Source organism: Rufibacter sp. XAAS-G3-1 (genome assembly GCF_013623775.1).
Lineage (GTDB): Bacteria > Bacteroidota > Bacteroidia > Cytophagales > Hymenobacteraceae > Nibribacter.
This window is the reverse complement of record NZ_JABFAM010000001.1, coordinates 1-57,671: the sequence shown is the minus strand read 5'-3', so window position 1 is coordinate 57,671 and position 57,671 is coordinate 1. Positions and strand designations below refer to the sequence as shown.

43 protein-coding genes (1 of these 43 running past the window's edge) are annotated in these 57,671 nt (G+C 51.4%); 14 read left to right on the top strand and 29 right to left on the bottom strand.

Annotated elements, in window-relative coordinates; all coding sequences use genetic code 11:
- The 3 genes from HHO50_RS00215 to HHO50_RS00205 form a co-directional block, all read left to right on the top strand.
- A protein-coding gene (locus HHO50_RS00215; protein ID WP_181303993.1) for a GH92 family glycosyl hydrolase crosses the window boundary here: on the top strand, positions 1-913 show its final stretch. The gene continues 1,382 nt to the left of window position 1, outside the view; 913 of the gene's 2,295 nt are visible here — the last part of the coding sequence; the start codon falls outside the window, past its left edge; its stop codon occupies positions 911-913.
- 566 nt (positions 914-1,479) lie between these two features.
- A complete protein-coding gene (locus HHO50_RS00210) occupies positions 1,480-2,334 on the top strand; it encodes a dienelactone hydrolase family protein (protein ID WP_181303992.1) in 855 nt (284 codons plus the stop codon).
- A gap of 110 nt (positions 2,335-2,444) precedes the next feature.
- Entirely contained in the window at positions 2,445-2,756 is a 312-nt protein-coding gene (locus tag HHO50_RS00205; RefSeq protein ID WP_181303991.1) for an antibiotic biosynthesis monooxygenase family protein, read from the top strand.
- Positions 2,757-3,211: 455 nt separating this feature from the next.
- Here HHO50_RS00205 and HHO50_RS00200 read toward each other — a convergent pair whose 3' ends face one another.
- Positions 3,212-5,146, bottom strand: coding sequence for a PAS domain-containing sensor histidine kinase (locus HHO50_RS00200; protein ID WP_181303990.1), 1,935 nt, complete (start codon positions 5,144-5,146; stop codon positions 3,212-3,214).
- Between the two features lie 244 nt (positions 5,147-5,390).
- Here HHO50_RS00200 and mgrA point away from each other — a divergent pair, with 244 nt between their 5' ends.
- Positions 5,391-6,380 carry an L-glyceraldehyde 3-phosphate reductase gene (gene mgrA, locus HHO50_RS00195; RefSeq protein ID WP_181303989.1) on the top strand — a complete coding sequence of 330 codons (990 nt, stop codon included), beginning with the start codon at positions 5,391-5,393 and terminating at the stop codon, positions 6,378-6,380.
- A 350-nt stretch (positions 6,381-6,730) separates the two neighbouring features.
- Positions 6,731-7,540 (top strand): NIPSNAP family protein, encoded by an 810-nt coding sequence (locus HHO50_RS00190; RefSeq protein WP_181303988.1) that lies wholly within the window; start codon positions 6,731-6,733, stop codon positions 7,538-7,540.
- A gap of 112 nt (positions 7,541-7,652) precedes the next feature.
- Here the strand turns inward: HHO50_RS00190 and HHO50_RS00185 are convergent, their stop codons facing one another.
- The 9 genes from HHO50_RS00185 to HHO50_RS00145 form a co-directional block, all read right to left on the bottom strand.
- Complete coding sequence (locus HHO50_RS00185; protein ID WP_181303987.1) at positions 7,653-10,286, bottom strand: DUF5686 and carboxypeptidase-like regulatory domain-containing protein; 2,634 nt, start codon at positions 10,284-10,286, stop codon at positions 7,653-7,655.
- Between the two features lie 158 nt (positions 10,287-10,444).
- Positions 10,445-10,867: a MarR family winged helix-turn-helix transcriptional regulator gene (locus HHO50_RS00180; protein WP_181303986.1), complete on the bottom strand. Its 423-nt coding sequence runs from the start codon at positions 10,865-10,867 to the stop codon at positions 10,445-10,447.
- 260 nt (positions 10,868-11,127) lie between these two features.
- On the bottom strand, positions 11,128-11,385 hold the full coding sequence (locus HHO50_RS00175) for an acyl carrier protein (protein WP_181303985.1): 258 nt from the start codon (positions 11,383-11,385) through the stop codon (positions 11,128-11,130).
- Between the two features lie 250 nt (positions 11,386-11,635).
- Positions 11,636-14,824, bottom strand: a complete 3,189-nt coding sequence (locus HHO50_RS00170) for an efflux RND transporter permease subunit (RefSeq protein WP_181303984.1) — start codon at positions 14,822-14,824, stop codon at positions 11,636-11,638.
- Between the two features lie 41 nt (positions 14,825-14,865).
- Entirely contained in the window at positions 14,866-15,921 is a 1,056-nt protein-coding gene (locus HHO50_RS00165; protein ID WP_181303983.1) for an efflux RND transporter periplasmic adaptor subunit, read from the bottom strand.
- A 25-nt stretch (positions 15,922-15,946) separates the two neighbouring features.
- The gene (locus HHO50_RS00160) at positions 15,947-17,311 is read right to left on the bottom strand and encodes a TolC family protein (RefSeq protein ID WP_370457504.1); all 1,365 of its coding nucleotides are present in this window, start codon (positions 17,309-17,311) and stop codon (positions 15,947-15,949) included.
- 73 nt (positions 17,312-17,384) lie between these two features.
- The gene (locus tag HHO50_RS00155) at positions 17,385-17,849 is read right to left on the bottom strand and encodes a MarR family transcriptional regulator (protein ID WP_181303982.1); all 465 of its coding nucleotides are present in this window, start codon (positions 17,847-17,849) and stop codon (positions 17,385-17,387) included.
- Between the two features lie 1,018 nt (positions 17,850-18,867).
- Positions 18,868-20,502 carry a M28 family peptidase gene (locus tag HHO50_RS00150; protein ID WP_181303981.1) on the bottom strand — a complete coding sequence of 545 codons (1,635 nt, stop codon included), beginning with the start codon at positions 20,500-20,502 and terminating at the stop codon, positions 18,868-18,870.
- A 42-nt stretch (positions 20,503-20,544) separates the two neighbouring features.
- Complete coding sequence (locus tag HHO50_RS00145) at positions 20,545-21,312, bottom strand: SGNH/GDSL hydrolase family protein (RefSeq protein WP_181303980.1); 768 nt, start codon at positions 21,310-21,312, stop codon at positions 20,545-20,547.
- Between the two features lie 2,177 nt (positions 21,313-23,489).
- Here HHO50_RS00145 and HHO50_RS00140 point away from each other — a divergent pair.
- The 3 genes from HHO50_RS00140 to HHO50_RS00130 all read left to right on the top strand — a co-directional run bounded on the left by HHO50_RS00140 (position 23,490) and on the right by HHO50_RS00130 (position 25,990).
- Entirely contained in the window at positions 23,490-24,434 is a 945-nt protein-coding gene (locus tag HHO50_RS00140; RefSeq protein ID WP_181303979.1) for a sensor histidine kinase, read from the top strand.
- Entirely contained in the window at positions 24,415-25,173 is a 759-nt protein-coding gene (locus HHO50_RS00135; protein ID WP_181303978.1) for a LytTR family DNA-binding domain-containing protein, read from the top strand. Before HHO50_RS00140 ends, HHO50_RS00135 begins: the two co-directional genes overlap by 20 nt.
- A gap of 295 nt (positions 25,174-25,468) precedes the next feature.
- On the top strand, positions 25,469-25,990 hold the full coding sequence (locus HHO50_RS00130) for a DUF4890 domain-containing protein (protein WP_181303977.1): 522 nt from the start codon (positions 25,469-25,471) through the stop codon (positions 25,988-25,990).
- Positions 25,991-26,173: 183 nt separating this feature from the next.
- Here the strand turns inward: HHO50_RS00130 and HHO50_RS00125 are convergent, their stop codons facing one another.
- Entirely contained in the window at positions 26,174-27,502 is a 1,329-nt protein-coding gene (locus tag HHO50_RS00125) for a sensor histidine kinase KdpD (protein ID WP_181303976.1), read from the bottom strand.
- A gap of 382 nt (positions 27,503-27,884) precedes the next feature.
- Between HHO50_RS00125 and HHO50_RS00120 the strand changes: the two genes are divergently transcribed.
- Positions 27,885-29,213 carry a DUF6600 domain-containing protein gene (locus tag HHO50_RS00120; protein ID WP_181303975.1) on the top strand — a complete coding sequence of 443 codons (1,329 nt, stop codon included), beginning with the start codon at positions 27,885-27,887 and terminating at the stop codon, positions 29,211-29,213.
- An 86-nt stretch (positions 29,214-29,299) separates the two neighbouring features.
- On the opposite strand, the gene HHO50_RS00115 is transcribed toward HHO50_RS00120, so the two are convergent.
- The 9 genes from HHO50_RS00115 to HHO50_RS00075 form a co-directional block, all read right to left on the bottom strand.
- The gene (locus HHO50_RS00115) at positions 29,300-30,151 is read right to left on the bottom strand and encodes an alpha/beta fold hydrolase (protein ID WP_181303974.1); all 852 of its coding nucleotides are present in this window, start codon (positions 30,149-30,151) and stop codon (positions 29,300-29,302) included.
- 645 nt (positions 30,152-30,796) lie between these two features.
- Positions 30,797-32,251 carry a glutamate synthase subunit beta gene (locus tag HHO50_RS00110; RefSeq protein ID WP_181303973.1) on the bottom strand — a complete coding sequence of 485 codons (1,455 nt, stop codon included), beginning with the start codon at positions 32,249-32,251 and terminating at the stop codon, positions 30,797-30,799.
- Positions 32,251-36,756, bottom strand: a complete 4,506-nt coding sequence (gene gltB / locus HHO50_RS00105) for a glutamate synthase large subunit (RefSeq protein ID WP_181303972.1) — start codon at positions 36,754-36,756, stop codon at positions 32,251-32,253. Before gltB ends, HHO50_RS00110 begins: the two co-directional genes overlap by 1 nt.
- Before the next feature lie 1,058 nt (positions 36,757-37,814).
- On the bottom strand, positions 37,815-38,300 hold the full coding sequence (locus HHO50_RS00100) for a hypothetical protein (RefSeq protein WP_181303971.1): 486 nt from the start codon (positions 38,298-38,300) through the stop codon (positions 37,815-37,817).
- Positions 38,301-38,376: 76 nt separating this feature from the next.
- Positions 38,377-41,547 (bottom strand): efflux RND transporter permease subunit, encoded by a 3,171-nt coding sequence (locus HHO50_RS00095; protein WP_181303970.1) that lies wholly within the window; start codon positions 41,545-41,547, stop codon positions 38,377-38,379.
- Between the two features lie 31 nt (positions 41,548-41,578).
- The gene (locus HHO50_RS00090; RefSeq protein ID WP_181303969.1) at positions 41,579-42,721 is read right to left on the bottom strand and encodes an efflux RND transporter periplasmic adaptor subunit; all 1,143 of its coding nucleotides are present in this window, start codon (positions 42,719-42,721) and stop codon (positions 41,579-41,581) included.
- 23 nt (positions 42,722-42,744) lie between these two features.
- Positions 42,745-44,076 (bottom strand): TolC family protein, encoded by a 1,332-nt coding sequence (locus tag HHO50_RS00085; protein WP_181303968.1) that lies wholly within the window; start codon positions 44,074-44,076, stop codon positions 42,745-42,747.
- 45 nt (positions 44,077-44,121) lie between these two features.
- Positions 44,122-44,694: a TetR/AcrR family transcriptional regulator gene (locus tag HHO50_RS00080; RefSeq protein WP_181303967.1), complete on the bottom strand. Its 573-nt coding sequence runs from the start codon at positions 44,692-44,694 to the stop codon at positions 44,122-44,124.
- A gap of 307 nt (positions 44,695-45,001) precedes the next feature.
- The gene (locus HHO50_RS00075) at positions 45,002-45,985 is read right to left on the bottom strand and encodes a YpdA family putative bacillithiol disulfide reductase (RefSeq protein WP_181303966.1); all 984 of its coding nucleotides are present in this window, start codon (positions 45,983-45,985) and stop codon (positions 45,002-45,004) included.
- 653 nt (positions 45,986-46,638) lie between these two features.
- On the opposite strand from HHO50_RS00075, the gene HHO50_RS00070 reads away from it, so the two are divergent.
- The 5 genes from HHO50_RS00070 (at position 46,639) to HHO50_RS00050 (ending at position 51,974) form a co-directional block, all read left to right on the top strand.
- Positions 46,639-48,849 (top strand): FUSC family membrane protein, encoded by a 2,211-nt coding sequence (locus HHO50_RS00070; RefSeq protein ID WP_181303965.1) that lies wholly within the window; start codon positions 46,639-46,641, stop codon positions 48,847-48,849.
- A gap of 114 nt (positions 48,850-48,963) precedes the next feature.
- The gene (locus HHO50_RS00065; protein WP_181303964.1) at positions 48,964-49,500 is read left to right on the top strand and encodes a YceI family protein; all 537 of its coding nucleotides are present in this window, start codon (positions 48,964-48,966) and stop codon (positions 49,498-49,500) included.
- 337 nt (positions 49,501-49,837) lie between these two features.
- Positions 49,838-50,380 carry a GAF domain-containing protein gene (locus HHO50_RS00060; protein WP_219921402.1) on the top strand — a complete coding sequence of 181 codons (543 nt, stop codon included), beginning with the start codon at positions 49,838-49,840 and terminating at the stop codon, positions 50,378-50,380.
- A gap of 720 nt (positions 50,381-51,100) precedes the next feature.
- A complete protein-coding gene (locus tag HHO50_RS00055) occupies positions 51,101-51,598 on the top strand; it encodes a Panacea domain-containing protein (protein WP_181303963.1) in 498 nt (165 codons plus the stop codon).
- Entirely contained in the window at positions 51,579-51,974 is a 396-nt protein-coding gene (locus HHO50_RS00050; RefSeq protein ID WP_181303962.1) for a hypothetical protein, read from the top strand. Before HHO50_RS00055 ends, HHO50_RS00050 begins: the two co-directional genes overlap by 20 nt.
- A 193-nt stretch (positions 51,975-52,167) precedes the next feature.
- Here HHO50_RS00050 and rlmF read toward each other — a convergent pair whose 3' ends face one another.
- The 9 genes from rlmF to HHO50_RS00005 form a co-directional block, all read right to left on the bottom strand.
- The gene (gene rlmF, locus HHO50_RS00045) at positions 52,168-53,190 is read right to left on the bottom strand and encodes a 23S rRNA (adenine(1618)-N(6))-methyltransferase RlmF (RefSeq protein WP_181303961.1); all 1,023 of its coding nucleotides are present in this window, start codon (positions 53,188-53,190) and stop codon (positions 52,168-52,170) included.
- A gap of 71 nt (positions 53,191-53,261) precedes the next feature.
- Positions 53,262-53,678 carry an SRPBCC family protein gene (locus HHO50_RS00040; protein WP_181303960.1) on the bottom strand — a complete coding sequence of 139 codons (417 nt, stop codon included), beginning with the start codon at positions 53,676-53,678 and terminating at the stop codon, positions 53,262-53,264.
- Between the two features lie 458 nt (positions 53,679-54,136).
- Complete coding sequence (locus tag HHO50_RS00035) at positions 54,137-55,216, bottom strand: AAA family ATPase (protein ID WP_181303959.1); 1,080 nt, start codon at positions 55,214-55,216, stop codon at positions 54,137-54,139.
- A 340-nt stretch (positions 55,217-55,556) separates the two neighbouring features.
- The gene (locus HHO50_RS00030; RefSeq protein ID WP_181303958.1) at positions 55,557-55,781 is read right to left on the bottom strand and encodes a hypothetical protein; all 225 of its coding nucleotides are present in this window, start codon (positions 55,779-55,781) and stop codon (positions 55,557-55,559) included.
- Complete coding sequence (locus HHO50_RS21460; protein ID WP_181303957.1) at positions 55,778-55,957, bottom strand: ankyrin repeat domain-containing protein; 180 nt, start codon at positions 55,955-55,957, stop codon at positions 55,778-55,780. The genes HHO50_RS00030 and HHO50_RS21460 overlap by 4 nt, the downstream gene beginning before the upstream one ends.
- Positions 55,950-56,456 carry an IS1 family transposase gene (locus tag HHO50_RS21455; RefSeq protein ID WP_370457507.1) on the bottom strand — a complete coding sequence of 169 codons (507 nt, stop codon included), beginning with the start codon at positions 56,454-56,456 and terminating at the stop codon, positions 55,950-55,952. Before HHO50_RS21455 ends, HHO50_RS21460 begins: the two co-directional genes overlap by 8 nt.
- Positions 56,453-56,800: a hypothetical protein gene (locus HHO50_RS00015; RefSeq protein ID WP_181303955.1), complete on the bottom strand. Its 348-nt coding sequence runs from the start codon at positions 56,798-56,800 to the stop codon at positions 56,453-56,455. The genes HHO50_RS21455 and HHO50_RS00015 overlap by 4 nt, the downstream gene beginning before the upstream one ends.
- A gap of 172 nt (positions 56,801-56,972) precedes the next feature.
- Entirely contained in the window at positions 56,973-57,266 is a 294-nt protein-coding gene (locus HHO50_RS00010) for a type II toxin-antitoxin system RelE/ParE family toxin (RefSeq protein ID WP_181303954.1), read from the bottom strand.
- On the bottom strand, positions 57,254-57,493 hold the full coding sequence (locus HHO50_RS00005) for a hypothetical protein (protein ID WP_181303953.1): 240 nt from the start codon (positions 57,491-57,493) through the stop codon (positions 57,254-57,256). Before HHO50_RS00005 ends, HHO50_RS00010 begins: the two co-directional genes overlap by 13 nt.
- Positions 57,494-57,671: the final 178 nt, after the last annotated feature.

Here is a 57,671-nt window from a genome sequence, read left to right as displayed (position 1 = left end):
CGTGGCCACCGCCCGGCAAGGCTATTATGATGGCCTCAACTTCTACATGCAACTAGGCTACGTGCCCGAAGACAAGAACAGTTCCTCGGTTTCTAAAACGCTGGAGTACGCCTATGACGATTGGTGCATCGCGCAGGTAGCGCAGAAACTGAACCGCCAGGACATTTACCAGGAGTTCAGCAAACGGGCCCAGAACTGGAAGAATGTATATGATAAAAGCATCGGGTACATGCGGCCCAAGTTGAGTGACGGCACGTTCAAAAAAGAGTTTGATGTGCTCAGCACCCACAACCAGGGCTTCATTGAGGGCAACGCCTGGAACTACAGCCTTTACGTGCCCCATGCTCCGGCGGAGATGATACAGACCATGGGCGGAAACGCCAAGTTTGTGCCCCACCTGGATTCGCTTTTCACGATGCACCTGCCCGATGAATTCTTCAAAGACACCGAGGACATCACCCGCGAAGGCATCATCGGGAACTACGTGCATGGCAACGAGCCCGCCCACCACGTGGCCTACCTTTACAACTGGACAGACCAACCCTGGAAAACCCAGGAACGCGTGCGCATGATTCTCAAAAAGCAGTACCAAGCCACCCCAGACGGTCTGGGTGGCAACGACGACTGCGGCCAGATGAGTGCCTGGTACCTGTTCAGTTCCCTCGGTTTCTATCCGGTAGCACCCGGCTCGGAGCAATATGCCTTGGGCAGTCCGGCGGTGAAAGAAGCGACTATTGCGCTGGAGAACGGAAAATCCTTTGTTATTGAAGCCAAAAACCAGAGCGAAAAAAACGTGTACGTGCAGAAGGTGGAGCTGAACGGGAAAGTCCTGACCCAGCCTGTCCTCAACCACTCTGACCTGGTAAAAGGCGGCAAGCTGACATTCTATATGAGCAGCAAGCCGAAGAAGTAGAAAGCATTTTAGAGACAATTCTATGGAGCGTTTTAGGTCAGTTTTCTCAAAAACTGGCCTAAAACGCTTCTTTATTTAAGACCTCTGGCGCGAGTTTTCAAACTCGTGACTGTGGATGAAGCGAGTCTCCAGACTCGCCGGGAGCCAAGATGAATTATTGCTGTGCGTAGAGTTAGCGGCCGCGCTCTACGCACCAAAGGACAGCCAATCTCCTGATTGGCGAAAAGGGAAGGCAACCGGCACAGACGCTCGCAGGTCTTCCAGACGCTACGAGGTCTTTGGGGCAAACGGCATAGCGGCGCTAGGCAGAAAAACTCCTAAAACAGGAGGGGTGCCGGAGGGCGAGGTGGTTGAAAGGCCATCGTTGGAGTAGAGGCCGTTGATGACCAGCAATGTGTATGTCGCTGCTCTTGCAGCGAGGGTAATCAGAGAGTACCCGTTATCTTAAGACGCGCGCCAGTGCGGCAGAATCTGTTTTAAGGCTGTTTTTTGAAAAAGTGGTCTAAAACAAGATATTTTTCCTAACTTCTATCCTCTGAAAAGCCAACTGCAAACAAACCAAACCCATGGATCAGCGCATCATCAACTTGTTTGACGAGTACACCCACGTTCCACTCAGCCGAAAGGAGTTTATCACCAGATTAGCCAAACTGACGGGCAGCCTCACCTTGGCCATGTCACTCCTGCCCATGCTGGAGAACAATTATGCCCAGGCGGCTACGGTAGAAGGCAAAGACATCAGCTCTGAAGACATCACGTATCCCGGAGCTGAGGGGGTGACCATGAAAGCATTTCAGGCGCAGCCTAAGAAAGGGAAGAAACTGGGCACCGTGATGGTGATCCATGAGAACCGCGGATTGAACCCGCACATCAGAGACGTGACCATGCGGGTGGCGCAGGCGGGGTATTTGGCCATCGCGCCAGATGCGTTGTCGCCCATGGGCGGAACCCCTGCCAATGAAGATGAGGCCAGAGGGTTGTTTGCCAAGCTGGATGCCCAGAAAAACCTACAGAACTTCTTGAAAGGGCTGGCCTATTTGCAGAAGCACCCCAACGGCAACGGCAAAACCGGCGCGGTAGGGTTCTGTTGGGGCGGCGCGCTGGTGGGGCAATTAGCGGTGCATTCGCCGGAGTTGGATGCGGCGGTGGCCTACTATGGCCGCCAGCCGGAAGCGGCAGATGTAGCCAAAATCAAAGCCGAGATGCTGCTGCATTACGGTGGCCTGGACGAGCGGGTGAACGCGGGCATTCCGGCGTTTGAGCAGGCCTTGGAAGCGGCTAAGGTGAAGTACCACCTCTACGTGTATGAAGGTGCCAACCATGCCTTCAGCAACAACACTTCCCCGGCGCGTTACAACGAGGCCGCCGCAAGCCTTGCCTGGCAGCGCACCTTAGGTTTGTTCGGCCGTAAATTGAAATAGAGAGGGTACAGGGCAGCGAAGTGCATTTTTTGCTCGTAAATGGGGTGGAGCAGAAGTAGTAAGACACCTTCTTTTATCTTTGCCCACCATGCGTTTTAAATAGAAGAAACATGACTACCTACGTTGTGAATGCCAGTTTTGAGGCAGACAAAGAACATGAAGCGTACCTGGCAAAGAAGTGCCAGCATGATTACGAAGAAAGCCGGGGTGCCGCCGGGCTGATTTCCTTTGACATCTGGCGGCGCGAACATTCGGGCAGGGTAGAGTATGTGCTGGTTTCCAAGTGGAGCGGTAAAGATGATTTCAAGGCCTGGATTTCCCGACCAGACCACGTGCAGGGGCACAAAGAGCAGCGCCAAACCAAAGACCAGGAGAGACCGAAACTCACCAAGAAGCTAACCTATTTTGAGGGTGTTTTGTAGAAATCGGCCGTAAAACGGCTACCAGAACACTTGCCTTGCTGCATCAAACAGAAGCTCCTCTTCCTGAACTCAATCAATGAGCCCGGGAAGGGGAGCTTTGGGGTTATACCCACCAGTATTTACCTGCTTCCATTGGTTTTCTGGCGCAAGCGTCAGGAGGTAAATCACCAGTGACGGAAGATACTTTAGGTGACTTGGTATTAAGTAGCAGGATAAATTAAACTATCTAGTTTGTCATCCTGCAAGGATCTTATGGGCGAACAGGAAAAGCTGTAAATAAACGCCATTGCTGTTCGCTACCGAGATCCTTCCAGGATGACAAGAAGAGAAGAAGAGCTAGTTAGTTCTGTCCAATCACTTACATCCTCCCTTCCCGGGAAAAGCCAGGGCTAGGAATTTCCTTTAACCCATTGACTGATCATTGAAAACTCAAAGCTGTAATAAATAGGAAGCTTTTACTGCTTGAAATAGACGGTAAACACGGTTCCTTTCCCTTCCTCGCTTTCAACCGTGATTCTGTCATTGGAGTTGTCCAGTATCTTTTTAACCAGGTACAAGCCTACACCGGTACCCTCCACGTGGTCATGCACGCGCTTGAACATCCCGAAGATCTTGCCGTACTGGTTTTCTGGAATGCCCAAACCATTGTCTGACACTGACAGCACGTACTCACCCTTCTCAGAGATGCGGGTGCCTATTTTTACCTCAGGCGTTCTGTTAGGGGCTGCGTATTTGACGGCATTGGAGACCAGGTTATGCAAGATGCTGCGCAGGTTTTTGCGCGAGTAATGCAGTTGGTGGAAAGCCAGGTCATCTGCTATGATGTGGGCGTTGGTGGCGGTGATGGTGCTACGGAGATTTTCCTTTACTTCCTCCAGCAGGTCTGGGATATGGACGCTTTCATTATTCTGCTTTTCGGGCTGAAGTCTGGTGATCTCGGCGAGGTCTGAGATAACCTTCTTCAGGGTCATAATGGAACCTTGCATCAAAGATAGAAGATGCGCGTGTTCTTCACAGGCAGGCCCCATATCTTCCTGCAAGGCGGTGAGCAAGCCTTCTAAATTGGTGATGGGCGATTTAAGATCGTGCGAGGCGGTGTACACAAAGTTGTCCAGATCATTGTTGATCTGGAGCAGATCTTTGTTTTTCTGCATCAGCTCTTCGTTGCGGCGGCGTTCTGTGAGGTCGCGGGTTATTTTGGCGAACCCCAGCAAGCGGTTTTCTGAGTTGTAGACGGGCGTGAGCACCACATTGGCCCAGAAGGCGGTGCCGTCTTTTCTGATGCGCCAACCTTCGTCCTCAAAGCGGCCATCCTGCAAGGCTTTGTTTAACTCAAACTGCGGGAAACCCCTTTCAATGGATTCGCGGGAGTAGAAGGTAGAGAAATGCTTGCCTATGATTTCTTTGGCGGCATACCCCTTAATGCGCTCAGCCCCCGTGTTCCAACTGGTAATGATGCCATCGGTATTTAACATGAGTATAGCGTAATCTTTTACGCTGTCAATGAGTAGGCGGCTCTTTTCTTCGCTCTCTTTTAGCTCTTCATTGGCCTGAAAAAGCTGTTGCTCCAGTCTTTTCTTCTCTGTGAGGTCACGGGTGATTTTAGAGAAGCCGATGAGTTCTTTTTCTTTATTGTAGATGGCCGTAATGACCACGTTGGCCCAGAACGCCGATCCGTCTTTGCGGTATCGCCAGCCTTCGTCTTCAAAGCGCCCTTCTTCCCGCGCCATTTTCAATTCATACTCGGGGTAACCGTCCTGAATGGCCTCGCGGCTATAGAATTTAGAGAAGTATCTGCCAATGATTTCACCGGGTTCATACCCTTTTATGTTTTTGGCGCCTTGGTTCCAGGTGGCAATATTCCCTACGGGGTCTAGCATGAAAATGGCGTAGTCGGTGACGCCTTCCACCAGCAGCCTGAATTTCTCCTCACTTTCCTTCAGTTCCTCGTAGGCTTTGAACAGATCGTCTTCGGCCTTTTTCCGCTCAGAGAGGTCACGGGTAATCTTAGAGAAACCTATCAGTTCTTTTTGCGAGTTATAGACGGGCGTAATAATGACGTTGGCCCAGAAGACAGAACCGTCTTTGCGTACGCGCCACCCTTCGTCTTCAAACCTGCCCAGTCGTTTGGCTTCCCTCAGTTCAAAGTCTGGGAAACCGGTATCACGGGCCTGAGCGGTATAAAACTGCGAGAAGTGTTGGCCTATGATGTCCGCTGCCTCGTATTGTTTGATCCTTCTGGCCCCGGCGTTCCAGGTGGCTACGTGGCCGGTTGGTTCAAGTAAAAAGATGGCATAATCCGTTACGTTCTCAATGAGTAATTTATAACGGTCTTCTGTTTGGATGGTGGTTGATTGGGTTAGAACGGCCTCTGGATCTTCTGTATTCATGCTGTTAACTGAAAGCCAATAAGATAGGGGGTATGTCTTCTTCTTGCGCCGTGATAAGTTATCCAAATATCTTCCATTCTAAGCAGAAAGATGCTGAATATAGGTATTCTCCTAGTGTTTTCTTCTTTTAGTGAAAGGGAAAACTAACTTACGGGAATAGACAGTCTTAAGTTGTGCCTGAAACGAGGTTTGGCAGAAGCCGCCAGAAGCCGTATTTTACAGCCTTAACCAATGAAATAAAACTATGTCTTATACACCTTCGGCCCACCGCTACGCTTCTATGGAGTACCGGCGCTGCGGCAAAAGCGGACTGAAATTACCGGCGCTCTCCTTAGGCTTGTGGCACAACTTCGGGCACGTAGATGTATTGCAGAACTCGCGCCAGATCCTGCATGATGCCTTTGATGCCGGCGTGACCCACTTTGACCTGGCCAACAACTACGGCCCACCGCCCGGTTCGGCCGAAGAGAACTTTGGGAAGATCCTGCACGAGGATTTCAGGGGCTACCGCGATGAACTCATCATTTCCAGCAAAGCCGGTTACAAGATGTGGGAGGGCCCGTACGGCGATTGGGGCTCCAGAAAGTACCTAATCTCCAGCCTGGACGCCAGCCTCAAGCGCATGAAGCTGAACTACGTAGACATTTTCTACAGCCACCGCCCAGACCCCAATACTCCGCTGGAAGAAACCATGGGTGCGCTTGATGCAATTGTGCGCCAGGGCAAAGCGCTGTACGTGGGTATCTCCAACTACGAAACCCCCGAAGCCACCCGCGCCATTGAAATCCTGAACGAATTGGGCACGCCGTGCCTGATCCATCAGCCCAAGTACTCTATGTTGGTGCGCTGGGTAGAAGAAAGTTTATTGGATCTGCTGGAGCAGGAGGGAGTAGGCTGCATTCCGTTTTCGCCGCTGGCCCAAGGCCTGCTCACCAATAAATACCTGAAAGGCATCCCAGAGAACTCCCGCGCCGCCAAACCGCACGGCTTTCTGCAGGAAGGCGACATCACCGAAGTGCGCCTCAGCCAGATCCGCCAACTCAACGACCTGGCCGAAGGACGCGGACAGACGCTGGCCCAAATGGCGTTGGCCTGGTTGCTGAAAGACCCGCGCGTGACCTCGGTGCTCATTGGCGCCAGCACCCCCGCCCAACTCGCTGACTCCCTCAAGTGCATGCAAAACACGCAATTCAGCCCAGACGAACTGGCGCAGATTGAGGCTATCCTGAAATAAAGATTCTATCCTGTTTAGGGCTTGTTTTAAGGAAAACGGGCTGAAAACGACAAACCTGTGAGGCTTTCAAAACCTCACAGGTTTTTATTCTGCTGCTGGGTGGTTGTCTGTCGTAAGGCTTTATTTAGAGCCTTATTGCGCAAAGCATATACCTGTTTAGGAAAGCACGCATAGACAACCCAGCCGTCCGTTTTGGTGTTCTCACCAAAGAGCCAGACGCAGGCACCTTTCCGCTTGCTGGTGAAAACACGCAGCAAGGGCGAATTTTACTTTGACTTTCCTAAACAGCTTTATCAATAAGCCTTTCTGTGTACCCCAGAACTCTGTTTTACAAATTCTCTACTGCTTCTATGCACCTAGCCAAACGAAAAAAACGCATCGCTTTCCTGTTGGCAGCCTTCTTAGGGTTGGCCATTACTTTCAAGGCGGTTTCAGCGCCCAAACGGGAGTTCTACCAGCTTAAAATTTACCACCTGAAAGACCAGGCCCAGGAAAACCGGTTAGACAGATTCCTGAAAGACGCTTATTTGCCCGCCCTGCACCGCGCCGGCGTAGCCAAAGTGGGGGTGTTCAAACCCGCCCAGGATGCGGCGGCAAATGCAACCGGTTCTGCTGAAAAGCTGGTGTATGTGTTTATCCCGTTCAAATCTGCGGCGCAGGTTTTCAAAGTAGAGGAAGACCTCACCAAAGACAAACAGTTGGCCACCGCCGGTCAGGACTACTTTAATGCCGCCTTCAACAACCCGGTTTACCAGCGCATAGAAGTGGTGCTAATGGAAGCTTTTGAGGGCAACCCCATGTTCACGGCCCCTAACCTGAAAGCCGCGCCTGCAGAGCGAATCTATGAATTACGAAGCTACGAGGCGGCCACCGAAGATCTGCACGAAAACAAAATCGCCATGTTCAACCAGGGCGAGATGGAGATCTTCAGCCGGTTAGGGTTCAACCCCGTGTTCTACGCCCAGGTAAAAGCCGGAAGCAAAATGCCCAACCTGATGTACATGACGTCCTTTGAGAGCAAGGCCAGTAGGGATGAAAAGTGGAAAGCGTTTGGAGCAGACCCGGCCTGGAAGAAAATGAGCGCCATGCCCCAGTACGCCAACAACTTCCTCCGCGCCGATGTCTATCTGCTGCACCCCACCGCTTATTCAGAAATCTAAACAAACAGCCAGCCGTTTTCGGGTTGATTTCAGGAAAACAGGCTTAAAACCAAAAGGCCTTCCCGTTTCGTCAGGAAGGCCTTGCTGTTAGGGAAGGTTTATGGGCTGGTTTTTAGAAATCAAACTTAAACAAGGTTCTGATACCCAGTTCAGAAACGTCTGGATTGTCAAGGTATGTCAATCTTTTCACCACATCTACCCGGAATACCTTGAAGATATTACCCACGCCCAGGCTGGCTTCTACGTACGGTTTTCTATCCAGGGTATAGGTAATGGGCAAGCCCGAGGCATAGGTGGGGAAACGAAGAAGGTCTTGGTTCTTGGTAGGGTTGTTCTCTTCCCGTACCTTCCCGTAGAGCACTTTGAGCGTTGCCAATTCCCGCAACTTGGTTTTCTTAATCAACGGTAGTTTGTTGAAGATAAACCCGTTGAAACTGTGGTCAATGTTGATGCTGGCGTATTGGTCGCTCACAAACTCCAGGAAGTTCATGAGGTTGTACGACTGTACCTGGTAAAAATACGACTGGTTGGCTCTATGGATGGTCAGGAGGGGGAAGGGCACTTTGCCAAAAATATAACCACCTTCCGCCGCCACGTCTGAATACCCCAGTTGCGACCAGTAGAAGCGTTTAGATATGTTCATGGCCACGGTTTGGAAGTCGTAATCGCCGCCAAACAAGCCTTTCACTCCGGCCGAGGCCCGCAACGTGAAAACCGGGTAGCGGCTTGCAATGGGAAAACGATAGAGTTTCCCCTGCACAAACTCCTCATGGGGTGCCCACCGCAACTCCAACTGCAGCTGTGAGGTGGTGATGCTTTGCAGGCCTGCGGGTTTTGCGTTATCAGTGCCTTCGGTAGGCGGGGCGGTATAGTTGGCAGGTAGGTACTCTAAGGTGCCAGCCGGGCTCTGTTTCCAGTTCTTAAACCCAACGCGGTAAGAGAAGTGGTTGTTGAACTCGTGCAGGTAGTCTACATAATACGTTTCATTGTAGAGCCATTTGTCATTGTTACCGCGGTTAAGGGACAGCAGAATATTCCCCTCCTGAATGAACTGCAAATCCTGCCCCGGAATCTTGGTGTCTTTCTGGTAGTTTGCCCTTATAGCCCGTACCGGGAAATCAAAGATGGAGCGGTCTGTAAAGGAGTAGGTACCCAGCAGGTTGTACTTCCACTTCTCGTCTTTGAAGCCATAGGCGGCATAGGTTTCAAACATGACTTTCTTGCTGAACGCGGTGGTGGTTCTGCCGCCCGCCCGTAACCTGAAGCCTTCTACCGGATTATAGTTGTAGAAGGTGTTCACCGGTCCTATCTCAAAATAAGGCCCCGCTTTCTTGTAACCGGCAATAAACAGGGTTGCATAGTCTACCGTGCGTTTAAAGGAGCGGGTGTTCTGAAGACTGTCAATGCTGGTGTAAGTATTAGCCTCTGTAACGGAAAGACTGTCATGGCGGTTAGCGGCCCAGTAATTATCATCACGCACCTCGGCTACCGGTGCTTTCACCTCGGCTTCGCCTTCGTATAGGGTACCGGGCTGGGGCTGGTTTACCTGGTAATCTTTGAAGGAAAGGGTTCGTTCTCCGTATACGCCGCCTTTACTGTTCCCGGTCACCGCAAAGTCTGTTTTCAGTACGCTTTTGCTCAGGTTGTAGCGGCCATTGGGGAGTCGCTCAAAATCCAGGGTTATCTGCAGATCCCGCACCCAGTTAATGTTCACACTCTTGCCAACGCCCATGTCTACTTTCTGCACCGCGTAATTTCCGTCTGTGGTCACGTACAGTTTGCCGGTAAACAGAAAGTCGGTTTCGTTTTTAGGGCTGAAGGAAAGCTCTGTTAGTTTCTGGCCGTCTACCACTACCGTATCTGTGATGTAGAACCGGTAAAAAGTAGGAGACAGGTCTGCAATAGGACTCAAGAACTGGTTTGTTAGGATAGTGATGTTGTTTTTGTAGATGTCAATGTCTTGGTACATGTGCTTCACATAGTTCTTGACGTTGACGAATTCCCCAAAATTCACCTGCTTATCGGCCTCTACAATGGTTTTTCTCTTTTCAGGGTCTTTCCGGTAATAGTGCTGCGAAAGCGATTCCTGCAGGTACAAAGGCAGAACCCCCAAACCAGGCAAAATAGTAGTGTCTATGTTTTTGGTGACGAAGTCGTACTTCCTGAGCAGGATGTTGTTGCGCAGGTTCTCGGGCGTGTTGGTCAGCGAAAGTTGCAGCTTGTCATACTGGTGGTACTGCACGTAATCATAACTCTCCAGGCGGTTTTTGTTTTTGTTGTCTACCACCAGCCGGATGAGGTCTACGGCCGGATTGTTCTTGTTGCTGTAGTTGCGGCTCCGGCCTTTGATCACTACTTCCTTCAGTTGGCGGGCGTCGCTCTCCATCAGGATGTTCAGCACCTGGGCCTGCCCAAGGGCGATGTCGCGCGTGACTGGTTTGTACCCCAGATACGTGAACTGGACTTTGGTCTGGGTCTGCGTGGTCTTCAAGGAGAAGTTTCCCTCCAGATCAGTACTGGCCCCCACGTTAGTCCCCGGTATGAAAATGGAGACCCCAATCAAGGGCTCTTTGGTGAGAGCATCTTTGATGGTTCCTTTGACGGTGGTCACGGTCTGGGCCTGCACAGAAGTGAAGGGTGCCCCCGCAACTACAAAAAACAGGCAGCAGAAGTAGAAGAAACGTAGAAAACTGACACGTCCTTTTTTAGTGGGAATAGCCAGGGTATGAGGAATAGGAGGTAACATAGTATATGACAAAAAGTAGTATTGCCGTCAAGGCAAATTCTTCAGTAGAAGAGTGGTTTGAAGCTGTGAGGAAATATGCTTGATTATTCCGTTGATCTAGTCAACTATCTGGTGCGTAGGTGGTAGTTGACTTTGTCAACCAATAGCTTAAAAAAATATTAAATCCTGTTTTTTAGATGCAAGGCTACTTTCACAAAAGTGTTAATCTCTTCCTGGGTTAGGCCTTCCTGTAAATGAGTGATCACGCTGTGTTCAATCTTCTGGGCTTTCTTCAGCAGACTTGTTCCCAGCGGGGTGAGGAAGAGCGATTTTTTTCTTCGGTCACAGGTGTCTCCCATTCGTTCTACCAGCTTTTTCCCTTCCAGGACAGCTATAATTCTGAGCACCGCAGATTTGTCTTTCTCCACAATGTCGGCCAGTTCCTGCTGGATCAGAGTGTTGTTTTTAGATAAAAGGTTAAGAAATATAAAATGTTGGAAAGTGAGGTCTATACCGGCCTGCATAAATGCCTTCTCCACGGCTTTTCCCAGCGCCAAACCGGTTCTCCCAATCAATAATCCCAGATGTACGGCTTCGTTCATTTCTTGCGGTGTAACTGCTGCAAAGTTGAGAAAATTAGTTGATTTTATCAACTAATTACAGTATCCTCTAGGATACTGATAAGCAATAGAATAGGGCAGGAGAAGTGCGGTTGAGAGGCGTTTTTCAGTACTGCCGCAAAGCTGGGGGAGGGAACGACGGCAGGACGAAAAAGGGCGGGCGTTTTAGGCTGGTTTTTTGAAAAACAGGCCCAAAACCGGAAAGACGTGCGATCCTGTTTAGGGCCTGCGGTAAAAGAAAGCTAGGAAGCTTTTTTGGTCTGGTAAGAGACAAATTCTACAAAGTCGCCCACCGTGTTCAGCGGCACCTCATCTGGAATCTCAATCTTGAAGCTTTTCTCCAGTTCCCAGATCGTGCTGACCAGGTCAACGGTGTCAAAGCCGAATTCTTTGCTGAGGTCAGTGGAGATCCGGAGACGGGACGGTTGGATGCTTTTTACTTTACTGATGATTTTAACTACCTTCTGGGTAACGGAAGGAGGAACTGCTGCGGCTATCATATAAGGTTGGGTAAACGTGTTCTATAGTTTTTCTTTTTAACTACGGAAGAAAGAGGAAGGCTGGTTTTTGGGCTTCTTTTCAGAAAACAGCCTCTTTTCAGAGGGCTTGCAAAAACGCGGTGCAAAAGTACGATGGCTTTTGGTTTATCAGCTACTTGGGCCAGTTTCCTTTATGAAAGTGAAAAACGGGTGCAAAATGCGCCCGCCTTTCTTCATCATTCATTCTTCAATTCAGGTAGTATGTTTCTGGTTACACCAGGGCCGGTTGGCCGTGGTGCTGCTCTTTTTTCGCTTCCAGTTCGGCGGTTTCGCGCTCCAACTCCTCGGCGGTTTTGTCAATCAAGACAATCTCGGTTTGCTTGTCCCAGCCAAACTTGGCCAGGATGCGGTCAAAGCCGTAGTAGATGATAGGCACCACAATCAGGGTCAGGAACATGGACGAGCTCAGACCACCAATCAAGGCCCAGGCCAAACCATTTTTAGTGGCGGCCACGGAGCCACCGGCCAACGCGATAGGCAACATACCAATCACCATGGCCAGGGTTGTCATCAAAATGGGCCGGAAACGGATGCGCACGGCTTCAATCAATGCATCTTTCACGTGGTGCCCTTCCTTCTTCATCTGGTTGGTGAAGTCCACCACCATGATCGCGTTCTTGGCTACCAGACCAATCATCATGATAATCCCCAAGATGGAGAAGATACTCAAACTCTGCGCGGCCAAGGCCAAGGCCAGCAAGGCCCCAATGATGGCGAGCGGAATGGAGAACAGTACCACCAGCGGGTACACGTAAGAGTCATACAGGGCCACCATGATCAGGTACACGAAGATGATAGAAGCCAGCAAGGCGATCCCCAACGTACCGAAACCCTCACTCTGGTTTTTCAAGTCACCGGCAAAGTCAACGGTTACCCCGTTCGGGATTCTGATCTCGGCCATCTTCGCCTGGATGTCAGCCCCCACAGAACCAGCCGGGCGGCCGATTACCTGTGCGTTCACGTTCAATGAAGTGACGCGGTTGGTACGCTCCAACTGAGACGGCCCGGTAGACTGCCTGATATCTGCGAACTGCGCCAGACGCACCAGTTGGCCTGAGTTGTTCACGAAAGACAGGTTCCCTATGTCGGTCACGTTGCGGCGGTCAAACTCATCCAGCCGGATGTTGATGTCGTAATCTTCGGTGCCAGAGCGGAAAGTAGCGTCTGTGTTACCAGAGAAAGCCATTTGCATACCGGCCCCCACGCTTTCCAGGGACAGGCCCACGCTCGCCATTTTGTCGCGGTCTACCACTACCTCAATCTCAGGGTTACCACCTTCCACGGAGGTTTCCACGTCAACGGTACCTTCCACGCTTTCCACCAATTTGGTCACCTGTTGGGAGAACGTAATCAAGGAGTCAAGGCTGGGGCCAGACAATACTACCTGGATAGGAGCCTGGGAGTTACCCACCAGCCCTACCGGTACCGGGGTCACTTCCACGTTGGGCAGTTTGCTCTCTATATCAGCTTTGGCCTGACGGCTGAACTGCTGGGTACTGAACGCGCGCTCTTTCACATCTACCAGGGTAACAGAAACCTCAGACTGGTACGCCGAGTTCTGGCCCGCCTGGGAAGAAGAAGTAGTACCTACCGTGGTAAAGACCCTGGATACTTCCGGTATGCCGCGCAGGTACTCTTCCACCTGTTTGGTGGCAAAGTTGGTCTGCTCTACCGTCGCGTTCTTGGGCAACTCCAGCTGCAAGCTCACCTCGCCACGGTCACCGGCCGGAATAAACTCATTCCCAATGAAGCCAAACGGCACCAACATGAAGGAAGCAACCAGCAGCAGGAAGGTGGCCGCCAAGGTGATGAACTTATGGTTGAACGCCCATTTAAGCGCACCCGTGAAACCTTCAATGATTCTGTCCAGCAAACGCTCAAACCACAGGATAAAGCGGCCGAACATATTCTTGTCAGACACGTGCTCCAGTTTAGAGAAGCGGCTGGCCAACAACGGAATCAAGGTAAAGGCCACAAACAAGGAGATCAGGGTGGCTACCGCTACTACCACGGCAAACTGCCGCAGAATGTCAGATACCAGACCGGTTGACAAGGCAATAGGAATAAACACTACCACAATTACCAGGGTAATGGAGGTAACCGTAGCCATGATTTCTTTGATACCGTCATAAGCGGCCTGCGCCGGTTTCTTGCCCATTTCCATGTGCCGGTAAATGTTCTCAATCACCACAATGGCGTCATCTACCAGAATACCTACCACCAAGGAGAGTGCCAGCAAAGACATCAGGTTCAAGGAGTAACCCAATAGATACATGGCAATAAAGGTAGCCACCAAAGAGGCCGGAATAGACACCATCACAATGATCGCGTTCCGGATGGAGTGCAGGAACAGCAACATCACCACCGCTACCAGAACTACCGCAATCATCAAGTCATGCAACACCGAGTCAGCGGCTTCTAACGTAAAGTCAGAGCTGTCAGAGGCAATGCTGAACTTGAGGCCTTGGGCGGCATAGGTTTGCTCCAGCTTAGCCAGGGCGGCTTTGGTTTGGGCACTTACTTCCACCGCATTGGCGTCTGACTGCTTCTGGATGGTGATACCCACCGAGGCCTTGGAGTTGATTCGGCTCAACACCTCCACGTCTTTCTGGGTGTCCTGAACCTCTGCCAGGTCGCTTAAGCGGACAATTCCGTTCTGGTCTTCTCTGATGACCAGGTTCCGCAGTTGATCCAAAGACTGGTATTTCCCGGAGAGACGAAGCTGGGTTTGGCCGTTCTCGTTCTTGATTCTACCGGTAGGGAAGTCTAGGTTGGAGTTTCTGATTTTCTGCTGAACCTGTAGAATGGAAATGCCATAGGCCTCCAGCTGATCGGCTTTGATGTTCACCTTGATTTCGCGCTCGGCACCACCCAGCACTTTGATCTGGGCCATACCCGGCACGCGGGAAAGTTCCGGCGTGATCTTGTTGTCAATCAGGTCGAAGAACTCGGTGGCGGGCATGTTAGCCGTAGCCCCCATCTTGATGATGGGCAGGTCGTCAAAGTCAAACTTGTTCAGGGTAGGGGCGTCAGCGTCTTCGGGCAGGTTGGCCAGAATGGTGTTTACTTTCCGCTGGGCATCTTGCAAGGCCAAGTCTACGTTGGTGCCCTGGTTCAATTGTACCGTGATGATGGAGAAACTCTCCAGAGAGGTTCCTTTCATCTCTTTCACGTTCTCCAGCGAAGAAAGCACATCTTCAATCTCTTTGGTCACGGAGTTCTCCACCTCGTTCGGCGAAGCCCCAGGGTAAAGAGTAGATATGGTCAATACCGGCGGGCTGAACTTTGGCAGCAACTCGTAGTTGAGGGATTGGTACGAGACAATACCCAGTAGGGTGAGGACGGTAAAGACCACCACTACCAAGCTTGACCGCTGTATGGATAATTTGGTTATGTTCATTTTTTTACTTCTTCTTAATAAGAAAAGCTACTTGTCTTAAATTATTTAAGTGGGGTCACCTGAATGCCTTCACGCAGGTTGATCTGCCCGCTCTGCACTACTTTCTCGCCGGGTTGTACCCCGTCCAGAATCTCCACTTGGTCTTGGGTTACAACCCCCACTTTCACTTTGCGGAGAGAGGCTTTGTTGTCCTTCACCACCCATACGCTTGGATCCTGGATACTCCCCACAATGGCTTCGCGGGCTAACAACATGGCATCACGCTGATCGGCTACCTGGAAGGCCGCCGTGCCGTACATACCCGCACGCAGGTTGTTTTTGGCGGTGTTCTTCACCTCAATCTCCACGTCATACTTCAGGGTGGCGTCTGCCTGCGCCGCTATAGCGGTCACGGTGCCATCATATTCCTGGGTTCCTCCGGCGTTGGCTGACACTTTCACTTTCTGGCCTTCTTTCACCAGAAGTACTTCTGCCTCAGAAACCGTCACGTTCAGTTTCAACCTATCCACGTTCACGATGTCATACAACTTGGTTCCGGGGTTCAGGTAAGAGCCTACCTCTATGTACATCTCGTTGATCTCGCCGCTAATAGGGGCCGTGATGCGGGTCTTGGTCAGACGCTGGCGGGCGGCCACCAATTGGGCACGGGTAGTACTTACATTCAGACGGACGTCTTCCAGTTGGCGCTTGGTGATGGCCTCACCCGCAGCCAGGTTCTCAAAGCGACCCAGGTCACGTTTGGCTTTCTCATAGTTGGCTTGGGCGGTGGCCAGATCAGCGTTCATGGTGCTGCTTTCCACTTGCACTAACAGGTCACCGGTACGCACGCGGTCTCCTTTTCTCTTGAGCACGCGCTGGATCTGGCCAGAGGTCTCAGACATGAGCGTAAGGCTCTGCACCGGCTCAAAGTTTCCCTGCACGGTGAAAGATTTGTCTAACTGGGCAGTTTTGGCCTCAGTAAGCGCCACTGGAATGGCCTCGCTTTTGATCTCGGCCACAGCGGCGGCTTCGGTCATTTCCTTTTTGTTCTTGTTAAGGGTATAAGCTACTGCGCCCACCAAGACAACAACAACGAGGATATAAATTAGCTTTTTCATTTTTTTAAGATGTACGGATAAGGTGTTATTGGATTAGGTTTTTGATCTCGCCGCGGGCTCTGATGTAGTCCAGCTGGGCTATTTGGTACTTCAGTCTTTCGTTGTTCAGGTTGGTTTGGGCCTCACGCAGGCTTACCTCGGTCTCCAGAACATCTGTCAGAGGAGACAGCCCTTCTTTGTAGAGGGCATTGGTGTTGTTGTAGACTTCCTGGGCAAGCTGAACGTTTCGCTCCTGCGCCTGGATGGAGGACAGGCTGGTTTCCATCTGACGGATGCTGTTGTCTAAGGTCATCTGGGTGTTACGGGTCAGCTTGCTGATGTCATACTCCACTTTGTTGACCTCAACCTGCGCCTGGCGGATCTGATTCCGGCGCTGGAAGCCGTCAAAAATAGGGATGTTCAGTTGCACACCCAGGGCCACAGAGTTGAACCAGGGCTGGTTTCCGTCAAAGAACGTAAACTCATTGCGCTGCGCGTTGTAGTTGAACTGCCCAAAGCCGCTCAGGCTGGGATAGTACCCAGATCTGATATTCTTGACGTTCAACTCGTACAGTCTCCTTTGGGTAAGCAGTTGCTTGTAGTCTACGCGCTGGGCCAGAATAGCTTTGGCGTCCTCTACAGGCGGTATGGCAGAGCCCAGCAAACCGGTAGAATCTGAAATCTCAAGGGGTTGGTCTATGGGCAGCCCCATGAAGAATTTGAGTCCGTTCAGTTGCTGCTCATACGTGGCCGCCAGCGTCTTCCGCTGGTTCTCCAGGTTGATCTTGTTCACCGTTACCCGGTTCAGTTCCACTTTGGTGGCCACGTCATTCTGGTACTGCAGATTCAGGATCTTCTCCAGTTGCTCCAGGCGGTTGAAATTGGCCTCTATGTTGTTGAACTGCTCCTTGGTTTGCAGCAGCTGCAGGTAAGAGGAGCTTACGTTGTAAAGCACCTCCTCCTCGCTCATGCGGGTGCGCAGGGCATACAGATCACGGGTGGTGTTAGCGGCCTCCAGTCCTACAAAAAACGACTTTCTGAAGATAAGCTGCTGCAACTCCAGACCTCCCTGGGCCACGTACTTCGTGCCGAACTGCACCGGAATAAAGGTGCCGGCAGGTTCTCCCGCCAGTTCACCAGGCAGCAGCTGAACCGCCAGGGCTGGGTTTACGGTCAATCTGCCGTTGGCGGAAAGCTGGGGAAGGCCGGAGCCTTTGGTTTCCCTGATCCGGTATTCTGCGCTTTGCTCGTCTTGGAGCGCTTTTTTCACGTCTTCGTTGTTGGCAACCGCGTACCTCAAGGCCTGCTGCAAGGTGGTAGGGCCGGTTGGTAAGGTTTGCTGGGTCTGCGCGAAACTGAAACTGGCTACTAAAGTGAGTAGCAGGCTCAGTATGGAATGCTTCTTATTCACGGTTTTACTTAGTATTAATTGGTTTTTAAATTTTTTAGTTCTGAATTAGAAGAACTAATTGGGTAAAAAAATATTAGTTTCTCTCTTTAAGCCACTTCTGCAAAAGGGCCGGGACTTCTCTGGAAAGAAACTCCATGAACTCAATGCGTTCCAGCACCCTCTCGTTCATTTCGGGGTTCACATCGCCCCTTAGTTCATTGGCTTGTCTGAGCAGCTTGCTGAAGCCCAGAACAGATCCCATTTTATTCACCACCTCTTCGTGCCAGTTTTCCAGCAACGCCCCAAAGTACCGTTTCCGGTCGCCAGAATACGTGGTGTACTCAATGAGGTGCATCTGTTGTAGTAACTGGAGGGCATTACTGGCGGCACTTTTGCTGATGTTCAGGGTCTCCACAATCTCCTCAAAGCTAAGGTGCGGCCGGTCAGAGACGTAGAGCAAGCCCATGATCCTGCCAGTTACGGGCGGAAAGCCCTGCTGCTCATGGTAAATGCCCATTTTCTCAATCAATTGTCTTTGTTCTTGCGTTAACTGTGCCACTGCTGCTCCTTTCGTTTGTTTAAGAACAGCACAAAGGTATAAGTTAGTTTCTTTGGTTCATAATTTTGAGAACCAAATTTTAAAATAATTCTTTACCTGCTTTTTGTTAAAGATAGTTCAATGATAACCAGATGTTTATGGTGGTATGCTGAAGCGATGGATAGTTTAAAAGGAAGGTGATGTGGTCTTCCTAAGAGAAAGGCGAGGCGTTTTCAGGCTGTTTTTTCAATTTCAGACCTGAAACGAAAGGATTGGACAAGTTCACTTGCGGCCTTACGCGGGAGGTACCATTAGAAGCCAGAGAAGAAAGGAAAGTCTTCTAAATTGAGTTTTCAGACGGGAATGCTCGGATATCATATTCTTTCAGCCTCCGGCCGAAAACTAAAATTCCCGTTTAGGGGCTGTTTATGAGAAAACAGCCCCTAAACGGGAATCAAATAAATTACAGCTAAGCACGCGGACAAAATTAGTTTGTCCTACTCTTTTGTCGTCCTCCTGGAAGGATCTTGTGGGCGAACGGCACTAGCGCTCCATCAAAGCTATCCTGGTTCGCCCACAAGATCCTTCCAGGAGGGCGAATAGGATAACGTAATGCTGTCTCCAGACTTAGTTCGCCCTATCTGCCGGTGGTTCCTGGCAAGTCTGAAGACTCGCTTCATCCCATGGCACGAGACTTCAGTCTCGCGCCAGTTGGTTCTAAGATATCGCCCGCTCCAAGGACCTCGTAGTATGCGCAGCTCCTACGAGTGTCTGTGCCAATGCCGTTTCTGGCCTATTTTCCGTAAAACAGCCTTAAAACGCTGAGGCAAGGGAAGGGTGTCTGCATCCGCAGGAAAACCAGCTGTAGAAAGCAATGCGTACCTGAGACAAGGCAGTGCCTGGTCTCTACAGGTATCCAATAATTCCGGCTCCTGCGTTTCAAGCCCGTTTTCCGCAAAACAGCCCCAAAACGCATCAGCAAAACTCCCCTCTCCGTGGGAGAGGGGCTGGGGGTGAGGTCAGTAAATGACAGTAACGGTTATTTCTTGTACCGGCCCCCGAAGAAGTCATTGGGGTTCCAGGTGGGGCGCTCTTTTGCCTGGGCTACCTGGTAACTGATCAGGAAGTTCAACTGCACGTAGTGTTTGCCGGCCTCAAAATCAAAGGAGTCATTCAGTTCATCCTGCGGTTTGTGGTAGAAACCGGCGCGCCAAACCTCTACCTGTTTGTTGAGGTTGTTCTGGCCGTCTTTGGTCTTGTTGCCATACTTGATATGCAGCGCCGGAATCCCCTGCGACACGAAACTGAACTGGTCGCTCCGGATAAACCGGTTCTGGTCTGGCTCTGGGTCAGCTTCTACCGAAATGCCCAAATACCCCGCCGCGTTGGCTACCGGTTGTTTCAAGGAAGAATGCTCGGCCCCCAACGCCACCGCCGACAGGAGGGGGGCAATAATGGTAGGCATGTCAGTGTTGATGCCGGCTACAATCTGCTGCTTGGGAACGGTGGGGTACTTGGCAAAGTAAGCGGAGCCCAGCAAGCCCATTTCTTCGGCGGTAACCAGCAAAAACAGGAGGGAGCGCTTGGGCTTCTGCTTCAGTTGAGAATACAGCTTGGCAATCTCCAGTACGCTGGCCACGCCAGAGGCATTGTCATGTGCCCCGTTATAAATAGAGTCGCCTTTTACGGGAGTGCTTATTCCCATGTGATCCAAGTGGGCGCTATGCACCACGTATTCGTCGCGCAAGGCAGCGTCTGAACCCGTGATTTTACCGGCTACGTTGTAAGAGTCAAAGTCCTGGTAGGTAGAGGTGTATTTTGCCTGTAGTTTAGCTTGTAAGGCGGCCGAGGCAGGGGTTCCTTTCTGCAGGTTGGCCACTACCTGGGCGGTGTCCAGACCGGCTCCCTGCAGCAGCGCGTGAAAGGTGGCGGCGTTCACCGAGGCTAGCAGCCTGGACTGATCAGAAACATAACTCCCCGAAGCGGCCACTTTTCCGTTGGCGGTCATGACGCTGTTGGCGCCGCGGCTCAGGTTGGGAACCCGGGCCTGTGGATTGTTAGTGCCAATGATGACGCCCACGGCACCATGGTTCACGGCGTTCTGCAAGATGGTGGAAAAGTGCATGCTGGCGGCCGCAATGGTTGAATGGAAGTTCTTAGGCGCTCCGCGCAAGATCACCACTACTTTTCCTTTCACATCCAGGTTCGCATAATCATCATAGCCCACTTCCGGCGCGGTGATGCCGTAACCGGCGAAGGCCAGGGGAGCGTTTAGGCTAACGGATGGGTTCTGCGGGTTTGGGTAGATGGCGAAATCAGTCCCCGGTACTAGGGTCTTTGTTCCCTGGGCAGTGGTGAGGGAGAGCGCGGCGTCTTTGCCCGTGAACGCTTTCCTGATTCTCACCGTCTGCAGGTACGTCCCGTTTTCGCCGCCCGGCTGCACGCCCATCTTCTTGAACTGCTGCACCACGTAATCCACGGCCATCTGGTAACCGGGCGTGCCGGGAAGGCGCCCCAATAATTTATCATCGGCTAAGTACCGGATGTGTGCCTTGATGGCCTCGGGCTTTACCGTTCTAAGTTGTTGCGCTACCTCTTTTTCCAGCGTGAGGGACTGGGCGAACGTAGTACCGGAGACCAGCAGGGCACTTACCAGGAAGGAGTTGAATTTCATTTCTAGGGAAGGGGAATATCAGGTAAATGGAAGAAGTAGAAATTAGCTTTTCACCGCTTTCAACCAGGCCTGGGCCATCAATTGGGCACCGGCCAGGGTAGGGTGCACGCCGTCATACGTCCAATACACGCCCGGTGCCTGCTTCTGCGCTTTTTCATACACGCTTTGGTACGGAATAAAAGTGGCATTGAACTGGTGGGCGAGCTCGCGGGCAGCCTGCCGGTATTCATCAAAAGCCGGGAACCATTTCTCGTCCACCGCCTTGATGCCTTTTACCGCGAAGGGCTCTCCTATGATCAACTGTACCTCGGGCAACTGTTGTTTGGTGCGATCCAGCAGCGCCCGGTAATCCTGCCGATAGGTTTGCAGGGTGCCTTTGTAGCCCGAGGACAGGGTATGCCAGAAATCGTTCACGCCAATCAACATACTGAGCACGTCTGGTTTGAGGGCCAGCGCGTCAGTGTCCCACCGCCCCGCCACCTGGTACACCTTGAAACCGCTGATGCCTTTGTTGTAGATCTTCAGGTTTTTATCGGCGTGGGCGTGAAGCAACTCGGCCGAGGCCAGCATGGCATAGCCGCTGCCTAACGCTTTGCCGCTGTTGAACTCGGTCGTGTCGCGGTTACGGCCTGCATCGGTGATGGAATCTCCCTGAAAGAGCAAGACGCTGTCTTTCTTGAAGGAAATGTCTTTTGGTTTTTCGGCCGCAAAAGCCTGGGTGATGATCTGCGGGATGCCAATGGTAGCCACACCGCCTAAGGCGGCTTTCTTGATAAAGCTACGGCGGGTGTTTTCTGGAGAAGATGCCATGGAGGGGTTTTATTAAGGAGGGAAATTACTAAAATAAGTAAGAACTTACTGAACAAAGCGGGGGCTGTGCTAAGGGGTTTTCGTGCTGTTTTAGCAAAATCAGCCTTAAAACAAGATTTGCTTTAGAGAACGCAAAGAATTTTCCTTCACTTACGAAATCTGGTTTTTGGCCTTTTTTCCAAAAAATAGTGCTGAAACACGAATGTGAAGGCAGGGGTCACCGATGTTAAAGGACTTATATCCACTGTTGGTTCCTTTTTAGCCTCTGCCTGGAAATGGCTTTTGTAGAGTGATAGTTTGTGCATGCCTTACGGTGTTCCCTTGGTTTATCCGCATGTTAAATGGAGGTTAGCAGGTGCATGCAGTTTGCTGTTCCCTCGGCTTGGCTGCTATTTGCGTGGATGCAGGTACTGTATTGTTTCATAGCTTCCGCTAAGCGCTCACGGCCGCGGGGCCCCGTCTTCCCCTCTCGCACTGCCCTTTCGGCCTGTGAAGTTCTCTTCTCTTAGCTAATGTTCATCTAGGGCCAAAAGCGAGGCGCGCTCGGGGAAGACTGGAACTGGGAAAGTAAGTAAGACCATAGCATGTACTGATTAGTGGTTGCATTAAATCGCTCTTCCGGAGTTCCACTCCCCTTCTTTTGCCCGTGGTTCCCGGCGGAGTGGAACTCCGCAGCAGACAAATTCGGGAGTAGAACTCCCGAACAGCAAGGTTGGGATGGACTTGGAAAATTCCTGAGTTCACGTTGCATTCCTTTCCCCTGCTAAGGCGTATTCCCCTCCTCAGGGGGGAGGGGTGGGTTTCGGCGCGTCACCATCTCCTTCTAAGGCCCACCATCATGCAACAGGGATGTTATGCCCACAGATTTACCAATAAAAATCCCTGCCACTAAAGGTAGCAGGGATTCAGGATTCTTTATTTTTTGAGGTTTGTGGGCTCTCTTTACTGCCGAAGCTACCAGAGGAATGTCGTTATTAGCGATTACTCTGCCGAACCGGAACCGGGATGGGTTGCAAGGTGGGGCCGGTTAACCTGGAAATTAAATTTTTCAATAACGCAGCAATTGAGGGAAGCGTGCTATTTTTCATGGGTTTGGAATTCAAGTGTACTCGTTTGTGTGGTTTATGCAGGAATGGCCCTTTGTAAAGGTTGATTGAAGTTCATAGAGCCTAAACTCTCCGTTCCCCTTTACCAACGCCAAAAAGCACAATTGATTTTACGATGATAAAATAAATCTGCCTAAGTTCAAAGGTGATTTCCTGTCATGATTCTTGTATCTACAACAATAGTGCCAGTCCCAGTGTTCCTTCCAGGTCAATAGATTGGTAGAATTATAAGGCCTTTGCAAGTAGTAGGGCCGAAGAAAGGCAAGGGTTCTGTTGTAGTCTATAAACCTGCTTAGAGTTTTCGTAAATCGGTATTTAGAGCAATTTCTCTGGGGCAAGCGTGAACTTATGCCATCGTTTTTAGGCTACTTTTATGGAAACAAGCCAGAAACAGGAGGTTTATTTGTACACTGCCGCAAGCATCTGCTTGAATCACCGTTTCCAGGCTGTTTTTAGGAACGCAGGCATAAAACTCTTAGAGCTTGGTTGAATCTAGGTTTACAGCGCAAAGATGAAATTCAAACAAGCTCTAAACAGCTTCTGGCATTCGTTTTCCTGGACTACCAAAATAGTACGTGGTTTTTAGTCCGCTTCATTCTTTTTTGGATTGGCTGTAACGGCCAAAATGGCAACGTTTGTGAAACGGAAGCTTCTCCCTTGATTGTGGCCTCTCTAAAAATAACCACTGGCAGTTGGGTTCGCCTTCAGAAAGGGTGGGCTACAACAGGAAAGGGGGCTTCCCTTTGTCTTCGCAAATAGAAGATACCTGTAGCGGTTTATATGCGGTTTTTTTTGATGTGTTATAGACTAAGGAGCCCGTTTCAGAGAGGCTCTTCTCTTACGTTTCTAAAAGAGTAAACTAGCGTAAAAGAGGGGGCGGAGCATTCATCAATAGTTTCATCATCAATTAGAGTAGATTTGGAGATGTTGCAATCAGAATCTTATAAGAAAGGCTTGTGGAAAGTAGCGCTGATTACGTCAGTAGGATGGGGTTTCATTAGCCTTTTTCCTGTGGTGAATGCAAGAAGGCCTTTCTTTTTGAGTAATCGGGCAGATAGGCTGCCCAGAAGAATGGAACGCAATCCTTTCGGCCCGTCTCAGGAAGACATTATCCTGTCGGCGGGCTGGGTTTTTCTGCTGATGCTGGGCCTTTGGTTCATGAACATGTACCTGTACGGCCGGTTCAGTACGTTAAACTGGAGTGAGAGGGCAAAGAATTTTACCAGGTATGCCACCAGCTATTTACTAACCGTGGTAGTGTACTACGGGCTTCTGACCTTGATTTTCTTGCTGGTAGATGGTCATCCGCCCCGCGTCTTTCCTTTGATTGTGGCGCTCACCAACAATACCATCGTTCTGGTGCTCACAGATCTGGTGATTCTGCAACGGAAAAGCGCCCAGATAGCCGTAGAGAACAGCCAGCTCAAGATGAACCACGCCATCGCGCAGCACCAACGGCTGAAGCACCAACTGCAACCGCACTTTCTGTTCAATTCGCTCAACACCCTAAAAACGCTCATCAAAAAGCAGCGGCCCGAGGCCGAGGAATACCTGGTGCGTTTATCTGATTTGCTGAGGGCGTCTATCGCTTCTGAAAACAAAACCACCATCCTCTTAGAGGAGGAACTGAAGCTGTGCGTAGATTATCTGGAGATGCAGAAGGTCAGGTTCAAGGACTCTTTTTCCTATAAAATTGAGATTCCGGCCCATATTCTCACTTCCGGTTGCCTGCCCATCTTCTCGCTGCAACTCTTGGTGGAGAATGCCATCAAGCACAACGCTTTTACCGTGGAAGAGCCCCTGACCATCCAGATCTCCTGCACCAGCGAAGCTTCCATCATGGTCTGGAACAACAGAAAACCGAAGCAGTCCCTGGAGCCTTCCTCCGGCATCGGGCTGAAAAACCTGTCGGAGCGGTACCAGGTCATCTGCGGAAACGGGATTAACGTTGTAGAATCTGACCAATCTTTTTCTGTTGAACTTAAGCTGCTGACGAATGAATATTGTCATCATTGAAGATGAGCCCCTTACGGCCGAAGACCTGGAAGATACGCTGGTAGAAGTAGAACCCTCCACCCGCATAGTGGCGGTGCTGGCCTCAGTGAAAGCGGCCATCGCGTACTTTCAGCAGAACCCGGCCCCAGACCTCATCTTCTCTGATATTCAGTTGGGTGATGGGCTGAGCTTTGAGATTTTCCAGGCGGTGCAGATTACCAAACCGGTGGTCTTCTGTACCGCTTATAACGAGTATGCCTTAGAGGCTTTCAAGGCCAATGGCATTGACTACGTTCTAAAACCCTTCAGCAAGGCTACTATTGAGAAAACGCTGCAGAAATACAGACAACTGCAGCAGAGCCTCGCCCCGGCAACCCCAGACTACCAGGCGTTGTTGCAGCTATTAGATAACCGGCAGGTGCAGAAACCCAGCACGGTGTTGGTGTTCCAAAGAGATAAAATCATCCCGCTGCCCATAGACCAGATAGCGGTGTGTTACTCGCAGAATCTGGTCACGCACGTCATCACCTTCGGCCAGAAAAAGTTCACCCTCCACCAGACCATGGAAGAGATGGAAGCCCTCTGCGGAAACCAATTCTTCAGGGCCAACCGGCAGTTCCTGCTCCATCACAAAGCCATCAAAGAAGCCTCGCAGTATTTGGGGCGCAAGCTCTCCGTGACGTTGACCATTCCGTTCCAGGAAGAAATTATTGTGAGTAAAGCCAAGAGCCCGCTGTTTTTGAACTGGCTGGCACGCTAGGGTAAGTAGCCGCTTGCCTCATGTTCTTAAAAGGAGTGTGCATTCCCTTGCTTAGAAAGCCGCTTTTACTATAGAGTAGAAGCGGTTTTCGTTTTAGGCTCCTTTTCTGAAAAGGAGCCTAAAATGTAATTGACCGTTTGGTTGGCCAGTTCTGTCCGTTTCACCTTGGGCTTTGTCCGTTTGGCTGAATTCAGGGGTTTTTGGCCTATTTCTGGCACCTGCTTTGCAATGGAAGAGCAAGCAGGCCAAAGCAGCCTGAAAAACTAGAAAACATAAACCCTTATTCTTACCCAAAATGAAAAAGTATTTTGTGATGATGGCCTTAGGTTTAGCAGTAGCTGGAACTTCTTATGCGCAAACCGGTTCGCAAGAACGGGGCAGAAACTCTGAGAACAGAACAGAGCAACGCAGAAATGACAAAGGGGATGCCCGCCGGGGCGGTGAAAAGCGTGCCCAAATCTCACCTGAGGAAAGAGCCTCCAAGCGCACTGAGATGCTGAGCCAGAAACTGGACTTGAGCAGTTCGCAGAAAAGAAAAGTACAGGCCCTCAACCTGAAACATGCCCAGCAACTGGAAAGCTTCAAAGGCCAATACGCGCAAAAAGGCCAGCGCAACGGGGGGGAGCGGAATGGTCAGCAACGCCAGCAGATGCAACAGCTTCAGGCTTCCTGGGAGAAAGAATTCAAGAGCATCGTAAGCAAAAAGCAATACGCCCAATACGAGGAAGAGCGCAAGCAAATGCAAGCCGAGCGTGGTAACCGCAAAGGCAGAGAAGAAGGAAAAGAAACCCGTGCCAGAAGGCAACACAACGGCTAAGTACCCAGAAATCCATTAAAAAGAGCAAGCCATATGGCTTGCTCTTTTTAATGGATTTCTGGGTAGCTGGTTCAATACAGAAGTGGTTCGTCAGCTCGTTTTAGGGGTGTTTTTGGAAAAACAGGCTTAAAAGGCGTTCTTCCTCTGGCAGCAAAAGGTCTGAAATCTACCGGAAGAAGAAAGCTATCTGGCGGCAGGTAACCTAATATGGAAGGTGGTGCCTTTGCGCTCCTCGCTTGCCACGTTGATGGAGCCGCCGTGCTGCTCTACCAATTGCCGGCAAATGCTTAACCCCAGGCCCGTAGATCTTTCGCCTTGCAGTCCTTTTCTTCGGGCTTGGGAGAAGCGGTCAAACAGGATCGGCCTGATTTTCTCTGGGATGCCAATGCCTTCGTCGGTGACTTCTACGTGTAGGTTCTTTTTGCCTTCCCGTACCTTGATGCTGATGGTGCCATGGGTGGGCGTGAACTTTACGGCGTTGGAGAGCAGGTTGGTCATAATCCGGTAGAAGCGTTCTTTGTTCAGGTTGGCATATACCGGAACCGGTGGGTGCTGAAGGTGCAGGTTCCTTGAGCCCTGTAGCTGAGACTGCCACTCTAAATGTACGTGCTGCAGTACCGCGCAGAGATCCAGTTTCTCCAGCGGGATTTCATTCACCAGCTCTTCCCGGGCCACCACCAGCAAATCGTTGATGATGGCCTTGGAAGATTGGCAACTGGCTAGAATCAGGTCTAGGTATTGCTGCTGCTGCTCGGGGGACAGGTTCTTTTTCTGGAGCAGAGAGGTAAGCATCTCAATATTGTTGAAAGGGCTTCTCAGGTCGTGCGCCACTACGCCCAGAATCTCTGATTTGCCCAGGCTTATTTTCTGCACCTCCTGGCTCTTCGCCTCAATCTCCTTCAGTTGTATGAAATGCGTTGCCCGGTAGCTGTACATGATGCGGGAGAGAAAATAGAAGCAAACCAGAATCACCAAAGAAACACACTGGTTCAGGATTGCCTGCTCTGGGCTCAGGAAGGAAAAGTGAATGACCAACGTGAAAGCCAGAGAGGTAAGGGCTACCAAAAGCAAGGTTTCCAGGTACTCAAAGTCCCACAGAAAAGCCACGGTTACCAGCCCTAGCAGGTACATGGTGAGTGTGTTTTTGGGATTAGACTGCGTAATGAACGTGATGCCCAGACAGCAGGAAATAAACGCAAACCCGAAGCCAAGGCACAGCAACTGAGCCAGCCAGCGTCTGGTTTTAAGCTTCTTCCTGTGAAGGAAAAAGTGTTCCAGGTTCAGGATACAGGCCGAAGCGATAACCAGGAAAATATTCACGGCCTGGAAGAAAGTAGCATGGGGTGTTTGGTTGAGCACCGGAAACAGCACCGGTAATAGCACAATGCCACCAGAAACCGACATAGCCAAATAAGCGGCCAGCCGGAGTTTCTTAAGGTTTTGCAAGACATACTCCTGCCTAAACGCCTGTAGTGATAGACGCGCCGGAGCATCAAAAAAGTAAAATTTCAACGTTATCTCTGGAGTTGGTAAAAATCTAGCGATTACCAGGGGGAGAAGGGCAAAAGCAATGCACAAAGGTACTAAATAGTCCTTTTGCCTGCGTGAAAACTGAGGTGGATTTTCTAAACAGAAGAACTTTCAAAGAGGAATAATCCAAAGGCTGTGTTCCTTCCTTTGCGGGTGCCGGTAAGAATTGCCGCAGGTATAGGTCATGCTTTGATAATGAGAGGGTTAAACCCAGTATTTTAAATTATTAAAACATAGAAAAAAGTAGATTTTGGCAAGGTCTTTGGGTTATGAGAGACAAGCGAAGTTTCTTCTTGTTTTTCACCAAATTGATCAGGAAACGTGCTGCTATTGCGTGCTGCTGCCCAATTTAAATATCGTTCTTATGAAAACCTTTTTACAACGTATGTGGGCGTTGGGGGGAATTGCCCTCCTGGCCTTCAGCCTGCTCAGTGCCCCAGAGGCCCAGGCCCGTCCGGGAGACCGCGTGTCTTTCCAGACCTTTTATGATGAACTAGACCCCTACGGTCGCTGGATCAAGGATGCCGAGTATGGGTATGTCTGGTCGCCCAACGTAGAGCGGGAATTTCAGCCGTACGGTACGCGCGGCCACTGGGTCATGACCGAGTACGGCAACACCTGGGTTTCTGACTATGATTGGGGCTGGGCCCCTTTCCACTACGGCCGTTGGATCTATGACGATTACGAAGGCTGGCTTTGGATTCCGGGTTCTGAGTGGGGCCCTGCCTGGGTAGACTGGCGCAACGGCGGCGGCTACTACGGGTGGGCTCCTATGGGGCCAAGAGTAACCATCGTAATGGCCCCTGCCCGTTGGATTTTTGTGCCCGTCATGTACATCACCAGCCCGCGCGTGTACAGTTACTGCGTGCCCAGAACCCGGGTGGTGAACATTTACCACAGCACCACTATCATCAACAATTATTACGAGCGCGATAACCGCAAGTACGTGTACGGGCCCAGAACCCATGACATAGAGCGGGCCACCAACCGCAAAGTCAATGTGTACCGCGTAGACCGAGACAACCGGCCCGGCAGAACCTCCGTGGCTGAGAACTCCGTGCGGATTTACCGCCCAGACGTGAACTCGCGCCGCGAGGAGGCACCAACCCGCGTCATTGCCAGAGATAACAGCACCAACCGTTCCCGCTTCACGGACACCAACAATGGTACCGTAGGCCGAAGCGACCGTAGCACCAACACAAGCCGTTCTGGGGTGCAAAGCAGTACTACCCGTAACCGCTCCACTGCAGAAGTGAATTCTTCTATCTCACGCCCAAGCCTGGAGTCATCTTCTGAGCAGCGTAGCGTAACAGGGGAAGGCGTCCGGACAAGGGCAGGGGTGAGAGGAACTACTTCCGCCCCGGGCGAAAACCCTGCGCAAACCCGTTCAAGCAGAATGGAGTACCCGCAACGCACCCGCGAAGCCAACTCTACCGGAACCCGTTCCCGTTCATCTGCTGAAACGTACGGCCAACGTCCAGAAGGAAGCTATTCTCCCCGCAGAACCGAGTCTTCTCCAGCGCAGGTACAAACGCAGCCCCGCCCCCGGCCAGAACCAAGCGGACAAGGGCAGTACCCGCAAAGGAGCCGCCCGGAAGTTGCTCCGTCACAAGCCCCGGCCCAACAACACCAGGCTGCTCCCCGCCAGGAACCTTCCTCGGGAAGACAAACCAGCCGAGGCGGCAGAAACTAACCTGTTTTGATTTAATGAATGCTGGAAAGGCCGCACTTCTTTGAGGTGCGGCTTTTTGTTTTATTGGGAATTTGCGTGAAAGCGGTTTAAGCCCTTAGAAAATTTTCTATCCAGGCATTTGCTTTCTCCGGCTGTTCATGGTGCAGCCAATGGGTAGCGTTTTCCAGAAAGAACAGCTGACCGTTGGTACATTGCTCCATACTGGGCAGCGCTAACTCCGTTCCCAGAAATTTGTCCTGCTTTCCCCAAAGGATAAGGGTGGGAACGTCTATCTGGTGGTCTGTTTCTATGGGGTTGTATTTGTAGGCCCGGTACCAATTAATCATGGCTTCCATGGCACCCGGTTGCGCCCAGGCCTTTTTGTAGGTTTCCAGTTCCTCGGGGCGGAAGGTATCTGGCAACGCCGAGCCGGTCATGGTTTTCTCCAACACCCTAAAGTCAAGAATGCTGTTTACCGCCTCCGGCACCCACGGAATCTGGAAAAAGCCGGTGTACCAACTCCTCAGCATCTGTTTCGGGTTATGCCTCAGGTGCTCATGGATGACTGCCGGATGGGGCATGTTCAGGATGACCAGCTTTTCCAACAACTGCGGATAGTGTAACGCTACATTCCAGGCGACGGCTCCACCCCAGTCATGCCCCACCAACACCACTTTCTTTGCAGTGAGCTGTGGAATGAGCTCCGCGATGTCCTTCGTAAGTTCGTCAATGGTGTAGGATTTTACCGCCTCGGGTTTGCTACTAAGGTTATAGCCGCGCTGATCTGGAGCCACGGCGTGCCAACCTTTCTGGGAGAAAAAGTTTAACTGGTTTTTCCAGCCGTACCAATGCTCTGGGAAGCCGTGCAGAAACAGAATGACCTGGCCCCCCGCTGGGCCCAATTCCACGGTGTGAAGTTGAATACCGTTGGTTTGGTAGTAATTCTCTCTGGTTTCCATGTTAGTTTCCTTGTTCTTTCGCTTTTACGTGGAAACCCGTACATCTATCCGTTTCTGGTCTGTTTTAGGGAAAAGGGGCCTAAAACGGTTCTACACCTGTGAGGTCTCCAAGACCTCACAGGTGTAGAACCGTTTTAGAGAAAACAGGCTGAAAACGGCCTTGGCATAGACACTCGTAGGAGCTGCGCGCACTACGAGGTCTTTGGAGCTAGCGGTACAGCGAAACCAGGCTGTTAAAATTAACTGGCGCGAGACTCCAGTCTTGTGACTGGGATGAAGCGAGTCTCCAGACTCGCCGGGAGCCACCGGTTGAATGGCGAAAGATCAATAAATATGTTCTTTCCCAACTATGGCGCGGATTTACTTCCGTGCCTATTAAGGTTGTTGAAAGTCACGGAAGTAAACCCGCGCCATAGAGCTCCTGTGTTTTGCCACGTTTTCAGAAAATCAGCCTTAAAACCAATCAATACCACCACTCAAAAAAACTCGTAGGGTCTTCAGACCTACGAGTGTCTATGCCAAGGCCGTTTCTGCCCTACTTTCACCAAAACAGCCCCGAAACAGAACCCAAACAAAAAGCCCCGCCTCACCAGACAGGCAAGAACGGGACTTCTCAAAATGGATGTCGTGCTACTTGATACACACCTAAAACAGCTGGTACTTAGATAATTCCTTAGACGGCAACTCTGAGCTTCCCATCAAATAAACGTCCATCGCGCGGGCGGCCTCGCGGCCATCTGAGATGGCCCAGACTACCAATGATTGTCCGCGGCAGGCGTCACCGGCGGAGAACACGCCGGGCACGTTGGTTTGCCAATCGTTGAGTTTGAAGTTGCCGCGTCTGTCTAGTTCAAACTTGAAGCTGGAGGTGAACGCATCATGTTCCGGGCGCTCGTAGCCGATGGCAATCAGAGCCAAATCACAGGGCAAGATGCGCTCGCTGTTCGGTTTCTCAGTGTACTCGCTCTGGTTTTTCCATTCCAGTTCCACCACGCGGAGGCCTTTCACGTGGCCGTTTTCATCGGCGATGAACTCCTTGTTGAGCCAGCCCCAACTCCGCTCGCAGCCCTCTTCGTGCGAAGAAGAGGACGAAAGGGTCACCGGTTCCTCGGGCCAGGGATTGTGCGGATGGCGTTCTGAGCTGGGCATGTAGCGGTATTGCAGTTGGGTCACAGATTTGGCGAACTGACGGTTGGCCGTGCCCACGCAATCGGAGCCGGTATCACCGCCGCCAATCACCAGCACGTGCTTGCCTTGGGCGTTGATGTCCTGCTCCGGCGCAATCTGTGCACCATCCACCCGGCGGTTCTGCAAGCCCAGGTAATCCATCGCGAAATGGATGCCTTTGAGGTGGTTGCCCGGAATGGCTATAGCGCGCGGTTTGGATGACCCGATGGCGAGCAACACCGCATCAAACTTCCGGTACAGCTTTTTAAGGGTGGTATCTTGCCCAATGGTACGGTTGTACTTGAACTTGATGCCCTCGGCTTCCAGAATAGCAAGCCGGCGGTCAATCGTCCACTTTTCCAGCTTGAAATCTGGGATTCCGTAACGGAGCAAACCACCGGCTTTTTCGTCTTTTTCATAGACGGTTACTTTGTGGCCTGCCTGGTTCAACTGAGCGGCGGCGGCCAGTCCGGCAGGGCCGGAGCCTACCACGGCTACTTTCTTGCCAGTGCGCTGCACCGGTGGGTTTGGCTTCACCAATCCCAGTTCAAACGATTTTTCGGCAATTGCCTTCTCAATGTGCTCAATGGCTACGGCCGGTTTGTTGATGGACAACACGCAGCTGCTCTCGCAGGGCGCGGGGCAGATACGGCCGGTGAACTCCGGGAAGTTATTGGTACTGTAGAGCACGCGTACCGCCCGTTCCCAATCGCCTTCTGAGACCGCATCGTTGAAGTCAGGAATCAGGTTGCCCAATGGGCAGCCGTTGTGACAGAACGGAATGCCGCAGTCCATGCAGCGGGTCGCCTGTATTTTGGTCTTCTCTTCCGGAAAAGGCAGGTAAATCTCGTTGGAGTCGTTTACCCGTACTTTGGGGTCACGGGTGGCGGGTACCTCCCGGTTGTATTTCAAAAATCCGTCTGCTTTTCCCATTACACCAATGCTTTTTCGGTTTCCACTTCTTTTACTTGCAAAGCCTTCTTCAGGTCATGCGGCATCACTTTCACAAACTGCTGGCTGTTTTGCTCCCAATTTGCCAGTAGCTCCTGCGCCCGCAAACTGCCGGTGTAGGCCACGTGCTCCTGTAGTTTTTGTTCAATCCAGCGGAAGTCATCGGCCTCCGGAACTTCCAGGCCTACCATGTCCAGGTTGCACTGATCCAGGTAGCTGGGGTCTGACGCGTAGAGGTACGCGATTCCGCCACTCATACCGGCCGCGAAGTTCTTCCCAATTTCGCCCAGCACCAGCACCTTGCCGCCCGTCATGTACTCGCAGCCGTGGTCACCTATGCCTTCCACCACCGCCTCGGCGCCCGAGTTACGCACGCAGAAGCGTTCCCCGGCCATGCCGTTGATATACACCTTGCCGCCCGTTGCCCCGTACAGCGCCACGTTGCCCGTAATGATGTTTTCGTGCGCCAGGTACTGACTCTCTTTGAAAGGCTGAAGAATGATTTTCCCACCCGATAAACCTTTGCCCAGATAATCGTTCGCCTCGCCCATCAACCGGAACGTGATACCCGGTGCCAGGAACGCCCCAAAGGACTGTCCCGCCGAGCCGTAGAAGGTGGTTTTAAAGGAATCTTCCGGCAAACCGTGCTTCCCGAAGGTGCTGGAGATTTCATACGACAGCATGGTGCCCACGGCGCGATCCACGTTGTTGATGCGGTACTCCACCTCGGTATTGCCTTTCTTCAGGTCTCTGATGAGCTTTTTATCCAGCACTTTGGCAATCTCATGGTCTTGCTCAATCTGCTTGTAAGTACCCACATTGCGCGGCACGTACTCCTGGTGCAGAATAGGAGAGAGATCCAGGTTCTTTAGTTTCCAGTGGTTCAGGTCAGTTCTGATTTTCAGAATCTGCGACTGACCCACCATCTCGTTGATGGTTCTGAAGCCCAGCGAGGCCATAATCTGCCGCAACTCCATGGCCAGGAACGTGAACAGGTTCACCACGTGGTCTGGGTTTCCGGTGAAGAGTTGGCGCAGCTCCGGGTTCTGCGTGGCGATGCCTACCGGACACGTATTCAAGTGGCACTTGCGCATCATGATACAGCCTTCGGCGATGAGGGCAGCGGTCGCCACTCCGTATTCCTCAGCGCCCAGCAAGGTAGCCACGGCCAGGTCATAGCCCGTCAGAATTTTACCGTCCGTTTGCAACACCACGCGGCTGCGCAGGTTGTTTTTCAGAAGCGTCTGGTGCGCTTCGGCCAAGCCGATTTCCCACGGCAAGCCGGTGTGCCGGATAGAACTCAGCGGACTGGCCCCGGTTCCGCCGTCGGCGCCGGAAATCATGATGGCATCTGCTTTGGCTTTGGCTACGCCCGAGGCGATGGTGCCCACCCCAGCCTCGGCCACCAACTTCACGTTGATGCGGGCTTTGGGGTTGGCGTTCTTCAGGTCGAAGATGAGTTGCTTGAGGTCTTCAATGGAGTAGATGTCATGGTGCGGCGGCGGCGAAATGAGACCCACACCCGGCGTAGAACAGCGCACGCGGGCAATCCAATGGTCAACTTTATGGCCGGGTAACTGTCCGCCCTCGCCGGGTTTGGCACCCTGGGCAATTTTAATCTGGATTTCATCGGCGTTCGCCAAATAGTGGCTGGTCACGCCAAATCGGCCGGAGGCTACCTGCTTGACGCGGGATCGCTCCGAATCTCCGTTGGCGTGCTTGATGTAGCGGGCCTCGTCTTCACCGCCTTCGCCGCTGTTGCTTTTGCCGCCGATGCGGTTCATGGCGATGGCCAGCGTGCTGTGCGCTTCATGGGAAATAGACCCGAAGGACATGGCCCCCGACCCAAAGCGGGTCAGGATGGAAGCAACGGGTTCTACCTCGTCTAATGGCACCGACTGGCGCTTCCGGAACTCAAACAAATTGCGGAGCGTGATAGCCGTTTCCTGCTGGTGTTCCCGAATGGATTTAGAATACTCCTTATATAAAAGATAATCATTAAGTCGGGTGGATTTCTGCAGCAGGTGAATCACCTTGGGCGTGAGCAAGTGCTCCTCGCCGTCGCGCCGCCATTGGTAATAACCGCCGGACTCCAACAGGTTCTCCAAATCTGGGTACGCGCTTTGGTGCTTGGTCAAGGTTTCGCGTTCCAGGTCTTCAAAGTTGAGACCTTCCAGGCGGTTGGTAGTGCCTTTGAAGCATTTCTCAATGACTTCCTGACCAAGCCCCAGAATCTCAAAAATCTGCGAACTTTGGTACGACTGTAGCGTACTGATGCCCATTTTAGACAAAATTTTCAGCAAGCCATTGTCAACCGCGTAAATGAAGTTCTGGAAATAATGGGTGTAGGGGTGTGCATTGTCCAGTTTCTGCTGGTCGTGCAGGCTTTTGATGGTGTCATAGATGAGGAACGGATACACGGCGCTGGCCCCGTACCCAATGATGGTAGCGAAATGATGGGTTTCCCAGGCATCACCGGCCTCAACCACCAATCCGGCTTTGGTGCGCAGGCGTTTCTCAATCAAGTGGTGGTGCACAGCCCCCACCGCCAGCAAAGACGGAATAGCCGCCCGTTGTGCCTCTACCTTACGGTTAGAAATAATCAATATTTTCTTGCCCGCGCGCACGGCAGCCTCGGCTTCGGCGCAGATGCGGTCAATGTTGCGTTGCAGGTTACCAGGTTCACGCGTGGAGAAGGTGGCGTCTATGTTTTCGTGTTCAAATCCTTCCTCTTTCAGGAACACCAGTTTCTGGAACTCCACCGGATCCATGACCGGCTGCGAAATATGAATCTGGCGGGTGTGCAGTTCGCTCTCGTCCAGAATGTTCAACGACTCACCCACGCGCGTGAACAATGACATCACCAACCGCTCTCTAATGGAGTCAATAGGCGGGTTACTCACCTGCGCGAAGAACTGCTTGAAGTAATTGGCTACGTGCTGGCTGTGCTGCGAGAGAACCGCCAAAGGCGTATCGGAGCCCATGCTGCCCACTGGTTCGTAGCCGGTAGAGGCCATCGGTTCTACCACCATTTTGAGATCTTCGCGGGTGTAGCCGTACGCTTTCTGGCGCTGTCTCAGTTCTTCGGGGGAGCAGGGCTGTAGCAAAACGCTCGGCTCCGGCCGAAGTCTCAGTTTGATGCGGTTTTTCTGAATCCAGTCAAAATACGGCTTGTCCTGGCAGACCAGTTGCTTGATTTCCTCGTCCTCAAAAATGCGGTTCTGGGAAATATCGGCCAGCAGCATTTTGCCGGGTTGCAGACGACCGCGCTTGATGACATCTTTGGGGTCTACGCACAGCGCACCGGCTTCAGAGGCCATAATCAAACGGCCCTGCTTAGTCAGGCAGTAGCGCACGGGACGCAGGCCGTTTCTATCTAAGGTAGCGCCAATCTGGGTACCGTCGGTGAAGAAGAGGGCGGCGGGGCCGTCCCAGGGCTCCATTAATGACGCATGGAATTTATAGAACGCCTTTTTGTAGGTGTCCATGTGGGAGTTGTTCTGCCAGGCCTCGGGCACCAGCATCATCATCACATGCGGCAACGGCCTTCCCGACAACGTCAGCAGTTCCACCAGTGCATCCAGGTTAGCCGAATCGGAATCATCGGGGTTGGTGATAGGAATAAGCCACTGCATCTCTTCCTCGGTGAACAAGGGCGAGGACATGAGCGCTTCCTTGGACTTCATCTTGTTCACGTTCCCCCGGATGGTGTTGATTTCACCGTTATGGGCAATAAACCGGAACGGCTGGGCCAGCCGCCAATTAGGAAACGTGTTGGTAGAGAAACGGGAGTGGACTACGGCTAGCGCCGATTTAAACTCAGGGTGGCGCAGGTCATGGTAATAGCGTTCCAGTTGGTCAGTTTTGAGCTGACCTTTATAAATAATAGTGCGGGAAGAGAAACTGGCGATGTAGAACGTGCCATTCTCGCCGCGCACACTCTTGCGGGTTTCATTGCTGATGAGGTTGCGGAGCACGAACAACTTGCGCTCCAGGTCTTCACCTTTGATGGTGGGGTCAACCGGTTGCACAAACACCTGCTCAATGTAGGGTTCTACCGCTTTGGCCCCGTGGCCTGGCACCTGTCCGTTCACCGGAACCAGACGGTAGCCAATCAGACTAAGGCCTAACTTGCGGAGGCAGTTGTTCAGGACTTTGCGGGATTTCTCGCGCACTTCGTAGACCGCCGGAAAAAACACCATGCCTACGCCATAGCTTCCCTGGGGCGGCAGCGTAATCGCGAATTCGGCCAGTTCTTTCCTGAAAAACTCGTGGGGCAACTGCACTAAGATACCGGCACCGTCGCCCGTCTCGGGGTCGCTGCCGGTGGCCCCGCGGTGCTCCATGTTCTTGAGCATGGTCAGCGCGTCTTTGACCGTGGCGTGTGATTTCTGACCATCCAGATTGACCACGCAGCCCACGCCGCAGGCATCATGCTCTAATTCGGGGGTGTACAACCCTTTGGGGTGTTTGTCGGCCTGATTCATTCCTTTGTTTGTTCGTTCAGGGTAGGGTGAATCAGTAAGTTAATAGATGTTTAACAAATAATCAAGCTTTATTTTGAGGTATTTATACAAAACAAGCGTTAGGTTTAATAATTACGTATATATCAAGGTTAGATTATGTAAAATATTTAAAAGAGGTATTCTGAAGAATGAGAAGAAATAGAAATTTCATAATAGTGGAACGCAAATAAAATGCAACTGCTTGAGTGTCAATTGAAGGGGAAAAGGGTTTAGAAGGTGGTTTTAGGAAATTCGCTCAAAACTCACTTTAGACCCTTGATGGTTTCATTTTAGTATCTGCTTAGAAATAGTTTCTTCCGGGAGAGTGGCAGGTGCACGCAGTTTGCTGTTCCCCTGGCTTGTCCGCTTTTGCGTGGGTGCACGTGCAGTATTGTTTCAGCTTTGGCGGTATGCGCTCACGGCCGCGGGGCCCCGTCTCCCCCTCTCGCGCTGCCCTTTCGGCCTGAGAAGTCCTCTGCTCTTAGCTCCTGCCTTTCTATAGCCAAAAGCGAGGCGCGCTCGGGGAAGACTGGAACTGGGGAAAGTAGAGAAAGAGGTGATAATTGTACCTGTAGAGACCAGGCACTGCCTTGTCTCTGCCACGCATTCCCTTCCCCTGCAAAGGCGTATTCCCCTCCTCGGAGCTAATCTTGTAGGGAAAAATGAAGGTTATTTATTATTGTTCCAAAAGGTTCCAGAGAATCAAACCGCTGTACCGCTCTTTCGGAGTTCCACTCCGGAAGCGTACTGCCGGGGAGTTCCACTCCCCTTCTTTTGCCCGTAGCTCCCGGCGGAGTGGAACTCCGCAGCAGGCAGGTTCGGGAGTAGAACTCCCGAACAGCAAGAAAAGATTTTTTCCCTACAAGATTAGCCTAGGAGGGGCAGAGATGAGTTCTGTTTTAGGTTTCCTTTTCTGAAAACAGGCCATAAACAAGCCTTCGGCGAAATGGGCGCAATTCCTGCTACCATCATAAAACAAAAAAGCCAGAAAGTCCCCGAAGAAGGTGCTTTCTGGCTTTTTCCGTGTAAAGTTGTAGTTGCTATTTCACTTCGTCCCTAGCTCTTTCCAACAGGTAAATGAGCACCAAGGCCAACAGGTTGATGGTGACAAACGAGGCACCGGCGTGGGCCCCGAAACTGAAGTTGAAGGAGGACAGAGAAAGCTTGGCCTTGAAATGCCAGCTTTCCAGAAAGTCAACACCCACGCCCAGTTTGATGCCCGCCACATAGTTATACGCCAACCCCGAGATCCCGAAACTGAGCACCTGTAACACCTGGTTGGCGAGAGATAAGTTAAAGGCCTTTCTGGTTTGCCTGAAAAGCAGGAAGCCGCACAGGGTGGAGAAAATATAGAGCACCGCGGCCAGAAAGAGGCCCACCCAGGTAGAGGTGGAAGGCTGCTGCAACGCCGGGATCATTTTAAGGCACAGGAAAAGGCCCACCAGCCCACCGGCTAGTTGGTATACCCCGATGAAGCGGGCCAGGGAGAAATTCCTTTTCTGGGAGAAGAGAGGTTGCGTTTTCATGCTGTTTTTGAGAAATCACCAGTAAAAAGCCCCGGCTTCAGAGACCGGGGCTTTTTGAAAAATTAGTGTTTAAACGCTATAAATGTTCGTTGTCATAGTCTTTGTACCGTTCCCGTAACGCGGCGAGGCCTTTCTTGCCATACGCCAGGCGGGTAATCACCACGTACAGCACCGGCACGAAGAAGATGGCTAGGAACGTGGCGGCCAACATCCCACCGATCACTACCCAGCCAATGGTTTGGCGGGAAACGGCCCCTGCCCCGGAGGCCATGGCCAAGGGCACCACCCCCAGGATAAAGGCCAGCGAGGTCATGATAATCGGGCGCAGCCGCAGCCGTACGGCTTCAATGGTGGCCTCAATCAACTCCATGCCGCGGTCTACCCGTTCTTTGGCGAACTCCACAATCAGGATGGCGTTTTTGGCGGCCAGACCGATGAGGGTGATCATCCCGATCTGGGCGTACACGTTGTTGTCCAGTTTGGGCAGGAAAGTCAAGGCCAGAATCGCCCCGAACATGCCCAGCGGAATGGCGAACAGGATGGAGAACGGTACGCTCCAGCTTTCATACAGCGCGGCCAGCAACAAGGACACCAGCACAATGGACAGCGCGAAGATGTAGATGGTACTGTTCCCAGCCGACAGTTCCTCGCGGCTGATGCCGGAGAAGTCAAAGCCGTAGCCGGCCGGCAGCGTCTGCGTGGCCACTTCCTCCAGCGCCTGCAAGGCCTGTCCGCTACTGTAGCCCGGCGCGGCGCTACCCGTGATGTCAATAGACCGGAACAGGTTGTAGTGGGAAATCACCGCCGGGTTCTCAATCACTCGGGTAGTCACCAGCGCACTCAGCGGCACAGATTCTCCCTGGCGGTTGAGCACGTAAAATTGGTTCAGGTCTTTGATGTCCATCCTGAAGGCGGTATCAGCCTGGGCTACCACCCGGTAATTGCGGCCGTAGCGGGTGAAGTCGTTGATGTAGCGGCTCCCCATGTAAGAAGACATGGTAGAGAAAACATCCGTCAGGTTAATGCCCAGTTTCTTCACCTTCTCGCGGTCTACGTCCACGTGGTAGCCGGGGGTGCGGGTGTTGAAGAAGCTGTACGCCATGGCTATCTCGGGGCGCTGGTTGGCCGCGGCCAGGAACTGCCCCATCACCTGTTCCATTTCTTTGATGTCACCGGCGCTGCGCTGCTGCAACACAAAGCTGAATCCGCCGGAGGCGCCCAAACCTGGGATGGCGGGTGGCGCCACCACAATGATGTTCGCTTCCTTGATGGCGGCAAAACGTTGGTTCAACGTGGCCATCACACCCTGCAACTGCATGGATTCCTCCTGCCGTTCGCTCCAGGGTTTCATCTGGACGAAGAAGGTGCCGCTGTTTGATTTGAAGGAGAAGTTAAGCACGTTCAAACCAGAGATGGAAGTCGAGTTCCTGATGGCGGGAACTTCGCCCAGAATCTTGGACATTCTTTCCAGAATCAGTTGGGTTCTGTTCGCCGAGGAACCCTCGGGCAATTCCACCGCGATCATCAGACGGCCTTCATCCTCCGTCGGGATAAAGCCGGTTGGTTTGGTCGCGAACAAGCCCACCGTGCCCACATAGATACACACCAATAGAATCAAGGCCAACGGCGCGGCTTTGATGCTCTTGCGCACACCGGTAGAGTAAGACTCCGTGGTGCGGGCAAACCAGTTGTTGAATTTGAAGAAGAACTTGTTCAAGCCCCGCGATTCGCGGTTCACGTTCATGGGGCGCAGCATGATGGAGCAAAGCGCCGGCGTCAAGGTCAAGGCCACAAACGCCGAGATCAATACCGAGATGGCGATGGTGATGGCGAACTGCTGGTACAGACGGCCCACGATGCCCGGAATAAAGCCCACCGGAATAAACACCGCCGCCAGAATCAAGGCAATGGCGATGACCGGGGCGGTGATGTCTTTCATGGCCTTGCGCGTGGCCTCCCTAGCCGAGAGCCGCTCATGGTCAATATAATGCTGCACCGCTTCCACCACCACAATGGCATCATCCACCACAATCCCGATGGCCAGCACAAACCCGAACAAGGTCAAGGTGTTGATGGTAAAGCCCAGCGGAATGAAGAAGATGAACGTGCCTATGATGGACACCGGAATGGCCAGGATAGGGATCAAGGTGGCCCGCCAGCTTTGCAGGAACAGGAACACCACGATGATCACCAGAACCAAGGCCTCTAACAAGGTAACGATCACCTCATTGATGGACACTTCCACCACCGTCACTGACTCAAAGGAGACAATGTAATCCACATCGGCGGGGAAGGAGGCTTTCAGTTCTTCCAAGGCGGCGTAGATGCCGTCTGCGGTGGCTACCGCGTTAGAGCCCGGTGCCTGGTAAATCAGCATCATGGCCGATGGGTTCCCGTTGATGGTGGCTTGGCGGCCATAGTCAAACTGCCCAAACTCCACACGCGCCACATCTTTCAAATACACCAGCGAACCGTCTGCTGGGTTGGTGCGGATGATCACGTTCTCAAACTGTTCCTTGGTGACCAAACGGCCACTCACCGTAATGGGGTATTGGAACGCCTGCGTGCTGTACTGCGGTCGTGAACCTACCGTACCGGCGGCCACCTGCATGTTCTGCTCCTGGATGGCGGCCACCACTTGGTTCGCGTTCATGCTGTACTGCGCCATTTTATCGGGCTGCAGCCACAAACGCATACTGAAATCCTGACCAATGGCCGTTACGTCCCCCACGCCTTGCACCCGCAGCAACGCGTCTTTCACGTAGATGTTGGAGTAGTTGTCCAGGTACTGGATGTCGTGGGTTCTCTTAGGCGAGTAAATCCCGATCACCATCAAAATACTGGGGTTCCGTTTCCGTACCGTCACACCCAGGCGTCTTACCTCTTCGGGCAAGCTGGGCTCCGCCACGCTGGCGCGGTTCTGCACGTCCAAAGTGGCGATGTCAATGTCCGTGCCCACCTCAAAGGTCACGGTCATGTTCATCTGGCCGGTACTGGTGTTGGTGGAGGTGAGATAGGCCATGCCCGGCGTACCGTTGATCTGCGTCTCAATGGGCGTGGCCACGGTCTGCTCCACCGTCTGCGCATCGGCCCCCGTGTAGTTCGCCGACACTGATACCGTGGGCGGCGAAATGTCTGGGTACTGGGTGATGGGCAAGTTCATCATGGCCAGCGTTCCTACCAGCACAATCACGAGCGAGATGACGATGGAGGTGACGGGCCGTCTTATAAATATATCAGATATCATAGGGTTTCTGAAAAAGCTGCTTTAAACGTTATTATCTGGCTCCGGCTGCGGGGGCACTACCGGCGGCCTGCGGTGCGCCTACCTGTACTTTCGCGCCCTGGCGCAGTTTCTGGATGCCTTCCACCACAATCACCTGCCCGGCTTCCAGCCCTTCGCGGGCCACAATCTTGTCTTGGAAGCGGGTGCCCAATTGGATGTTCTGCTGCTGCACAGAGTCGCCCTGCACCACGTACACGAAGTACTCGCCCAATTGCTCGGTCACGGCTTTGTACGGAAGGGTGACCTGCTGCCCTATGTCCTGGTTCAGCACGTTCACGCTCACGGTCATACCGGCCACCAATTGGCGGTCTGGGTTGGGGAAGCTCACGCGTACGGTGATGGTACCCGTCTGTAAACCCACGGCGCGGTCAATGGCGGTCAGCTTGCCGGTGTGCGGATAGGTGGAGCCATCAGATAAGGAAAGGGTGAACGTAGAGTCTGGCTGTTTGCCCTGTTGCAGGCGGTTGAAGCGGGGAAGTTCCTGCTCATTGATCACGAAGTCCACCCCGGTAGGCCCGTCTGAGGAAATGGTGTTCAGCAAGGTCTGCCCCGGGCTTACCTGGGAACCCACGCGCACCTGCGAGATCCCAATGGTACCGCTGAAAGGCGCATTGATGATGGAATACCCCAAATCTGTGGAGGCGCTGGCCACTTGGGCACGGGCCACCGCCACGTTGGCGCGGGCCGTCTCCACATCGGCGCGGGCGTAATCTACGCGCTGACGGGCGATGGCGTCCTGTTTGGCTAGGTTCTCATAGCGTTCCAGGTCTTTCTGTACGCGGTTCAGGTTGGCCTGGGCGCTGCGTACATTGGCTTGGGCCTGACGGTAGGCGGCCTGGTATTTGGTGCGGTCAATCTCGTAGAGCCGTTGGCCTTTGGTCACGCGCTGCCCGTCTTTCACGAAAATCTGGGTAATGTAGCCACTCACCTGAGGGCGCAGTTCCACTTCATTGAGCGGTACCACGGTGCCCGGGTACGTGTCTGTACCGGTGACATGTTCTTGGGTAACGGTGTAGACGTTCACGGGAACCGCAGCGGCCATGGGGTTTTGCTGTGGGGCCTCGCTCTTACCGCAAGAAACCAACAGGGCGCCAGACAAGGCAAGCGCCGCTACAAAGGATAGATTTAACTTCATGTTGCTAGGATTTTTCTCTCTGATTAGTAGTTGACGGCAATGGTACCCAGGGCGCGCTGCACATCCAGCTTGCTGGAAAGTACGTTGTAGAGGGCGTTGTAATAATTGAGTTGGGCGGTTCTGAGGTCAGTCTCGGCCACAATCAGATCCAGGTAGGTTTTGATGCCCTCGTTGTACTGGAGCTTGATCACGTTGTAGACCTCCTCGGCCAGCTGCACGTTGCTTTGCAGGGTGAGCCAGTCATTGTAATCGCTCTTGTAATTGGCCAGGGCCGTCTGGTACTCGGTGTTGATGCGGCGCTGGAGACCCTGCAGTTCCACGTTCAGGCTTTCTTCCTGCAGCTCAGAAATACGCACGTTCTGCAGTCTTCGGCCCCCCTGGAAAATAGGAATGCCCACCTGCAAACCCAGAACCGAAGTAGGGTAGGACTGGCTGTAGACATCTCCGAAGGAGGAGCTGAAATAGGTAGGGTTGTAGTTGACGAAGGCCGAAGCGGTGGGCAAAAAGCCCCACTGGTAATAGCGGGTGTTCAAGCCCTGGATCTGGCGCTGCGTCTGGATCTGCTGGAACTCCACCCGGTTGGCAAACGCGATGGTTTGGGTGGTATCAATGGCAATGTTCTGCTGCATCTGGTTGTAGTCATAGGCCAGCGTGAGCGGGGAGCCCACCGGCAAACCCATCAACTCCTGCAACAAAGCAGTGCTGGCTTTCACGGCCTCCTGCGTTCTTTTGCGGTCGGCCCGGATGCTGTTGAGGGTGATGCTGGCCCGTTGGTAATCGGTTTTGTCAACCAGGCCTTGCTCGTACTGGGCGCGGGCATCACGGTACTGTTTTTCCTGCCGGGCGATGTTCTCGTCCAGAATACGCAGCTGCTCCTGGCTTAGCAGAATGTTGTAAAACGCCTTGCTCACGTCTACCACTGTGTTGATTTTGGTGGATTGGGTGTTCAGATCCAGCGCGGTTCTGGTGAAACGGGCGGCTCTGGAGGCCAGCAGCAGGTCATTGCTGTACAGCGTCTGGTTCGCTTGGAAGTTGATGTTGGACGTGTATTTCTGCCCAATGGTAATCACCTGGTCGCCGAACACACTCTGGGGCCGTTTTATGTTGTAGTTGAACGCGTAGTTAGCGGCCACCTGCGGCAACCACCCCGATAGTTGCGCCCTGATCTGACGCTCGCCGATTTCCTCGTCTATCTGAGCCTGCTGCACTTGGGCCTGGTTTTTTAACGCATACGCCACGCACTGCTCCAGGGATAACCGCCCGGCGGTGCTATCTGGGGCCACCTGTGCCCGAAGCGCGAAAGGTGCCCACAGGCAACTCAGCAGCACAGACATCAGAATCCTTGTTTTCTTCATAAGAACTGTAAATAATAAATCGGTAAGGAGGTTGCTAGTAGGAGTTTATAGCTTACGGATGCTATCCCAAATCATCTGTGCCAACTGGCGGAATTCTTTGTCGCCCAGCGTCACTTTTCCGTCCAGGTGTACTTTGGCAGCCGTGATAATGCTACTGTGCACCATAATGGACATAAGTTTCTGGTCTATGTCCCGGAGAATTCCGTGGCGGTGCCCCATTTCAATGAACTGCATGATCTCGCTCCGGAAGCGCTCATTTGTTACCTGGGAACAACGCGCGTAATACGGCGAAATCATAAACTGCTCCAGGAAAAACAGCACATCGGGGTTCTGGATGTAGAACTGGCAGCGGCTGATCCAGCGCAGGAAAAAGTTCTCCTGTAGATCCATGCCCTCCTGCAGGTTTCCCTGCAAGGCTTCCTGGATGCGGTGTTGGGTATAGGCAAACAACTCCATGATGAGGGTGTCTTTGCTATCGAAATAATGGTAGATAGTACCCGCCGCTACCCCGGCTTTTTTGGCCACCAGGCTCATGGGCGTACCATGAAAACCATTTTCCTTGATCAACTTCAGGGTACTTTCCAGAATCGCCTTTTTCTTCTCTGCCAGTATCTCCAACTCGTCTTTTTATGTCTATTGAACGTTCATTCGGGGCGCAAAGTAACGGACAAAAGCAGGGAGTATGCAAAGGTTTTAACATTTAATTCCTATTTCAGAACTTTTTATTCTAGTTGAATTTGTGGTAAGTGACTTATACTTAACAAAGTATTGAATAATGATTCAATAGGTTTCTTTCTGGATACCTGGCAAAAGTAAACAACTGAAGGAAGTCTGTTTTAGGGGCGTTTTCTTTAAAACAGGCCTAAAACAGGATTGTTTAGAGCTAACTGGTGAGGAGGAAGGGATTGTCCCTGCGTGATGGTTCTTAAGGGGCTTGGTCTTGCGCTTGAATGTGCTGGATGATTTTCTCGGCGTGGTCGCGGGAGTTTTCAATGAACCAGAGGTGGGTGTCCATGCCGCCTACTACTACCCCCGCCAGGTACAGACCTGCCTGGGTTGTTTCCATGGTTTCTTTGTTATAGGCCGGGTACAGTTTCTCGTCTGGTGAGAGTTGCACGCCAAATTTGCGGAGCAGGTCAAAATTGGGTTTGTAGCCGGTGAGCGCCAGCACAAAGTCATTCTCAAGCGTAACAAGGCCTTCAGGGGTAAGAATATCCACCTCGCCGGGGCGGATGGCGGTGAGGCAGGAATTGAAATGCGCTTTGATGCTCCCTTCCGCAATGCGGTTTTCAATATCTGGTTTTACCCAGTATTTCACTCGTCGGCCAATGGCCGAACCACGCACCACCATGGTCACTTCGGCCCCTTTGCGGTACGTTTCCAGCGCGGCATCTACCGAGGAATTGCTGGCCCCCACCACCACTACTTTCTGCAGCGCGTAATAATGCGGGTCTTTGTAGTAGTGCGTCACGTGCGGCAACTCCTCGCCGGGCACGTCCATGAGCGCGGGCAGGTCATAGAAGCCGGTGGAGATGATGACTTTACGGGCATGATATGTGCCTTTGGCCGTTTGCACCTCAAACCTGTTTTCAGCTTTTTGCACCGAAAACACCTCTTCAAACAACCGCACGTGCAGGTTAAACTTACCCGTGACCCGGCGGTAATACTCCAGGGCCTCGTTGCGGCGGGGCTTGGGGTTGTCTGAGATGAAGGGCACACCGCCAATCTCCAACTTCTCAGAAGTAGAGAAAAACGTCATGGTCGCCGGGTAGTTGTAGAGCGAGTTGACCAGCGCGCCTTTGTCCAGGATCACGTAAGAGAGTCCGGCTTTCTGGGCCTCAATGCCGCAGGTCAACCCAATGGGCCCCGCCCCAATGATGACAATGTCCAGTTCTGTAGGTGTACGCATGCGGCAAAGGTAAGGAGTGATTTTGAATGAGTGATGGAATGTGAGAGCATACGGCTAAACGTGCCAAAAGCTGCTGTGAGGACGCCCGTAGATTCAAATGAGGGGAGTTCTCCACTCGCTCGCCTCCGGCGAGTGTGGGTTACCTGCGGCGTTCCGCCGCTAAGTACGGAAACAGCATTCCGTTATCCTATTTGTCCTCCTGAAAGGATCCTGTGGGCGAACTAGAATAGCTTTGATAGGGCGTTATTGCCGTTCGCGACCAAGATCTTTCCAGGAGGAAAACAAAAAGAATAGGACAAACTAGGTTTTGTCCACGTACTTATCCTCAACTCGGCGGGACGCCGAAAGTAGCTCCCACTCGCCGGAGGGGAGCGAGGGTGCTGGTTAACTACCAGGGTGGGGAAAGGGCTCGCTTTGGAGTTGGAAGAATATCCAGCAGCTTTGCGTTTTTAGGCTAGTTTTTGAAAATCGGCTCAAAAAGGGGAGCTTGCGTACAGACCACAATTTGAAATATCGCAGGTACTTGCTTCTTCGTACAGGCAAGAGAAAGTGCTTTTTTGCGTACCACGTGTGAAGCTCTCAGTCATTGCTTAAGCTTATACTTTTTTCATTCACTCAACCATTCAACCTCTCAATCATACAATCATCAAAGAATGAACAGGAAAGTCAGGGAGCTACAGTACTTTTTCTACAGTCAGAACTTCTATGATGGCATACGGGTCACCATAGCGGCGCTGCTGCCGGCGTTGCTGATGTCTTTTCTGGGGCACTTTGAGTGGGGGATTGCGATCTCACTGGGTGCGATTGGGGTGAGCCTGGCCGATTCGCCGGGGCCGATGCTCCACAAGCGGAACGGCATGCTGGTGGGAATTGGCGTCTGCACCCTGGTGGCACTGGTGACCGGTTTTGCGCGCATGCACGTGGTCACGCTGGGGCTGGAGATTCTGGTGTTCAGCTTTGTGTTCTCCATGCTGCTGGTGTACGGCATGCGGGCTTCGTTCATTGGCCTGGGCGGACTGTTGGTGCTAGTCATGACCATGGACAGGCCCCTGGAAACGCAGCAGGTGCTCCTCAACAGTGCTCTGGTCATGGGGGGTGGCGTGTGGTACCTGTTGCTCAGCCTGGTCACCAACCAGTTTATGCCGTACCGGCCGGCGCAGCAGGCCCTGGGCGAGTGCATTAGGGAAGTGGCGAAGTTCCTGCGCATGAAGGCCGACTTTTACCAGCCCCACACCCATCTGGAGGAGTCTTACCGGCAACTGATCTCGCAGCAGGTTCTGGTGAGTGAGAAACAGGGCGCCGTGCGCGAACTGCTGTTCAAAAGCCGCCAGATGGTGAAGGAATCCACAGAAGCTGGGCGCACGCTGGTCATGACCTTCGTAGACATGGTGGATCTTTACGAGCAAGTCACCGCCATCCATTATGACTACACCTCCATTAGAGAGCGGTTTGGCGGCACAGGGGTTTTGCAGGAAATAGCAGAGGTTATTGAGCACCTAGCCGATGAACTGGACAACATCGGTTTTGCCATTCAGGCGAACCTGCGCCACAAGAACCTGCTGAACATGAGCCAGAAACTGGAGGAGCTCAAAGCCAGGATTGACGCGGTAGGGGAGCAGCAGGGCCAAAGCGGGAACCTGGTGCTCAAGAAGATCTTCGTGAACATCAGAACCATCGCGCAGCGGCTGTCTGATATCCTTTCGTACTTCAACGCCCATTCTGAGCAGGTGCAGCGCCGGGCCCGGGAACTGGAGTTCTCACAGTTTATCTCGCACCAGAATTTTGACCCCAAACTGTTCTGGAACAATCTCACGTTTAAATCCTCGGTGTTCCGGTTCTCGTTCAGGGTGGCGCTGGTGGCCTTGTTTGCCTACGCCCTCACCAAGATTTTCCCCTACGGGCAGCACAGTTACTGGGTCTTGCTCACGGTGATTTTCCTGCTGAAACCCGCCTTCAGTTTAACCAAACAGCGGAACATCCAGCGGGTGATAGGCACGGTGGTGGGCGGGGCCATCGGTTTATTGATCCTGTTTCTGGTGCACGATGAGCGGCTGCAGTTTGTGTTTCTGCTGCTCTTCATGACCGGGTTTTACAGCGTGCAGCGCATCAATTATGTTTTGAGCGTGATTCTCATGACACCTTTCATGCTCATTCTGTTCAACTTTCTGGGCGGCGGAAGCCTGGCCATTGTGCAGGAACGGGTGGTAGACACCGTGGTGGGCTGCGCCATTGCGTTTGCCGCCACGTATTTCGTGTTCCCTAACTGGGAATCTAAGCAGGTGGGCGGGTTTATGCAGGCCGTGCTGAACGCCAATTTACGGTACCTGCAGGTATTGGCCGACGTGCTGGCGGGCAAAGAAGTGCTGGAAGTGGAGTACAAACTGGCCCGCAAAGAAGTCTACGTGACCTCGGCTAACCTGTCGGCGGCGTTTCAGCGCATGACCGATGAACCGAAAAGCAAACGGCTCGGCAGCCGCGAGATTTACCAGTTTGTGGTGCTCAACCACATTCTGTCCTCGTACATCGCCACCATTGTCTCTGCCAGGCTGCGGCAGGAATCGGGCAGCTATCCCAAGAGTTTTCTCCGGACGTTGCGGCGCGCCATTTCGTCCCTCACAGATGCGCTCCACGCCTTTGACCCCACCTGGCAAGTGCCCGAAACTAATTGCCTGCCCGCCGAGCCGGAAGCCCCGGAGAAAAAGCAGCTTTCTTCAGATGAACTCCTGCTCAAAGAACAGCTGGAGTTCATCAGGAAAGTAACCGCCGACATTTCTAAAGCGTCTGCCGTCTTGCAGGGGCAGGTTTCCCGCCTATTTTTGAAAAAACAACCCCAAAACGGGAAGAAACTTGGGGGTGGAGGATAGATTCCTGTACTTATGTACCTACATTTAATGTAAGCATGTAATTTCAACTGCAACCAAATGCTTACGTATACTTACCCAGGGCAAGAACCAATAAATCAACTACCTATAAAAGCTATGGCAACTGTTAAATGGTCATTAGACCCCACGCACAGCGAAGTGCAGTTCAAGGTGAAGCATTTGATGATCACCACCGTTACCGGGTACTTCCAGACGTTTAACGTGGAGGTGGAAACCGAAGACGAGGATTTCTCAAAGGCGGGCAGCATTGTGTTCACCGCCGATGTGAATTCCATCAACACCAACAACGAGCAGCGCGACACCCACCTGAAATCGGCCGATTTCTTTGACACGGAGACACATGGTGATATACGGTTTGTGGGAAACCGCTACGAGCAGAACGGGAGTGGCTCTGCCAGGCTGCACGGCGACCTAACCATCAAAGGCACTACCAAACCCGTTACCGTTGACGTAGAATTTGGCGGTATTGTGGTAGACCCTTACGGGCAGACCAAAGCTGGTTTCACCGTCACCGGAAAGATAAGCCGCAAAGAATTCGGCCTGACCTGGAATGCTGTCACGGAGGCCGGAAGTGTGGTGGTGAGCGATGACATAAGACTGAACGCCGAGATCCAATTAGTAAAGCAGGCGTAATTTCCCCTGTCTTCTTCTCAGATAGCAAAAGGAGCCGTACGTGTGCGGCTCCTTTTGTGGTTTATGAAGGCGCCAGTTTTCGGCTTGGCCTTCCTTTTCTTTTCTGTACCAACATAGGGCAGGGCTACTTAGCCAGTGCACCCTTTTCTAAGTGAAGGATACTCTCTTAGGCGGAATATGAGTAAATATACATTCAATCTAATATTAAGCATATCCTTGTGGAAGAATGTGTTGTAATTTTTCTCATAGTTAGTTTAAAGTTTCTTTTAACCTTGCTCCAAAGCCCACGTACTGTGTTAAGCTACCGTTAACAGGTAGCATTGAAAGCTTCGCGTGCATGGCAATAAAAAATACGTTTGGTATTGACATAATACCCGAGAATGAGGCAGACCGGATACAGAAACTGCACGATTATCAGATTTTAAGCATAGAAACCGAAGGCCCTTTTAAGCATATCGCCTCCCTGGCCGCCCATGTTTTTAAGGTTCCTATTGCGTTGGTCTCCTTTGTAGACGCTGAACGGGTTTATTTTAAAGGGAACGTGGGCATAGAAGAAATGACCGAAGTGGATAGGGGCATCAGTCTGTGCTCTTTGTCTATTCTGCATTCAGAAGCCACCGTGTTTGAAGATGCCCTCAAAGAGCCGTGCCTGCTGGCCAATCCGTTGGTGGCGGGTGAGTTTGGGCTTCGGTTTTATGCGGCGGTGCCCATCACCACCCATGACGGCTACAATCTGGGGTCTGTCTGTATTGTAGACAAAGCTCCCCGCCCCTTTACCGAAGATGACCGCACCACGCTGGAATACATGGCCAAACTGGTGATGGATGAACTTGACCTCTGGAAGTGCCGTCTCTACGTGCAGACGCATAGCATGAACTAAGTTGTCTGAAAAGAGCCTTCTTTCTGAAATAAAACGCCAAAAGCCTGAGTTTATAAGGAACTCGGGCTTTTGGCGTTTTATACCCTTCTTGGCTTAACCTCTGCCTGGAACTGGCTTCTTTAGGAGGAATTGGCAGGTCTTCCCTTGGTCACTGTTGTGCACGCAGTTTGCTGTTGCCTCGGCTTGTCCGTTCCCTGCGTGGGTGCAAGTGCTGTATTGTTTCATCTTCGGCGGTACGCGCTCACGGCCGCGGGGCCCCGTCTTCCCCTCTGGCACTGCCCTTTCGGTCTGTACTGCCGGTCTCTCTTAGTGGGGGTTCATCTAGGGCCAAAAGCGAGGCGCGCTCGGGGAAGACTGGAATTGGGGAATGTAAGTAGCAGCGGCGATGATAGAACCCGTAGAGACCAGGCATGCCTTTTTTCTATCTCCTGCAAAGGCGTATTCCCCTCTTGGGAGGGATAGGGGTGGGTTCTGGCGCTCTACCATCTTCCAAGGCGCACCAAGCCTTTTATAGGGATGTCACTCCTTTGTAGCCATTTTCCATTTATCCCGTGTTTTAAGGAAAATACGTTGAAAACAGGATATCCTGCTGCCGTTCAGTTCATAAACTCAAAGGGCATCTTTGTTTTAACAGGATTATTGTTATATTTTTGTTTAGAAGTTTGCCAATCTGTTTGGGAAGCGAACCGCTGGGTTTAAAGTTTTTAATTACGTACCGTCATGGAAAATGCACTCGCCATTGCCAACTTCTTTATCAAGAAGTCTTTTGACACCGGCGAACCCGTGACTAACATGAAACTGGTGAAACTGGTGTACATTGCCCACGGGTGGTACCTGGGTTTGTCTGGACAACCGCTGCTCAGCGAGCCGGTAGAAGCTTGGAAATATGGCCCGGTAGTGCCGTCGGTGTATTATAGTTTCAAGGATTTTGGGGGAGATGCCATCCGGCAGATGGCTACGGGTTCCAATGCCCATGATTCCGCGCCCATTCCCTTACCCAACACCGAGCTGGTGCCGTTTCTGGAAAAGATATGGGAAGTCTACGGGCAGTTTTCGGGCATAGACCTATCGGCCATGACCCACCAGGACAATACGCCCTGGAAGATGATCTGGGACACCCAAGGCCAACACAGCAATAACGTGATCATCCCCAATGATCTTATCAAAGAGTACTACCAGAAGTTAGTAGATACCCCCCATGCAACCCACACCGCCTAGCACCCCTTCGGCCAGCCTTGATTTGAGTGCCATAAAGGCCTCGCCGCCGCCGCAAGCTGGCTTAAGGAAAGCGAAAGAAGAAGACGAATGGTTTACCAACGACCGTCGCAAAAGGGAGCACCAACGGGAGCAGGGGGCCAGAACCATCATTCACTGGGCCATTCAGGGCAACATCATTGTAGCCGGCATCACCATTGGGATCTGTCTGGCCGTTAGGGGTTTCCACCTGATTGCCGCCGAGGATTATAAATGGCTACAACCCGAGCAAATAGACCTGCTGGACAATCTGGCGAAATACGCCGGTTCCGGGGCCGTGGGAAGTTTACTCACCCGGTATCTCACCAAGAACATTGACAACGGGCAAGGGCCATCTTAAAGCTGTTTCTCTGCTACTTTCAGGAAAACACGGGATAAACAAAAAGGAGCGCAACATGCTTTCCTTTAGGCCAATCTTAATTCGATCTGCATTTTTGTCCTCCTGAAGGGAGCTTGGTGGGGAACGGCAATAGCGCACCGGTAAGGCTATTCTGGTTTGGAAGGAAATCTGCGCCACAATGGAGGGATAGCGGTTAATTACCGTCACTTGTGTCCTTTTTTCCAGGTGGTTTATTGCCAGTATTCCACCGGGTAGTCACCCATGCTTTTCGCTGATCTGGGGTAAGGAATGTCCAGGCTATGAAGCGGCTGGTTTTATTTCCCTGGCTCATGGGGATGGTTTTCACTTCGGCCGCGCCGGCTAGCTCCAGGGCTTTGTAGGCACTTTTGAGGTTGGCGCTTTTGGAAACCAGGGTAGAAAACCAGAAACAGGAAGCGGAGAATTGCTTGCTCTCCTCTATCATATCAGCTATGAATTTCGCTTCGCCGCCTTCACACCATAATTCATTGCTCTGGCCCCCAAAGTTCAGGACTGGTTTCGTGATTTTTTGCCCCTTCAGGTTCCGCAGTTTACGGATGGAGCCAGACTGGGCTTCTGCCGAGGAGGTATGAAACGGAGGGTTGCACAGCGTGAGGTCAAAACGCTCGTCTTTTTGGATAATCCCCCTGAAAATGTCTTTGGGGTTGGGCTGTAACCTGCAGGCAATGCGCCCTTTCAAGAGGGGATTCAACTCTACTGTTTTACTCACTGAGGCAATGGAAACCGGGTCAATGTCTGCCCCCACAAAAGACCACCCGTATTCTGTATGCCCAATGATGGGATACACGCAGTTGGCGCCCACGCCAATGTCCAGGCACCTGATGTGCGCTCCCTTGGGTATTTTATTTCCTTTGCCTATTGGGTTCTCACTGCCCAACAAATCTGCGAGGTGGTGCAGGTAGTCTGCTCTCCCCGGTATGGGCGGACAAAGGTAGTTAGGGGGGATGTCCCAGTACTTGATTCCGTAAAAATACTTCAGCAGCGCCTTGTTCAGGGTTTTCACCGCCTCGGGGTTGAAGAAATCAATGGATTGATCCTTGAAGTCGTTCAGCTGCACAAACCGGCCTAGCTCGGGGCTACTCTTGATCAACTGGTTAAAGTCATAGCGCTCCCGGTGCTTGTTGCGGGGGTGTAACTCTGCTTTCTCTTTTGGATGTTCTTTCTTTTTGGGAAGCATTCACGGGGTGTTAACAAAACAACTTTTTTTGTCTGGAGGGTAAATTCTGGCTATGCGGTATTAGGTCGCTTTTAGGCTGTCTCCACGTACTTTCTGAAGTTATCAAGAATAGCTTGCCAGCCGGCTCTTTGCATGTCTGCTGAATGGCTGGTGTCGGGGTCAAACCTCTCAGTCACTTTCGTTTGAGTGTCAAGACCTTCAAATTCAACGGTCACTTGTCTGCCGTCAGCCAAGGAATACGCTATATTTTGGTGGTCGATGACTTCCTCATACGTACCTTCAAAATCGAAGCTCATATCTCCAGATTTTGCAGCCATGGTGGAGGTGAATTTACCGCCGGTTCTCAAATCGTTTTCGGCATGGGGGCAATGCCAGTCATCAGACGCGAAGTTCCAATGCACAATATGCTGGGGTAACGTCCAATACTCCCAAACTTTTTTGATGTCTGCTGAAACAGTGGTCTGAACGGTTATTTTGTTTTCTACCATGCTGATAAGTTGATTTCTATGGTTGAGCCTGTTTAAAGTTTTTCAGTAAGTACGGAGACAGCATTCCGTTATCCTATTTTGTCTTCCTCCTGGAAGGATCTTGTGGGCGAACTGGAACAGCTTTGATGGGGCGTTATTGCCGTTCGCGACCAAGATCTTTCCAGGAGGAAAACAAGAAAAGTAAGTCAAACTAACTTTGCCCGCGTACTTAACCGGTATTTAAAGCAAAGCAATTGCTTTGGGGTAAGCGTGGGCTGGTGCCGTCGTTTTTAGGCTGATTTTACGAAAACAGCCTAAAAACAAGTGGTGTATTTGTGCACTGGTGTAAGCCTCTGCTTGTAACCCGTTTTGGGGCTGATTTTATGAAAATAGGCATAAAACTCTAAACGCCTTCGTTTCTTAAGATTTGTTCTGCTACGCTTGTCTCCGCTGACTATGGTAGCTCAGGCTTGGAGTAACTAAAAGCCTATTTTCTTTTTATTGCCAGCCGTGTCAAAGGCTTTCTCCTCAAAATTGAAGATGTCGGCTAGAGCCATTTCGGTATTGGTTGGTGTGTGGCCCAGAGATTCCAGCAGTCTTTTCGCTTTTTCTGCCGCAAGAGGCTTGAATTCATAGTTCGCGATTAACCGGCCTTTGCGGAGCAGCGCTTTGTCTACCCTTTCAATATTGGTATTGAAGGTGCAGATGATTTTGATGTTCAGGAAATCGCTGAAAAGCCCGTCGGTCAGTTGCAGAATGGTAGATACCACTGAGTTCTCACTGCTGCTTTCTCTAGTGGTAATCACTTTCTCCGCGTCCTCAATCACCAGAATTGAATTTCGGTTCTTCAATAAGAAAGAGATAAAGTCAGGCTTTAAGAGATCCTGCACAAATTCATTCTGGATAAAGATGAAGTTGTTTTCATGGAACCGCGAGAGTAGGTTTTTGATGTAAGAAGTTTTTCCGGTGCCGGGTACGCCATGCAGTAAAATCAGGCCAGATTTTTCCTGCCCCAAAGACTTTTCAATGATGGCGTTGATTTCCTGGAAGTCATCATTGTACAGTTCCTCAATGTTGACCTGCAGAAACTCGCTTTTGACATCCTCGGTATCAAAATGGCTGGAACTGTGGGTAAGCACCTTGAAGGTGGGGGACTTGTTGGTGCCAAATTTTGCCCGCAAGGTTTTGTTCAGGGAAACTACTTCCTGCTCCAGATCAGAATCTGTGGCGTCATAGAGAAATTCAACAAACAGCTCATTGTTTAGCAAGGAAACCCAGAGGAGCAGGTCTTTGGCTGAGCTTTTCAATAGGTACTGGAACGGGTAGTCTTGGGACGAATCAGAATCCTTGTCATCCTCGGTACTCCAATTTTTGAATACCTCCCTTAGTTCCAATTTCTCAGCGTCAAAAGAAGCCATGACTACTTCCATAGATTCTTTGCTTTCCTTGAATGGGGTTTCAAATCTTAGGGTAGAAGGAAGTTTATCAAAACAGATGATATAATAGCGGGTTCTGGCGAAATCATTGTAATCATCAAAGGCATCTATCAAATGGGGCATCTATATTTTTAGTTATTTATGGAGCATCTATGATTCGCTACACCTGTTAGGGTTTGGCATAGTGACGGTACTTCATGACTCCTGTTGATACGAAGAACACAAAGCTTGAATTTAGCAATAAGCTTCAAAAGAAACGCTTAACCTCTCCTTGCTAAAAAAACTTGTTTGCAAACTAGGTGAACCTAAGTGGCAGGACAAATTGAACTATCTATTTTGTCATCTTGAAAGGATCTTGGTCACGAACGGCAATTGTTTGCAATAAGAGCTTTTCTAGTTCGCCACCGAGATCCTTTCAAGATGACAAAGAGAGAAGAAGATATAGTTATTTCTGTCCAATTACTTATCTCTTTTTGGGAACCGCTCTGATGCACATAAAGGCAGGAAATTCATTTAATTCTTTGAAGTGCTTTGGGTCTAGCTTTTCAAATTCGGCCACTGGGGTTGGCTCAATGAGTTTAGCAATGTAAAAGCCATTGTCGGTCAAGGAAGCAAGGCAAGCGCCCAGTGGTCTTCGGTAACTATTCACCTCCACGGGCTTGCCGAAGCCTTTCCAGGGGCATTTCACCGGTTGCTTTCTATGAGCATTATTATTTCAGAATTCTGACTTTCCTTAGCCGCTGTAAGAACAGTGTTGCCTCCTCCATCAGTAGCATTAACATCTGCGCCACTTGATAATAGCAGCTCTACAATTTCTTTATTGCCCTTAGATGCCGCATACATTAAGGCTGTAGTATTAAACAAGTAATGCTGCGAGGTTTTTATTATAGTGGCAGATAAGATATTTGATAGCTCCAATGTGGTTTTCCAGCTTTTTTGAGAAGGCCAGGGCTTTCCTAACCAGCCTGCTGCATCTCTGCCTGAGGGTATTATTGAATCTTTCAATATGGTTGGTGTAGCCCTTTTCTTTTCCTGCTGCCAGCCTTTTATCCTCCTCAAGAATATGATAGCCATTCCAGAAGTCAGTAAAAAAGACAGCCTGCTGTCTGAAAACGGCTGGCACCTTCTCAAACAACAGTTCTGCATTTTCTTGTCCCCTTCCGCCCACATGAAAGGCGATGATCTGCCGGCTTGCCGTATTCATGACCAGCCACAACCATTGCTTATTAGCTTTATCGCCTACAAAGCTCCGCATTTCATCTGCCTCGCACCGGTAAAGCCCAAAGAGTACGCCTTCCTTTTTCTCATATAACCCTCTTAAAAGAGGCTCTGAGAGCTCATTAAAGGCAGGTTCCTGGCTCAGGAAGTGGTCAAATGACGCAAAATCTTCCCGTGCAAGCGCAGGCTCAACCGGTGAAGCGTTTTTTTTAAAGCCTCTATTCTATAAATATGTTCGTCGAACCTATCCTCCAGATGGGCCTGCATGGCCTCTTTGGTCGGAACTTGAGCATGAAGATCGTCCGGCTGGGAGGCATACAGATCGCTGATATAATCGCCAAGCCAAACCTGGCTTACTTCCACAACTCTGGAAATACCCGCTAAGGATATTTTTTCCAAAAGAAGCTTATTACTAATGCCTTTCTGAGCCTGGTTGATCACCTTTTTGGTATTATCCACCACAAACTGATGGCCGCAGTCTTTGCACATACGATTCTGCTTGCCATTATAATGTAACCATTCAATTTTATCTGGGTAGAGCTACATTGGGGACAAAAAAGCTCTGACATAATTTTTCCAATTGATAATTGTTAAAATACAGCAGCATTACTTCTTTAGTTCTACCGCATGGCTTATGCACAATGTTGGCACAAGTATTTTTTTATAATTTCTTTTTCTCTTGGTTTTGCCTGTTGTCGAACAGGGAGAGAATGTAGATAATGTCCTGTTCATGCTTATACAGGATGGTGGTGTGTCGATGTAGCAAAAAACCACGTATATCCTTTTCTGGGTTTTCCAAGCTCCCTATTTTCGGGTACTTGACCAGTAGTTCTAAGAAATTGAAAATCCTAATTGTGAATGTCCTCGCTGCATTTTCTCCAAATTCTTCATGTAGGTAACTCTGTAGCTCTGCTAATTGTCTGCTGGCTCGTTTGTTCCAGATTACTTGAGCCATATTGAGTTCCTTCTTTTCATTTCATCGTGAGACACCCAGGCAGATTCATCTCCGATTTCGCTCTCGCTATCAATAACTTGCCTTTTTTGCTCTTCGGTTAGCCCCTTCCATAAGCTTCCCTCTTCATAGTCCCTTCTGCTGGAGAGAATCATAAATATATCTTCCAACAGCCTCTCATCGTTTGTCGTATCTATGAGTTTGTGTAAGTCTTCTCTTATAGCTGCCATATCTCTTTTTTCTTAGATTATACGAAGATACCTAAATTCTATTTGGTTTAATTCTTATTTGTGCCAACCTTTAGATTAGGGCTCTATCATTTTTGTAACAACTATACTTTTCAATTACCAGGTATCGGAGTAACTTTTGCTCATACCTGAAGAGCAGCCAGTGAACTACTCGCTAACA

Coding starts and splice junctions, on each gene's coding strand:
- HHO50_RS00050 (WP_181303962.1), top strand. CDS start 51,579: ATGCAACCCACACCGCCTAGCACCCCTTCGGCCAGCCTTGATTTGAGT.
- rlmF (WP_181303961.1), bottom strand. CDS start 53,190: ATGCTTCCCAAAAAGAAAGAACATCCAAAAGAGAAAGCAGAGTTACAC.
- HHO50_RS00100 (WP_181303971.1), bottom strand. CDS start 38,300: ATGAAAACGCAACCTCTCTTCTCCCAGAAAAGGAATTTCTCCCTGGCC.
- HHO50_RS00145 (WP_181303980.1), bottom strand. CDS start 21,312: ATGGCATCTTCTCCAGAAAACACCCGCCGTAGCTTTATCAAGAAAGCC.
- HHO50_RS00070 (WP_181303965.1), top strand. CDS start 46,639: ATGAACAGGAAAGTCAGGGAGCTACAGTACTTTTTCTACAGTCAGAAC.
- HHO50_RS00150 (WP_181303981.1), bottom strand. CDS start 20,502: ATGAAATTCAACTCCTTCCTGGTAAGTGCCCTGCTGGTCTCCGGTACT.
- HHO50_RS00175 (WP_181303985.1), bottom strand. CDS start 11,385: ATGATAGCCGCAGCAGTTCCTCCTTCCGTTACCCAGAAGGTAGTTAAA.
- HHO50_RS00110 (WP_181303973.1), bottom strand. CDS start 32,251: ATGGGAAAAGCAGACGGATTTTTGAAATACAACCGGGAGGTACCCGCC.
- HHO50_RS00130 (WP_181303977.1), top strand. CDS start 25,469: ATGAAAAAGTATTTTGTGATGATGGCCTTAGGTTTAGCAGTAGCTGGA.
- HHO50_RS00180 (WP_181303986.1), bottom strand. CDS start 10,867: ATGAACGAAGCCGTACATCTGGGATTATTGATTGGGAGAACCGGTTTG.
- HHO50_RS00075 (WP_181303966.1), bottom strand. CDS start 45,985: ATGCGTACACCTACAGAACTGGACATTGTCATCATTGGGGCGGGGCCC.
- HHO50_RS00060 (WP_219921402.1), top strand. CDS start 49,838: ATGGCAATAAAAAATACGTTTGGTATTGACATAATACCCGAGAATGAG.
- HHO50_RS00185 (WP_181303987.1), bottom strand. CDS start 10,286: ATGTTACCTCCTATTCCTCATACCCTGGCTATTCCCACTAAAAAAGGA.
- HHO50_RS00005 (WP_181303953.1), bottom strand. CDS start 57,493: ATGGCAGCTATAAGAGAAGACTTACACAAACTCATAGATACGACAAAC.
- HHO50_RS00170 (WP_181303984.1), bottom strand. CDS start 14,824: ATGAACATAACCAAATTATCCATACAGCGGTCAAGCTTGGTAGTGGTG.
- HHO50_RS00205 (WP_181303991.1), top strand. CDS start 2,445: ATGACTACCTACGTTGTGAATGCCAGTTTTGAGGCAGACAAAGAACAT.
- HHO50_RS00115 (WP_181303974.1), bottom strand. CDS start 30,151: ATGGAAACCAGAGAGAATTACTACCAAACCAACGGTATTCAACTTCAC.
- gltB (WP_181303972.1), bottom strand. CDS start 36,756: ATGAATCAGGCCGACAAACACCCCAAAGGGTTGTACACCCCCGAATTA.
- HHO50_RS00010 (WP_181303954.1), bottom strand. CDS start 57,266: ATGGCTCAAGTAATCTGGAACAAACGAGCCAGCAGACAATTAGCAGAG.
- HHO50_RS00165 (WP_181303983.1), bottom strand. CDS start 15,921: ATGAAAAAGCTAATTTATATCCTCGTTGTTGTTGTCTTGGTGGGCGCA.
- HHO50_RS00120 (WP_181303975.1), top strand. CDS start 27,885: ATGAAAACCTTTTTACAACGTATGTGGGCGTTGGGGGGAATTGCCCTC.
- HHO50_RS00140 (WP_181303979.1), top strand. CDS start 23,490: ATGGAACGCAATCCTTTCGGCCCGTCTCAGGAAGACATTATCCTGTCG.
- HHO50_RS00035 (WP_181303959.1), bottom strand. CDS start 55,216: ATGCCCCATTTGATAGATGCCTTTGATGATTACAATGATTTCGCCAGA.
- HHO50_RS00055 (WP_181303963.1), top strand. CDS start 51,101: ATGGAAAATGCACTCGCCATTGCCAACTTCTTTATCAAGAAGTCTTTT.
- HHO50_RS00090 (WP_181303969.1), bottom strand. CDS start 42,721: ATGAAGTTAAATCTATCCTTTGTAGCGGCGCTTGCCTTGTCTGGCGCC.
- HHO50_RS00085 (WP_181303968.1), bottom strand. CDS start 44,076: ATGAAGAAAACAAGGATTCTGATGTCTGTGCTGCTGAGTTGCCTGTGG.
- HHO50_RS00065 (WP_181303964.1), top strand. CDS start 48,964: ATGGCAACTGTTAAATGGTCATTAGACCCCACGCACAGCGAAGTGCAG.
- HHO50_RS00200 (WP_181303990.1), bottom strand. CDS start 5,146: ATGAATACAGAAGATCCAGAGGCCGTTCTAACCCAATCAACCACCATC.
- HHO50_RS00210 (WP_181303992.1), top strand. CDS start 1,480: ATGGATCAGCGCATCATCAACTTGTTTGACGAGTACACCCACGTTCCA.
- HHO50_RS00135 (WP_181303978.1), top strand. CDS start 24,415: ATGAATATTGTCATCATTGAAGATGAGCCCCTTACGGCCGAAGACCTG.
- HHO50_RS00190 (WP_181303988.1), top strand. CDS start 6,731: ATGCACCTAGCCAAACGAAAAAAACGCATCGCTTTCCTGTTGGCAGCC.
- HHO50_RS00095 (WP_181303970.1), bottom strand. CDS start 41,547: ATGATATCTGATATATTTATAAGACGGCCCGTCACCTCCATCGTCATC.
- HHO50_RS00015 (WP_181303955.1), bottom strand. CDS start 56,800: ATGTGCAAAGACTGCGGCCATCAGTTTGTGGTGGATAATACCAAAAAG.
- mgrA (WP_181303989.1), top strand. CDS start 5,391: ATGTCTTATACACCTTCGGCCCACCGCTACGCTTCTATGGAGTACCGG.
- HHO50_RS00040 (WP_181303960.1), bottom strand. CDS start 53,678: ATGGTAGAAAACAAAATAACCGTTCAGACCACTGTTTCAGCAGACATC.